The sequence below is a fragment of the Anaerobiospirillum sp. NML120511 genome, from assembly GCF_023050955.1.
Taxonomy (GTDB): Bacteria; Pseudomonadota; Gammaproteobacteria; order Enterobacterales; family Succinivibrionaceae; genus Anaerobiospirillum.
Genome location: NZ_JALKIK010000003.1, coordinates 115,344 through 171,193, shown reverse-complemented (window position 1 = coordinate 171,193; position 55,850 = coordinate 115,344). Strand labels below are relative to the sequence as shown.

At 52.1% G+C, this 55,850-nt stretch carries 24 protein-coding genes and 1 pseudogene (1 of these 25 only partly in view); 8 read left to right on the top strand and 17 right to left on the bottom strand.

All coding sequences use genetic code 11. The annotated features are described in order from the left end of the window. Positions 1-431 (top strand): annotated as a pseudogene (locus MXE39_RS01740) (hypothetical protein); the annotation flags it as partial. A gap of 34 nt (positions 432-465) precedes the next feature. On the opposite strand, the gene MXE39_RS01735 reads toward MXE39_RS01740, so the two are convergent. The 3 genes from MXE39_RS01735 to MXE39_RS01725 form a co-directional block, all read right to left on the bottom strand. Continuing rightward, complete coding sequence (locus MXE39_RS01735; RefSeq protein WP_246976585.1) at positions 466-2,037, bottom strand: hypothetical protein; 1,572 nt, start codon at positions 2,035-2,037, stop codon at positions 466-468. 496 nt (positions 2,038-2,533) lie between these two features. Next, complete coding sequence (locus tag MXE39_RS01730) at positions 2,534-8,731, bottom strand: AAA family ATPase (RefSeq protein WP_246976582.1); 6,198 nt, start codon at positions 8,729-8,731, stop codon at positions 2,534-2,536. Between the two features lie 823 nt (positions 8,732-9,554). Next, positions 9,555-11,165 carry a methyl-accepting chemotaxis protein gene (locus MXE39_RS01725; RefSeq protein WP_246976579.1) on the bottom strand — a complete coding sequence of 537 codons (1,611 nt, stop codon included), beginning with the start codon at positions 11,163-11,165 and terminating at the stop codon, positions 9,555-9,557. Between the two features lie 2,427 nt (positions 11,166-13,592). Between MXE39_RS01725 and MXE39_RS01720 the strand changes: the two genes are divergently transcribed. The 5 genes from MXE39_RS01720 to MXE39_RS01700 all read left to right on the top strand — a co-directional run bounded on the left by MXE39_RS01720 (position 13,593) and on the right by MXE39_RS01700 (position 20,472). Beyond that, a complete protein-coding gene (locus tag MXE39_RS01720) occupies positions 13,593-14,555 on the top strand; it encodes a tripartite tricarboxylate transporter substrate-binding protein (RefSeq protein ID WP_246976577.1) in 963 nt (320 codons plus the stop codon). Positions 14,556-14,921: 366 nt separating this feature from the next. Further along, complete coding sequence (locus tag MXE39_RS01715; RefSeq protein WP_246976574.1) at positions 14,922-15,437, top strand: tripartite tricarboxylate transporter TctB family protein; 516 nt, start codon at positions 14,922-14,924, stop codon at positions 15,435-15,437. A 15-nt stretch (positions 15,438-15,452) separates the two neighbouring features. Further along, the gene (locus MXE39_RS01710) at positions 15,453-17,027 is read left to right on the top strand and encodes a tripartite tricarboxylate transporter permease (RefSeq protein WP_246976571.1); all 1,575 of its coding nucleotides are present in this window, start codon (positions 15,453-15,455) and stop codon (positions 17,025-17,027) included. 448 nt (positions 17,028-17,475) lie between these two features. Next, entirely contained in the window at positions 17,476-18,849 is a 1,374-nt protein-coding gene (locus MXE39_RS01705; protein ID WP_246976568.1) for a sulfatase-like hydrolase/transferase, read from the top strand. A gap of 384 nt (positions 18,850-19,233) precedes the next feature. Further along, a complete protein-coding gene (locus MXE39_RS01700; RefSeq protein ID WP_246976566.1) occupies positions 19,234-20,472 on the top strand; it encodes an SPASM domain-containing protein in 1,239 nt (412 codons plus the stop codon). 167 nt (positions 20,473-20,639) lie between these two features. Here the strand turns inward: MXE39_RS01700 and MXE39_RS01695 are convergent, their stop codons facing one another. The 3 genes from MXE39_RS01695 to MXE39_RS01685 all read right to left on the bottom strand — a co-directional run bounded on the left by MXE39_RS01695 (position 20,640) and on the right by MXE39_RS01685 (position 26,627). Further along, on the bottom strand, positions 20,640-21,215 hold the full coding sequence (locus tag MXE39_RS01695) for a Crp/Fnr family transcriptional regulator (protein WP_246976563.1): 576 nt from the start codon (positions 21,213-21,215) through the stop codon (positions 20,640-20,642). A gap of 870 nt (positions 21,216-22,085) precedes the next feature. After that, complete coding sequence (locus tag MXE39_RS01690; protein WP_246976561.1) at positions 22,086-22,889, bottom strand: sulfite exporter TauE/SafE family protein; 804 nt, start codon at positions 22,887-22,889, stop codon at positions 22,086-22,088. Between the two features lie 393 nt (positions 22,890-23,282). Next, the gene (locus MXE39_RS01685) at positions 23,283-26,627 is read right to left on the bottom strand and encodes a SpoIIE family protein phosphatase (protein ID WP_246976558.1); all 3,345 of its coding nucleotides are present in this window, start codon (positions 26,625-26,627) and stop codon (positions 23,283-23,285) included. A 576-nt stretch (positions 26,628-27,203) separates the two neighbouring features. Between MXE39_RS01685 and MXE39_RS01680 the strand changes: the two genes are divergently transcribed. Beyond that, positions 27,204-29,012 (top strand): hypothetical protein, encoded by a 1,809-nt coding sequence (locus MXE39_RS01680; protein ID WP_247073730.1) that lies wholly within the window; start codon positions 27,204-27,206, stop codon positions 29,010-29,012. Between the two features lie 299 nt (positions 29,013-29,311). Here the strand turns inward: MXE39_RS01680 and MXE39_RS01675 are convergent, their stop codons facing one another. From MXE39_RS01675 to argC, 8 genes are all read right to left on the bottom strand, one after another. Next, positions 29,312-29,653 (bottom strand): hypothetical protein, encoded by a 342-nt coding sequence (locus MXE39_RS01675; RefSeq protein WP_246976552.1) that lies wholly within the window; start codon positions 29,651-29,653, stop codon positions 29,312-29,314. 92 nt (positions 29,654-29,745) lie between these two features. Further along, a complete protein-coding gene (gene tadA / locus MXE39_RS13065) occupies positions 29,746-31,761 on the bottom strand; it encodes a tRNA adenosine(34) deaminase TadA (protein WP_348647456.1) in 2,016 nt (671 codons plus the stop codon). A gap of 787 nt (positions 31,762-32,548) precedes the next feature. Then, positions 32,549-32,911 (bottom strand): diacylglycerol kinase, encoded by a 363-nt coding sequence (locus MXE39_RS01665; RefSeq protein ID WP_246976549.1) that lies wholly within the window; start codon positions 32,909-32,911, stop codon positions 32,549-32,551. 348 nt (positions 32,912-33,259) lie between these two features. Further along, positions 33,260-34,723, bottom strand: a complete 1,464-nt coding sequence (locus MXE39_RS01660; RefSeq protein WP_246976546.1) for an acetylornithine/succinyldiaminopimelate transaminase — start codon at positions 34,721-34,723, stop codon at positions 33,260-33,262. A 298-nt stretch (positions 34,724-35,021) separates the two neighbouring features. After that, a complete protein-coding gene (locus tag MXE39_RS01655) occupies positions 35,022-35,171 on the bottom strand; it encodes a hypothetical protein (RefSeq protein ID WP_246976543.1) in 150 nt (49 codons plus the stop codon). Positions 35,172-35,227: 56 nt separating this feature from the next. Next, positions 35,228-35,899 carry an N-acetyltransferase gene (locus MXE39_RS01650; RefSeq protein ID WP_246976540.1) on the bottom strand — a complete coding sequence of 224 codons (672 nt, stop codon included), beginning with the start codon at positions 35,897-35,899 and terminating at the stop codon, positions 35,228-35,230. Between the two features lie 1,281 nt (positions 35,900-37,180). Beyond that, positions 37,181-37,936 carry an acetylglutamate kinase gene (argB, locus tag MXE39_RS01645; RefSeq protein WP_246976536.1) on the bottom strand — a complete coding sequence of 252 codons (756 nt, stop codon included), beginning with the start codon at positions 37,934-37,936 and terminating at the stop codon, positions 37,181-37,183. Between the two features lie 492 nt (positions 37,937-38,428). Further along, the gene (argC, locus tag MXE39_RS01640; RefSeq protein WP_246976533.1) at positions 38,429-39,523 is read right to left on the bottom strand and encodes an N-acetyl-gamma-glutamyl-phosphate reductase; all 1,095 of its coding nucleotides are present in this window, start codon (positions 39,521-39,523) and stop codon (positions 38,429-38,431) included. 903 nt (positions 39,524-40,426) lie between these two features. On the opposite strand from argC, the gene MXE39_RS01635 reads away from it, so the two are divergent. Further along, positions 40,427-41,803, top strand: coding sequence for a M20/M25/M40 family metallo-hydrolase (locus MXE39_RS01635; RefSeq protein ID WP_246976530.1), 1,377 nt, complete (start codon positions 40,427-40,429; stop codon positions 41,801-41,803). Between the two features lie 281 nt (positions 41,804-42,084). On the opposite strand, the gene MXE39_RS01630 is transcribed toward MXE39_RS01635, so the two are convergent. The 3 genes from MXE39_RS01630 to MXE39_RS01620 all read right to left on the bottom strand — a co-directional run. Then, positions 42,085-44,817 (bottom strand): hypothetical protein, encoded by a 2,733-nt coding sequence (locus MXE39_RS01630; protein ID WP_247073728.1) that lies wholly within the window; start codon positions 44,815-44,817, stop codon positions 42,085-42,087. A 1,635-nt stretch (positions 44,818-46,452) separates the two neighbouring features. Further along, positions 46,453-49,752, bottom strand: a complete 3,300-nt coding sequence (locus tag MXE39_RS01625) for a PIN domain-containing protein (RefSeq protein ID WP_246976524.1) — start codon at positions 49,750-49,752, stop codon at positions 46,453-46,455. Between the two features lie 4 nt (positions 49,753-49,756). Next, on the bottom strand, positions 49,757-55,850 hold the 3' portion of the coding sequence (locus MXE39_RS01620) for an AAA domain-containing protein (RefSeq protein ID WP_246976521.1). It continues 362 nt past the right edge of the window; the window shows 6,094 of its 6,456 coding nt (coding positions 363-6,456); the start codon falls outside the window, past its right edge — the gene reads right to left on this strand; the stop codon is at positions 49,757-49,759.

Here is a 55,850-nt window from a genome sequence, read left to right as displayed (position 1 = left end):
GGCACAACGCACACCCTGAGTTTGAGTTTATTTTCACTCCTACTACCTCATCATGGTGCAACCCGGTTGAAGCACACTTCAGCATTTACTCCAATGCAGTGCTCAAAGGAGCATCATGGAATAGCGTGGATGAGCTTGAATCTGCCTCTTTGAAGTGGTACCAGGAATATGAAAAAAATCCTATTCCTTTCAATATCCAGTTCAACCTTGAAAATCACCTGATTTCAAGGAGAAGAATTCTGGAGCAAATGAAGAAGCGTTTTGAGCATATTGTTGAACGATGCAAAAATGGTCTGCGTCTGAACAATTCAGGCTACTGCTACTTCTATACAATTGGACTGTACCTGTTCAGGCTTACATCTGAAAAGGCTCCCAGCTCTAAAGCTGTCAAGGAATACAAGGATAAGCTTACCCGTATGCTTGGATTTTGATATCCCCCTGTATCCGGCTATGTCAGGGGGTGGGTCAAAACTTTTGAAATTTAGTACTAGTCACCGCACGGGTGAGTTCAATAAGCTCGTGATTCAGTTTCTTCACCGCATGGTGTTGAACTTCGCTGTCAAAGAACACGTGGTATCTGAGCTCCTCACTGGCATGGCCGGATGCCTCCTTACCCTCTGCCTCAGCAGGTGCAGTGGCTGGTGCCACTGCTGATACCTCAGCTGATGCCGGTGCTGGTGCAGGTGATGGTGCTGGTACAGGCGCCGCATCACAGCTGTATGCCCTGGTATAAGCTGCGTAGTGCATGGATTGAGAATCAAGCTCGATAAAAGTGCTGTTACCGCAGATATTATCTTTAATAGCCTTGCTGATAACCTCCTGTACTGCTGCTCCTTCTCCTTTGTTGCAGTTGACTACAAAAGTATGACCACTACGCAAAAGCTCACCGACAGCCTCATCAGAAGGACGACCTCGGTCCACAACAATGCAGGTTTTGCCTGAGGATACATTGCAGGACTCAAGCTTCTTCATAATGCTTTGTAAAGCACAACATTCACTGTCCTGACCGTCATAAAGCACGTAGAAAAAAGGAAATCCGAGCTTATCAGCATCACATACGAACTGTACATAAGGCTGATCCTTGAAAGCACCATCCTTGCTACTGTCCATTTCGCCAAACATGCCTTCATTGTTCTTGCGCTTAAATGAACATCCATCAACTGCTGCAATTATTCCTGAGTTCAAAACTCTCCCTGATTTCCCCTTGAAATATTCCTCGAGGAAGTTCTGGTGGAAGCAGTCAATGAATGCCTTATCAACATGATTGATGTATTTGAGAAAGCTGCTGCGTCTTCCTGAAACACAATCGGCTACAGCGTGCTCGGAGCAGAAATTTGGCAGGCCCTCACAAGTGCTTTCACCTGAAACAATCATGTTGTAGACCACAGTCTCAATGTGGTTAGCACCATGCAATGCATCTTTTGTCCTGACTTTACATATCTGCTCAAAGGTCTTTACCAGAGCTGCTCTTACACCTGTTTTAAATGACAGGTGATCAAGATAGAGCACTGATCCGGCCATCTTTGTACATATTTGACTGCCATCAGTATCAGTAAGGGTCTTGTTGTTCAGAACTTTGCGCTTTGCTTCAAACGAAGATTCAAAACCGTCTGATGGATAAGTACCGACTGGTGCACCGTCTGCGCTCCTGGTCACCCTGCCGCTGTCATCAAGCTCATAGCCGTGATGCCCTATAAGTGCGGATATCTGCTCTCGATCTGACTTATTGTCTGCAGTCTGACCGGAAATCCTGGTACAGGTCAATGTTCCATCCGGGTTGCGGACAACAATGTAGTCTCTGAGCTCAGGATTACTGTCGAGGAACTCCTCATAGAAGCAGATAACTCCGCTATCCCCGCCTCCAATAATCTTGCCTACAGTTTTGCGGTTAATCGTGCGTGAGCGTCCTTTCCTGATGACGTTTCCGTCAGCATCCTTGACGGCTGGCTCCCATATTCCAGTGTAGGTAAAAACATAGGTGTAGTCCTTGTTCTTATGGAGCTTAAGTGGGGGCATGGCTACAGGAGAGACTGTCATATAAAATCCTTGACTGATAATTAACTTATCGTTATTTCAACGAATTATCGTTCAATGAATAAGTACTATTTCAGACTAATTTTACTGTAAAGCAGTGCAATTTGGCCAAAGAAACTGCGAATAGTCAAGCTGACAGTGACAGGACTCGTAAATCCCTGCCTGCAGACCACTCCCCCAGAACAATCGACACATTCCAGCCCCCACTGCCTCATCGGCTAAGCCTCATAATCAAGCCTGCAACCAGTGACTTCAGCTGTCCTTAAGCTGTTATTAAAGCACAACGCGCTCTGGTTACCTGATTACAGGTACGCCCTGTCTGCACAGCCATCAAGGCAGCGGCCCGAGCTTTCCTGTACCCTTACCGCCTCAACAGAACTTCGTTCCACCGTCTGCGATCAAAACAACAGCCCCATTAAGTCAAAAGGCACCATCCGATAAGGGATGATGCCTTTTAATCCATATGACCTGCGAAGCTGATGCCCTGCAGGTGAAACTGTTAGTCCTTCTTGCTGCGACGGGCAGTGGTCTTTACCCTGGCGGTACCAGATTCAGCCCTGGCCTTTGCTGCTGCCTTAGGAGCAGCCTTACGGGCTGGCTTTGCCTTGGCCTTAGCCTCTGGCTTGTCCTCGGCTGCGGCATCTGCTGCGGTAGTTGCAGCCCTGGCCTTTGACACTGCAGTCTTGCGGGCTGGCTTTGCCTTGGCCTTAGCCTCTGGCTTGTCCTCGGCTGCGGCATCTGCTGCGGTAGTTGCAGCCCTGGCCTTTGACACTGCAGTCTTGCGGGCTGGCTTTGCCTTAGCCTCTGGCTTGTCCTCGGCTGCGGCATCTGCAGCTGTTGCAGCCCTGGCCTTTGATGTTGCCTTAGGATTTGCCTTGCGGGCTGGCTTTGCCTTGGCCTTAGCCTCTGGCTTGTCCTCGGCTGCTGCATCTGCTGCTGTTGCAGCCCTGGCCTTTGACACTGCAGTCTTGCGGGCTGGTCTGGCCTTGGCCTTAGCCTCTGGCTTATCCTCAGCTGCGGCTTCTGCTGCGGCTGCAGCCCTGGCCTTGGATGCCGCAGTCTTGCGGGCTGGCTTTGCTTTGGCCTTAGCCTCTGGCTTTGCCCTGGCCTCAGGCTCATCACCGGCTGCGGAAGCTGTTGCCTCTGCTGCCTTGGCTCTGGTGATGGCCTTGCGACGGGCGCGTGGCTTTGCCGGGACGGCTGCATCATTGCCTGGGAGGGCGGCTGCATCGTCGCCGGAGAGGGCAGCGTTGGCTGCGGCGTTGGCGACGGCCTCGGCAGCGGCGGCGTCAGCAGCATCAGCTACAGGGTCAGCCTCAAGGGAGACATCATGGCCAGGCTGCTCCAGAGCGGCCTGACTGCCCCTGTTCTCGCCAGCCATCATCTCCTCATAATTGAGGTACTGACCCTTTGGATCGCCATCGTCTATGTTGCATAACTCAACCAGCGAGCAGTCGCCAAAGTCGTTTTTAACCACCATGGACACTCTTGAAGTGATGTAGGAGGCGGCAAAGGTGCGAGGCTGGCGCAGTACGGCTGCCAGCGGGTTGCGAACGCGGGCAAGCTTCTTACGGGTCTCGGTGACTACCTGAGGCAGCTGTCCTGATGAAGAGGCAACTCCGATTTCAAGCACAATAGCTGAATGATTGTCATAAATAGTCAGATTGTTGTGCTCATTGACATTAATGCCACTGTTATACGGATCAGCCATCAGCGCAAAGAGATTGAGGCTGGAGAGCATGCGCTCATGCTCGCCAAACTGACGTTCAATTGGGCGTATGCTCATAAAGAATGGTGCCGGAGCACTCTCATCAAGCTTCTTCTTCATCAGGCCTGGATGACTGCTTTCCATGCGCTTGATAAGGTCGGTAACAGCCTCCAGAATCTCAAGCTCCAGCTCGCTGTCACCATTCTCATGAGCCAGAAGCATTATGCGACGCATGGTGATTGCCTTGCCCACTGAGTCAGGTACAGAAAGTGCGGACTTAAAGAGCTTACGCAGCGCTGTACTTTCCCTGGTGGCTGTGCCATCCGGGCTGACAGACTGGCTGCCAGCATGGCTGCCCGACGCGTTGTCAGATGCTGCGCCGTACTGCAGGCCGGCTGCATCTTCCTGGGCTGAGGAGGAAACACCTCTGACTGGTCGTCCTCTTGCGCTGGTAATACCTTTGCCGGCCGCTTTTCTGGCCCGCTCTCCAGCCCTTGAGGTCACGCCTTCCTGCACTTTGCCAAGGGCCGCGTTCAGACGTGCACTCATGTCGCTGTTCTGGCCTTTCATGAGCTGCTGCATGGTATAGACGCCAAAAGCAGTCACGTTTATCAGACGCTGCTCAGAAGACATGGCCATAATTGATGAAATGATGCTGCGGGCCTCATGAGTACTTCTGGTGCGGGAAATGTACTGAATCTGATCAATCAGTACCGAGGTCAGATCGTTATAATCTGCCCAGCCCGGACCGCCTTTGACCTCATTGCCCTTAGCGTCAATACGGGCAATGGCCTCATCGGCCACCTTTACCGCATTAGTAAGACCTTTTTCATAGGCCAGCTGACTGAGTCGGGCCAGCTCATCGCGCTTTTCACGACAGTCAGGTGCCACAATGACCAGCTTTAACTGATTGAGTATGTTCACATAGCTGCGGTAATCAATGATCACAGACGGATCTTTAACATCGCGACTCCTGTTGATCATTGATACTATGCTTTCCACGCGCACAGCATGACCTTCATTGTCAGCAGCCGGTATTGTAAGTCCTGCAGGACGGGCTGCCGGGCCCTCAGCAAGCAGATTCTGACTTTCAGTGAGCTTGCGGGTAAGGCTGTGCTTCCACAATGAACGGGCATCGCTCTCTGAAAGCTTCTGCAGGTTCATAATGGTTCGAGCTGACGGCTTTTTGATGAATTTGACTGCAAGATTGCCAAAGTCATCAATTTTGCAGCAGTCCTGGTCGTTCTGCTCGTTTTCCTCAGTATCATCGGAGGACACCAGATTCTGAGCAGAGCCGATTTTGAGGCTGCTGTCAGCCGGAGTAATGTTTACCTCATTGCCTTTGCTGCCACCGGCGCGCTGAGCGCTCTGTGATGAGTCAAGTTCAGCACTTTCAGCACTGCTGAGCACCTTGTCAGAGTTTTCATCATCTACCATGGCGCTGCCAGTCTCGGCAGGATCACGAGGAATACGTATTACCTGAGCGCCACCTGATTCAGCCCCCATTTGTGCATCGACAGCATTCATGAAGGCATCAGCTGACTTCATACCCTCCTCAAGCAGCTGCTCCAGGGTCTTTTCCTCATTGGCGCTCTTTTCCAGCTCGGAGCGCTCATGCTCACTGCGACCACGCAGCTTCTGACGAATACGCTCACGCAACTTGCTGATACGGCGGCTGCGCTCGCTCTGATCCTCAGGATCACTGCCCTGAGCATCTGCACCGTCTGGATCGCTGATATCGCTGACACCGTTATCACCAGTACGGTCAATAACATCCATGCCGCTGGAGAGGGCGGCATCGCGTACCATCTCATCTATTTCGAAGTCAATATCGTCCGTCAGCTCATCCGGAGATTTATCATCCCCGTAATCACCGTATCCGGAACCTGCGGCTCTGGTGGAGGTCGCACCGGTCCTGCTCCTGCCTGAAGATCCTGATGAAGCTGATCTGCCAGGTCTGTTTCTGGAAGAGCCAGCTTTCTCACCACTGTGCTCGCCGTCATATCCATATTCACCGCCGATGTCATCGGCAGCTGACTCTTCGATAACAGCTACAACAGCATCCTGTTCCTCACTGCCTGCCCCGGCACAACGCTTTGCTGCACGGGCAGCAAGCAGGCGTCGAATATCCTTAATATCAGGACGGGATCGTGGGGCGGCAGCATTGCCCTGAGCCGCATCTGATGGGGATACGTCGGAAGATGCAGACACGCCAGCGGATGCGGATGCATCAGCTGATGCGGATGAGTCTGCTGTTGTGTCATCGTCCTGCTCACTGGCATTGCCTGGCAGGTGCTGAGCCTTTTGGGCACGTACGGCTACACCTGAAGAATCAGATGGCGCAGCATGATGAACCGGGGTGGATGCAGCATCATCATGGTCGGCTGGCTCGTGCTTCTGCGACTGCTGAGCTGAACCCTGTTCATCAAGATCGTAATCTGCCAGAGGATCAATAAAGAGATCGTTGTTTGTGAGCGCTGCATTACGTGCAGATAGGATTTTGGCTGTCTCTTTGGTGGCAAGGGCAGTGAATTTATCGAGATCGATATCACTGTCAAGATCCTCAAGGCCATTTAATCTGGCACGTCTGAGCATCTCGTCGCGCATCAGCGGGTAGCCGGTACCTGTTGCCATGGTGCCGGACTTTTCATGATGCATCTGCATCCACAGCATCAATGCCGCAGCCAGAGTGCCTGGGGTTAGTTCCTCCCTGAGGACACTGGCATCAAAGGAGCTGACCACCTCATGGAAGAGCTGCAGCATGCCTTTATGGTCGTATGGGAAGAAGGTGTCGTCAGCCAGAGGATCAACACGGGTGATATTGCCATTTCCATTGAAGAAATGGTTCACAATCAGGGTCTTAAAGCCATGGTAGACCTCAAAGGACGGCATACAGGTGTATGTGTCTTTGATATGGTAGCGTGCTGAGGTCAGGTAGCCCATGAAAAAGAGCATGGCAGGCAGAGGAATACCCCTGCCGCCCTGAGCCAGAGCTTCATTGTCATTAGCGCGGCGCAGCTGAGCTGTGCTTTCGTAGTCGTTGGCCAGTCCTGACTCCTGATCACGGTTGTCATCGAGCATCATGGACGGCTCATCAGAGACAGTAGCAGTGCTGGCTGCGGAGACCGGCTGATCCTTAACAAAGGCTCCGTCATCGGCAAAGGTAACATTGGCCAGAGACTCGCCAATACTTAAGGCCATGTCTCTGGTGCTCTCTTCCATGCTTTCGGCATCATCATCAGATGCAAAGTTTTTGTAGCGCTCAGGGAAGAACTCTTTGACAAAACGACGGAAGGTGGCAGGCTTGAGCACACGCTGCATAATGGCCAGCAGACGATCCATGTCCACATCAGGATGAGCGCTGAGCAGGGCCTGAATCTTCCTGTGCATGTCATCGGCCACCTCATCATCATTATCATCCGCAGGAACAGTGTTCAGTCCCTCATCATTGATGAGTACGGGCATGATGCAGCCTTCGATTAACAGACGAATGCCACCCTTGAAGATGCGCTCAAGCTGCACGAAGAGCTGCTCATCAGTAAGACGGCAGGCCTTGCACAGGGCTGAGAAATTGATAGTTGAGTGCTCAAACCAGTACAGACGGAAGCCGTTTTCAGGCTTTCTCAGGAAGTTGATTACCGAAACAGGGTTGAGAACTGTACAGATGTGATCAAAGGAGTAATTGCCGTAGTAGTACTTGAGGCGACGGATCATGCTCTCATAATCAAATGGAGGTGGTGATCCGGCGGCAATGAACTCATTGTTCATGGCCGTTACGGCGCGATCAATGAAAGGACGGAACTGCTCTGAGCGCAGATCCTCCTCGGTGACACCCAGAAGTCCAGAGCTTTCCTTGCCATAGCAGAAAGAGCGTGACAGAGGCAGGTACTTCATCAGTGGCGGATATTCCTCAGTGGCCTCACGATAGTCCATGGCAGCTGTTCCGGTCACGAGAATGTGGCGGAAGATCTTGCGGTTGCGGCCCAGCAGGTTGAGGAATGCGCCAATGAAGCGGGTACGGTAGTTGTACAGACGTGGCTCATCAAGTGCCGCCATCAGAGGGGCATCGAAGTTTTCAATGATGAGCACGCGGGAGTTCTGACGGCAGCGGGTCAGCAGCTGATTGATATTTACAAAAGAGGCTCTTTCGGTGCAGCGGCTGAGCATGGCACCGAAGTTTTCCATATCGCCCTGACTGGTGCTGCCAGCAGAGCCGCCTGGCAGGTGGTCAGCCATAATCGCACCGGATGGACCACGGTCTTCGCGGGTAATCTGCTCATAGAGCAGGCTGTAAAGTGATGAGCCGAAAATATAGAGATCATCGCCATCCTCACCGGCCTCAGAGCCGTCAGGGTTGTTCTCTGCATCAGCAGAGCCGCCCCCCGGAACAGACGAGTTGAGAATGCGGCGCTCTGCAGACATCTGGCTGGAGCTGTCGGCGTCACTGCCTGTGTCAGCTGAAGAGTCCATAAGGCCCTCGGCCTGAGCATCCTCACCTGAATACATGAAAGGAGGCTGCAGATTGTCAGGGTCGTCACTTACAGGACGGAAATCGTCATTGGCATGAGCTGACAGCTGAGAGGCGGCATAGCCCTCATTAACAGCCTTGTCATGCAGAGACTGGCTGAAACTTTCATGGACCAGTACGGAGCGCTCAGGTACAGCACGGGCAATACGGGCAAAATCAAGGCGCACTACCCTGCAGTACGGTTCAGTCCAGCTGTCACAGGCAGCTGCGCCCTTCAGGCGCTCAAAGTCGTGGGTAAACAGAGCCTCAAGAGTGTCGCAGAAAATGCGCTTGCCAAAGCCACGAGGACGCATCAGGTAATCGCAGCGGCTTACTCCTGAGCAGTACAGATTCTTAATCTGCATGGTTCTGTCGATATACAGACCCTCAGCAATAAGCTGCTCCAGAGTCTGCAGCTGCTCCTTACCGGGACGCTCTGCTCCACGTGAGGCATCATCTTTGAGTAAATCTGTATATTGCATAAGAACCTGAACCTTAATCCATGGTTAATTTAACTGCTTCACCATTAAGTGAACCTGTCAGCGCCCATCCATAAGCTCGCTGAGCCCCGGTTTTCACAGCCTGGCATGGCCTGGCCAGCCATCCCGTTCCGTCCTGTCTGCCACGTCCTGCATGGTCATGCCGTCAGGCCTGTTCCGGTCTTTCCGTCCGGACGTCCCGTTCGGACGTATCGTCTGGGCTGTCCCGCCTGGACTGTCCCGTCAGGGCCGGCATTGCCGGTCCTTGCGACATGGCTTTCACCGCCAGGCCTGACCGCCAGCTTTTCTGTCCTGATGCAGCAGGAAATCTGCGCTCAGCATGTCCTTATGGCAATGCTGCTGACGAGTATCTTCGGGGGCCAGAGGCCTCATTGAGACGTGTTCTGGGCCGTGATTGCGCGCCCGGCTGGTATAGATGGTAAACACGGGAATCAACATAGCAACTGTTTCCCACTGTGTCAATGAGCTGTAATCAAGGTGATAAACACAGCTCAAAGGCGCAGCCGCAGGCCGCTTGCGGCCTGGTACGCACCTGAGCATTTAACGCGGTGCACGCAGCCTGGCCGGGGTACTTGCCATGCTTGCGCAAAAAGCAAGGGCGCATCCCGGAATTTCCGGCATGCGCCCTGATTATTATGCTGTCTGGGGTAACTGTCCCCATTCCTTAACAATGAGGTTTCTGCAGAAATGGCAAAAACGCTGTCAGCATGGCTGCTTCCTTACTGCAGGCACTGGTCCCAGGTAACTGTCTGGCCGACATCTGCAGACAGGGCTGCAGATGCCAGGCTTTAACATGACCGCAGAATTATAGCTTGAAGCGGCTCATCTTACTGTTAAGAGTATCGATATCGTCGGCAGTCTGCTTCATTACAGCCATGGTGGACTCGGCTGCTTCAGCAAAGTTTTGAGCATCAGTGGTCAGGTTCTGAATGTGAGATGAGATCTCGGATGAGGCTGTGGTCTGCTCCTCAACGGATGCTGCGATCTGATTGATCTGGGCATTTACGTTGTCGACGTGCTTGAGAATGTCATTGAAGACATTTTCAAGGCCTGAGGTCTCTTCAGCAATATTGCCCATGTCATTAACTGAGCGCTCCATGGAGGCTGATGCATTGTTGGCATCACGCTCAATCAGGCTGACCATGTCATTAATCTCACTGATGGATGATGAGGTGCGACTGGCCAGAGCACGTACTTCGTCAGCTACCACGGCAAAGCCACGACCTGCCTCACCGGCACGGGCAGCCTCAATGGCAGCGTTCAGAGCCAGCAGGTTGGTCTGGGCCGCAATCTCGTCAATAGTGCCCACAATTGAGTTAATGGAGCGGGTCTGCTTAATCATGGCCTCAATCTGCTCACTGTCAGAGCGGGTCTGTTCAGACTGGCGGTAGATGCTGGCAATGGATTCCTTGGCGTGACCAATACCTGTCTGGGTGATATTGCTTGAAGCCCTGGACAGACCTGCGGCCGCCTCACAGTTTTGAGCAATTTCCTGGCTGGTAGATACCATCTGATTGGCAGCAGCAGCTACGGTAACGGTACGGTTTTCAGCTTCGCGGGCATTGTTGTAGACACTGGTCATGCGGTCGATCATTTCATGCATGCTCTTCTTTGCGAAGGTACTGGCACTGATCATGTCCTGAATAATTTCAAACAGGATACCGCGCATGGTCTCAAGAGACTGCCCCAGGCGGCCGAACTCATCGTGATACTTAAGATCAATCTTTTTGCCCAGTTCACCTTTTTCAATGCGGGTAATAACTTCATCAAGAGCGGTCAGGGCACCTCGGGCATAGGCTGCTGTCAGGCTGGCTACAATCATGGAGGCAATGATAACGCCTACAGACAGGATACCTACCCAGATAACAGGCTCAACGCTGGCAGCCTCTTTTGACTTGCCCAGTACGTCGGTAATCTGATAGGAACGAACTACGTTAAGGTCGCCTACCAGAGCCATGAACAGAGGAGTTACCTCTTCGGCAAATATGTGACCGGCGCTTGGAATGTCGTTTTTGACAACAAGAGGGTGAATCTTGTTTTCAAAAACATCACGAAGACGGCCGGCATTGTCTCTGATGCGGTTGATTTCATTAGGGAAGCGACCGGTTTCCAGATTGGATGCGAGGTCAAGGAATTTGTTCAGGGCCTTTCTGGCATCATCGTGTAAGGAAGTTCCGGTCTTACCTGAATCGATGAACTTGTTAACGTTGTTCATCATATCCACAGCGGCGGTGAGGGTTCCGTCAACGCGGGCATAACGCTCGGCCAGAGACCACTGCATGTAGTCGGCAAGCTCACGGCTCTTGTTCATCTGAGACAGGGACGTACCGGCAATGATGATGCTCATGACGATAACAACACCGAAGCTCAGGAAGAGCTTGGCGCGCAGTCCCAGCTGATAATACCATGTGACCATTTTCAACTCCTGATGAGTTCACCACGGCAAAGCGACTGCACCTGCATAGCGCGCAGCCTCAGTCATTACTGTCTTGTCCCCATGTCACAGGTCAGCAGTTCACAAATCCGCAGGACCTTAATCAAGGGCTCCCCTGAACAGCTTAATTGCTGCCTGAGAGCATTTAACAGACAGGCATGCACCTCAGATGCTTAACAACAGACAACGGCATCGGGACAGAGCCGTGCAGGAGCATGGCCGTAACCGGGCATAGCATGATGCGCGCGAGGATGCTGCAGAGCAGATCACACGCTTACGTGCCCTGGCCATATGATTCCTGTAATCTGTCAATCAGCACTGAAATGACCTGGTGAGTTTATGTTTTTGTTTTGTCGTCTGCTGGCCGAACGCTCATGGCGCCGGACAAAAAGCAAAAGATCTGTACGATCCTCACTAACCAGCTACGTCACTACAATCGGTTTGCCGCAAGTCTGATCAGTACATCTGATGAACGCTGAGGCCAGATGGCCTTTGACCCTGTACAGCAGATAGAGACAAACAAGAATTCACAGCTGCAGCGCGGCTCCTGAGAAAGCACAGCAAAGAGCCCACGCCTGCAAATTTCTTTTCCTGCTCTGGCGCAGCACAGCCTGCAAGCATGCCCGACAGGGCGTATGCAGGCTCTACAAGATGCATGTCATGTACTGCAGGCCGTATGCATGCTCTACAAGGTGCATGTCATGTCCTGCAGGCCGTATGCATGCTCTGCGAGGTGCATGTCATGCCCTGCAGGCTGCATGTCATGGCCAGCAAGATGAGCCTGTGCCGCTCATCTGACAGGGCACAGAAATTTACCCTCACACAGCATGATGCTGTTTTGACTGCCATGCTGCTTACGTGCAGTTTTAAACGTTTACATGACCAGGGATTGTCCTGTAACCCATGTTTACTTCTATTGTAGAGACAAGGGTCATTCCTGAGTGCTGTCTGAAGCTCAGAACATGAGGATCTGTGCCATGCAGTAACAGCTGTAAAGCTGATATATACCTGAGGCAGGAAAGAAATTTCATTCGGTCACAACTGCCTGAGCTGAATGTAACCGGGGTCATATTCTAATGTTAAAAAAGCCATAATTGAACACAGGGCTTGCAGTTTTTTTCCATAAAATCTACCGTGCCTGGCATATTTTTCCAGCCATGCCCTAATGCCCGGGGCACACGGTGCCTGATGCTGTATCTTGTTCAAGGCCGCCAGGCCCGGTCATTACAGGACTTTAATGCTCCAGAACCTGGCTTAAAACATCATTTTATGTACAAGCAGCAAATTACGCATCAATCTGACACATAGAAGAATAATTACACATTAATGTCACTTTTCAAGCCTGCATGAATGCGCTGTAATTGTGCATATTCTACCCCTTATTAAAAGCCCGTCCTCCGCCCCTCAATGCGCGCGCCTGCCTGTCCATCCCGTTCTCCAGCCTGTCCTTCAGCATACCAATAACAGCAGTCCTCACTGCGCTTTACGCCCTCCCTGAAGCTGCACCATAGCGGAGCTCATCCAGTGCTGTCTGTACAGTCTCATCAAGCAGGCCCCTGCCAGCCTGGTCCCTGCCTGGTCTCTGCCAGCCTGGTCTCTGCCTCCGTGGTCCCTGCCTGCCTGGTCTCTGCCTCCGTGGTCCCTGCCTGCCTGGTCTCTGCCTCCGTGGTCCCTGCCTGCGAGGTCTCTGCCCTTGTGGACTGTGCAAGCCTGGTTTCAGCGTGCGGGCTGGCTGATGGCTGAAGGCCGGTTGCAGGTTTTTGTTGCCTGTTGCCGGTCAGCCGCCTGAATCTGGTAAAGCCTGCGTATGGGGCTATGGCGACGGGTGGCCCGGAATCTGGCTCAGGCGATGGCTGTCGTCGTTGCGGGACGTGTGAATGGGAGGTGCGGCCGGGCGGGGCGTTGCGGGGCGTTGCGAGGCGGCTGTGTTGTGAGGCTTATGTGCTGAGGAGCTGATGTATTGAATTTCTGGCCAGGGAGCGGCGAAAAATATGGCCTTGTTCACACTTTTGAAAATTGGGCAGGGTTAAAGCGGGGATCAGGGGACTTTTTATGATTTTAGTCATATTGAATCCAGGTATTAGGGGTGACAATAGCCTCGTAGATTGCAGTGACCGCAAGACGGTCCTTATTCAGTGACTGATGCCTGCCAGACTCCGCCCGGCAACGGGGCGGAGGGCCAGCTCCGACTGAGGTTTTATTGTCTGACCTTGTCTACGGGGTTTAGTCAGATCTAACCACTGTAACTTGTACTTTTTCGGTGCTCTCAGGGTTAACTGGTATATCACCGGGCCTTGTGCACCATGCCGGACATCCGGCTGCCACGGACTTTCAGTGCATAAGTGCTGGAGCTGTGGCGATGCTTTATATCCGGCAGGCATGCAGGACACTTTCAGGAGTTTAGTTAATATGAGATTAAAGACCCTTCTTAAGACTGCCGCAGTAATTTGCGCTTCAGCCTTCATCGCCACCGGCTGTGGCTCTGACAAGAAGACCTGGACTGTAACCTGTCCGTGGGCACCATCTGGTGTAGCCGCCATGGCCAGCCAGAAGGCCGCTTCCCTGTCCACCACCTACTCCAAGGACACCATTCTGGTTGCCGAGGCTGTCAAGGGTGACACAGCAACCATCAACACATGGGTAATGGACAAGAAGGGCGGTGATCCTGCTCTGACCTTTATCAACGAAGGTCTGCTTGCCATCAGCCCTATCATCGATGCCAAGAAGGTACGTTTCTCAGAGGACGACTTCGTAGTAATTCAGAACCTCTACTCTGCTGTTTTCGTACTGTCCGCCCAGAGCAATCTGAACATCAAGACCATTGATGACCTCAAGAAGTACGTAGAGGAAGGCGGCAAGGTTAACATCGCTGTTAACGGCGCTACTTCCACCGAGGCTTTCCTTGCTACCGCTCTGTTCTCCGATATGGGCAGCAAGGACTTCAAAGTAACTCCATACACCTCTGCTGCTGAAGCTGCTCAGGCTGTTGCCAAGGGCGAGACCAACTTTGCCATCTCTCACCAGACTCAGATTCTCGAAACCGCTCAGCAGGGCAAGGTTGACGTTATCGCCGCTTTCTCCGACAAGACTCTTGAGCACGGTCCATTTGCCGGTGTTCAGGGTGTAGGCGAGCACGGCTATCCATTCATCACCAATGCCTGCGTAGTAGCTGCCCGTGCCGGCACCTCCGAGGCTGATGTCAAGAAGCTGCGTGACCTGTACGACGCCATCTTAAAGGATGAGTCTTTTGTAAAGTGGGTTCAGGAGACCATGTTAATCGAAATCCGTCCTATGACCGATGCTGATTTCAAGGCCCACCTTGAGCAGACCCGCGAGCTGGTTAACACCTACAAGGACAAGGTTCTGGGCTAACAGGTCCGCTCTGGCCTGAATGTCCAGCCCCCAGGACATCCAGTCAACATGGACAAAGGGTCCAACTGGACAACGGGTCCACATGGACCTCCGGCCCGACTGGACAGTGGTGCCGCCTGAACAATGGGGGCCGCCTGAGGGAGACAGTCCCCGGCGAGATGACCTGACCTCAGCTGGTGTCAGACCAGAGCCAGACCTTTCTTCAGCTGAATATTTTCGCAGGCACAGTCTTAAGTTGAAAAACTTCGTGCTGTGCCTTTTTTGTGCCCAAAATTTGAGTTTTTTCCCCGAAAAATGCCCTTAAAGAGCACTTTTCCCCCTGAAAGACTCAGGGCCGGGAACTGCAAAAGCAGTCCAGGAGCTGTCATGAACTTTATACTTGCCCCGCTTGATGCCCTGCGTGCCGCAACCAGGGCCCGCTTCGAGGATAAGACTTTTTCCTATCCCTCCAACATTACGGCAGGCGTGATCTGTGCTGTTCTGGCCATCATCATGCTCATTGCCATTCCGGGTCAGATTGAGGTTTCCGAAAAGGATACCGTAAATGGCCGCGTCTTCCCTGAGCTGCTCATGTATCTGATGCTGATCTGCTCAGCTATGCTGATTATCAAGGATGTTACCCGCATCATTACCCATCAGCCACTGGAGATGAAGACCATCAACATCTACGTTGAGATCAAGGCCGCAGTCATTATCTGCATTCTTATTGCTACCTATCTCATCAGCAAATACACCGAACTGTTTGTCGCTGGCAGCATTTTCTGCGTACTGGCTTTCCTGCTGTTCTTCAACTGCCGCAAGCCTCTTTACTATGCCATTACTCTGAGCATTGCAGTTCTTATCTGGGTGGCCTTCAAATTCGGCCTTGGCGTTAACTTCTAGCATCAGGGTGACAGTATGTTGGAATATATTATCCCCGCCAGTTCGCTGCTCTTTACCCTGCAGAACATAATCTGGATAAACCTGGGTGTTTTCATCGGAGCAGTATTTGCCTGTATTCCAGGCCTGAGCGTTATTCTCTGCGTTATTCTCTTTTTACCCCTTACCTATCAGCTTACCGCCATTCCCGGCATGATGTTCCTGCTGGGTATATACTGCGCCGGTTCATACGGCGGTTCGGTCAGCGCCATTCTGATCAACACTCCGGGTACTCCTCATGCTGCAGCAACCATGCTTGACGGTCACCCTCTGTCACAGAAAGGCCGCTCACGTGTAGCTCTCAAGATTGCTCTTTACGCCTCCACCATTGGAGGTACCATATCAGCTTTTATGCTGCTCTTCCTGGGCCCTCAGGTAGCAAAAGTAGCCGCGCAGCTGGGCACAGCCGAATACTTCATGGTCTGCGTTTTCGGTCTGACCATCATCGCAGGTGTGTCCGGCAAGAGCATTATCAAGGGTATTATTTCAGCCTGTATCGGTCTTACCATTTCCTGTATTGGCTCTGACCCAATGACAGGCTATGACCGTCTGACCTTCAACGTTGACCGCCTCTATCTGGGCCTTGACCTTGCTATCTGTCTTATCGGTCTGTTCGCTCTGATTGAAATCATTGCCAAGGCTGACGGTGCCGTACAGCAGCTCAGGATTGAAGACAGAAAGAAGCTCGATGACGGTGTCATTACAAAAGATGAAAAGAAGCGTATTGTCCGTCCTATTCTTATGTCTTCCTTCATTGGCTGTATGGTTGGTATCATACCAGGCACCGGCGCTGCAGAGGCCTCATGGTTCTCCTACAACCAGGCCAAAAACATGTCCAGGCGTAAGGAAGAGTTCGGTAAGGGCAGCGTAGAAGGCATAGCCGCTGCTGAGTCAGCCAACAACGCCGTAACCGGCGCTACTCTGATTCCTCTGCTAACCCTTGGTATTCCAGGTGACGGAACCGTGGCCATCATGCTTTCAGCTCTGATGATCAACGGCTTAAATCCTGGCCTGTCGCTGTTCACAACTGATGGCGACATCATGTACGCTATCATGCTGGGTCTGATTCTGGTTAACATCTTCATGTTAATTCAGGGTCGCTATCTGACCCGCGTATTTGCCAGGGTAGTAGCTGTTCCTCAGGAGATTCTGACCCCAGTCATTGTCATCTTCTGTTATGCTGGCGCCTACTCCATCAACAAGAATTACTTTGACGTATCCATCGCTCTGTACTTCGGTATAGCTGCATGGATCCTGCGCAAGATTGACCTGCCAGCCATCCCTATTCTGCTTGGTCTGGTACTGGGCGATATGACTGAAACCAACTTCCGTCGTGCCCTGATGCTCTCTGAGGGCGATCCGTCAATCTTCTTCAGCAGCGTTTACTGCTGGATCTTCATTGTCCTGATTGTTCTGGCCCTGGGTGCCATCATCAAGGGCAAGCTCAAGGAAGAAAAGATGCTGCGCGAACAGCGCCGCCAGCAGGAGGCTGAAGCCGCTGCCGCCATGACCTCAGATCAGGCCCGTGCAGCTGACAGCGACTCTGCAAAGTAACAGACTTACCAGTCCCGATCTGCATGCAGCAGCAAGACTGCGCAAGGCGCCACCTGGCGCCGCAAAGCGCCGACAGGCGCATGGCAGGCGCAACGGCCTGCGCAAAGGCGCATAGCCTGCGCAACTGCCTCCATGACAGGGACGGGTCCCACCGATTAAACACACACAGTGCGCTCAGCAAGCATTTTGGCCCTGAGCGCCCTCTTTAGTGTCTTACTGATTTTACTGAGCCCCGGCCAGCCCGGCCTGCAAAACACAAAGCCCCTGACCTCAGGCTCAGATACCGTATGGCATCAACTCCGGTGCTTTTGCCCATGCCCGTGCTCTCATAACCATGCATTGCATGGCAGGGCAGCCCCTGCAGGACAGTCCCTGCAGGGCCGTGGCATTGCAAGGCCTGGCCTGTTGCCCTGCGGTCCTGACTCATCTTGTGATGGAAGGAAGTTCTATGTCCGAGTTAAACAAGTCCCGCCGCCCTAATATCATTTTCTACTTCACCGACCAGCAGCGCGCTGACACCTGCGGATGTTTCGGTCAGCCCCTGAACATCACCCCTGTTCTGGACGAACTGTCTCAGGAAGGCGTCAAGTTCAACAAGGCTTTCTCTCCTCAGCCTGTATGCGGTCCATGCCGTGCTCTGTTCCAGACTGGCAAGTACGCTACCGAAACCAACTGCTTCCGTAACAACAAGATGCTGCCAAAGGATGTAAAGACCCTTGCCAACTACATAGAAGAGGCCGGCTATGAGACTGCCTATATTGGCAAGTGGCACCTTGCCTCTGAAGGTGAGCTTGAGGCAAAGCCTGTTATTGACCACACCGTAACAGCTATCCCTCAGGAATACCGTGGCGGTTATACCGGTTTCTGGCGTGCCGCTGACGTGCTGGAGTTTACCTCTCACGGTTATGACGGCTTCGTTTTTGACGAGAACAACAACCGTATCGACTTCAAGGGCTACCGTCCTGACTGCATCACTGACATGGCCCTGGACTTCTTCAAGGTTCGTGACAAGTCAAAGCCTTTCTTCATGACCATTTCCCATATTGAGCCTCACCACCAGAATGACCATGCTCACTATGAGGGTCCTGAGGGTTCAAAGGAGAAGTACAGCAACTTCACCCTGCCTCATGACCTTGCAGTTCTGGGCGGTAATGCTGCTGAGGAATATCCTGACTACCTGGGTCAGGTAGCCAGCCTTGATGAAAACCTGGGACGTCTGGTCAAAAAGCTTAAGGAAGAGGGCATTTATGATGACACCGTCATCATCTTCGGCTCTGACCATGGCTCCCACTTCAAGACCCGCAATACTGACAGCCACTTAAACGGTATTGACGATTACAAGCGTACCTGCCATGACGCAGCCCTGCGCGTACCTCTGGTAATTGCCGGCGGCCCATTCAAGGGCGGCATCAGCTTTGACGAGGTTGTTTCCACCGACTCCCTGCCAAAGACCATTCTGGCTCTGGCCGGTGTTGATGTAGGCGACAGGATGATTGGTGAGAATCTCATCGATGTTGTTGCCCATAAGGATCCTGAGCGCAGGCAGGAAGCTTTTGCCCAGATTTCCGAGAGCCGTATCGGCCGCTGCCTGCGTACCGACAAGTACACCTACTCCGTATACGCTCCAGGCGTGAACGGCGGCGAAAAGGGTTCAGCCGATCTGTACAGAGATGACTTCCTGTACGACCTCGACAAGGATCCATTCCAGCTGACCAATGTGGTAGCTGACCCGGCCTATAAGGAAATTAAGCTGCAGCTGCGCGAGAGGCTGCTCAGCTGGATTGAAAAGGCCGAGCACTGCCGTCCGGTTATCGAAGACTGATTAACTCCTCCACTGAAGTGACCGGCGCCGTTTTACAAAGCTCGCGGCCCGGTCACTAATAGCAATCTACTCAAACAGCCCGTGCTCCTTCTGGTGCATGGGCTGTTTTTTCTCATACTGCCCCGCCCCCCGTCCGGCCATTAACCAGGGAGCGACCCAGGCCAGTGCCGGCTCCAGGCCCAGGTTAAGTCCCAGGCAGGCCGGGCACACAGTGCTGGCCAGGGCGGCGCGGCTATGGCCAATGCCGGTGGCCTGCCTTACAATTTAAGTACATGGCTGCAGCTTTGCCGCATCATCAGGCGCAGTTGCAGCCCTGGCGCTGTCTGCAGCATGGCCCGGGGTCAGGCCGCAGGCAGACCGTTATTTTGTGCATGAGAACCTTTTATGCAATATCTTCAGCTGCTGGTAAAGCCAGCTTCATCCCTGTGTGACCTTAAGTGCACTTACTGTTTCTACCATGATCTGGCCGGTCATCAGACTACCAGGCCTCAGATTATGAGCACTGAGACCTTTGAGCTCATTATGAAGAGGGCCGCAGAGTATTTTGCTGATGCCAGCCAGGCTGAGCCTGCTTATCTGGACATACTCTTTCAGGGCGGCGAGCCCACCATGGCCGGCCTTGAGTTCTTTGAAAATGCCGTAAAGCTGCAAAAGCGGTATTTTGCTCAACTGCCTCAGGTGCAGATTACGCGCTTCATCCAGACCAATGCCTCACGTATACCTGAAAAGCTCATGGACTTTCTGGTGGCCAATGACTTTAACTTCGGTGTATCGCTCGATGGCCCCCAGGCTCTGCACGATGCCATGCGCGTCTACAGCAATGGCCGAGGCTCCTTTGACCGCGTCATGGACGGCATCAAGGGCCTGAAAGCCCGTAATGCCCGCATGAACGTGCTGTGCGTGCTCACCGATCTCAATGCCCTGAACATCAAAGAGGTCTATGCCTTCTTCCGCTCCCTTGGCTTTGAGCACCATCAGTACATTGCCTGCCTTGACCCTTTCGACAACAGCTGCATGCCCGCCCCTGCCAGGGCAGCTGCAGCTGCCGCCGTCGGCCCGGCTGGCGCTGCCGCTGCGGGCAGCTGCTGCGACAGCGGCCGCTCATCCGGCCATGATGGCGGCGGTGAGCAGCGTCAGTTTTTAAGTGAGGAGGCCTATGGGCGCTTCCTTATCGACATATTCGATGTCTGGTATGACGAGCTGGTAAATAAGCAGACCTATGTGTCCGTACGCCATATTGAGAACTACATCTGCCTGATTCTGGGCATGGACATCAATGCCTGCAATATGAACGGTGTCTGCCACGTGCAGAATGTGGTGGAGAGCTCAGGTGAGGTCTATCCTTGTGACTTCTTTGCCCATGATGACTGGTCTCTGGGCAACCTCAAGGACAAAGGCTTTGCTCAGATGATGCACAGCGATACCGGCCGTAACTTTGTCAAAAGCTCCCTGCCGCTGCCTGAAGACTGCCGTACCTGCCCATATCTGAGACTGTGCCGCAATGGCTGTCTGCGCGAGCGCGTCAAGGGCAAGAACCGCCACTGCAAGGCATTCAAGACCTTCTTTGATGCCCGCCTGCCTGAGCTGACCCGAGCCGCCGGCATTATGCAGAACATGCGCTGACAGCCCATGTAAGCACATAAACCAAAGCCCCGCAGTCACACGACGGCGGGGCTTTGTTTATGTGGGCGGCAAGACGGATGAGCGGCAAGGCTGGCCGCCGGGCACTGCCGCAGAGCGCAGGCTGCTTGCTGGCTGCCAGCAGCTGCCGGCTCAAGGGCCAGGTGCGGCTACTGGCGGCCGGCCGGGAGCTTGCCTTCTTTTTTGAGCTCACGGGCGATACGAATGGCTGTTTCGGTTTCGCAGCCGGCAAATTCGGCGACCTCACGGTAGGACCACGGGTATTCAGGATAGGTCTCGTACAGATAGGTCATGGCATCATGAACGCGCTTGATGCTCTTTTCATAGGAGATATGAGCAAGGCGGCTTTCAGCATTGGCAAGCTCAGCAGAGATATCTGACAGCAGACGCTTCATGAGCTCTGGATTGTCGCCCATAAACTTCCGGGAGTCGGGACTTATCTTGATAAGGGTAGCAGGAATGAGCACGCGGGCACTGCAGTGATAGGTCTGACCTGGGGAAAACCAGGTGCGGTAGCCAAAGAACTGATGGCTGTCGTAAAGACGAATCAGGCTCTCCTTGCCATTGTCCACCATGTGATACAGTCCGATCAGCCCCGATTCAATATAGTAAAAGGAGCTGGAGGTATCGCCCTGGCAGTACAGATAGCTGCCCTTGGGCAGAGATTCAACCACGGCTGTTTCACAGCTTTTGAGAGTTGAAACTGGGTACGGCTCTTGACGCATCTTCTTTCCTTCAAAACAACACACTATACGTACATCATACAGACAGCTCCGGTCTCAGTCCGGCGCCGACATCAGCCAAGGACCTGCAAGGCAGCCTCAGCTTCGCTGCAGCGGCACTGGCTGTGGCACTGGCTGTGCCAGCGGCACTGGTACTGCCACTGTATGTCTGGCCCCTGTACGGTCTGAAAAGTCCTGAATTAACAATTACCACCACATTCAGGTCTGGCCGCGACACAGGAGCTCACGGTCATTACAACAGATCCGGGGTTCATACGGCCGGCCGTCACGTTCTGTCAGCAAGGCTGACCTGAACGGTGAGGGCGGCATGTACCTAATGTAATTTAACTGTGGCCTGCGGGCACACAAACTAATGCAGATTTGTAGACCTGCATCGCAAAATCAGATTTTTACCGTATCTGGTACGACAGGCATGGCCGTCCTGCAGCTGAGCAGCGCCAGACGCATGACTCGTGCGGAGTGCACGGTACTGCCAGCAGCGACCTGAGATCGTGCGTGATGCGGGCTTGTCTTTTCTGTTCTTGAGGTGCCGGTGCTACAGCATACGCTAAAAGTCCTGACAGGAAAACACTCCCTGTCAAAGCATGCGATATTGCCGGTATAAGCATGAGAAGTACTGGCCTGAAATCAGGGGTTATTACCCGGGCCAGCCATGATCAACGGACATGGACTTATGGGGGTAGAGGCAACGCCCGGCACGGGGCGCCATTGCGGCCGTCACAGGCAAAGCCAGTGCTGGGCGGGCGCCGTTGCGGCCGGCGCGGGTGTGCGCCATTGGGGCCGGCGCGGGGATGAGCGCGTGCGGCCAGGATAAATCATGGGGATTATGGGGAGAGGTGCAGCATGAGGTCATCAGATAAGTTCGATGATAAAGGTGTAGACAGCAATGGCCAGCAGGATCATTCCAAGGAGGATGTTGGCCACCCTGGGTGAGAGCAGGCGGGAAATTCTGATGGAGAAGAAAGAGGTGACAAAGGAAGCAGCTACTACGGTCATGACTACTGTAAGGTTGATGTAACCGAGCTGCCACATGCCTTCGGCATTGAAATCAATTGGCTTGGTGATGTAGCCGTACATGCTGCCCAGGCCGCCAATGACCATCATGTAATTGGTATAAACAGGAACCTGCTTTTTGCTCACGAAATTGAGCTGGTTGATAAGCGGAGCCATGATGGAGCCGCCGCCAATGCCGGTAAATCCGGCAATGGAACCGCCTACGGTACAGAAAGCAACGCCACGGGCATTTTCCTTTACTGAAGGCTGAGCACAGTCTGGCTCAGGACCGCCACGCTTTAAAAATGTCTTTAAGGACAGAGCCAGCATGGTGAGCACGAAAAAGCCCACTATGTAATGACGTGGTACGTAAAAGGAAAGCTCAAAGCCCAGCTGCACGCCCACAATCATGCCCAGGGACCATAAAATCAGGCTGCGGTAACTGAGAGGAATATGCAGACGGACGAAATTGACGAGATTGATGCAGGCCGTACCTATGACAATGGACAGCGAGGTAGCTGCCACCATCTGGATAGGAAACTGAGGAAAGAGAGTTAAAAAGATAGGCACCATGAGCACGCCGCCGCCAATGCCGAAGATAGCGGACATCATATTGGTGATAACGCCGCAGGCCACAAGGGTCAGGATAAGTGAAACGTCCATATTTTGAGCCTCTGCTTTCCAGTTCTTAAGTGCCTATTGTGGCACTGTAGACTGTGCAGGGCTTATGACTTTCATCATAGCAAGGTCGCCCGGCGGCACGGCGCGCTCGCCGCAGGGAGCTTTTTTGTAAGCCAGGTCACATTCTCAGCCGCGCTGTCGCCTGGCTTGCAGGCCTGGCGTATCGGCCGGCCTTGCGGCTGCGTGGCCAGGCGCAAAAAGCACTCAGGGCAGTTGTCAGGCACCTTTTTGAGTCCTGATAACTGCCCTGAATGACGCGCCCTGCATGGCCGTGCATGGCCGTGCCTGGCGCTCTGACCTGGCTGACAGGCTGCCTGACATGGCTGCCTGGCGGTCTGACCCGCCTGCGGCGCTGCATGGCAGCGGCCCGGTGGGTCAGAGGTATTCGCCAGGTGCCGCTGGTTGCGGCTCGGTGCGGGAAATACTTCCTGTCGGGGTATTGCGCCCTGAGGCCGGAGCCTCCCGGTCGGCAACTGAGCTTCTGGAGGCATCAGGCGGCTCGATGTCGTGAACCTCGCATAAGTTGTCCACCTGACCGCTCTGCATACCGGTTTCATGGATGATATTGTCCTGCACATGCTTTCTGATGTACTCAGGTACATCAGATTGCGGGGAAATAATGACATTACCCTGGCCTGAGGCATCGCCATGGCCATGACCGATACGTGAGACGGCCAGCATGGTTATATCGTCACTCTGGAAGTACTCGCCACGGTAAAGCACAATCTCATCATCAAGAGCTGTGACCAGCCCCTCAGGGCTGCCATTACCGGCGATGCGGGCCACATCCAGAATGTGGTCAACACCAAAGAAGCCGCCCTCGGCATTCTGCGCTTCACTGACACCATCGGTATAGAGCAGCAGCAGGTCATATTTGCCCAGGACAAAGCTGTACTGGGTGTACTCAATATCAGGCATAGGGCCTACAGCCGGACCGCTGATCTCTGCCATCTCCTCAACACTGGTGACCTTAAGACGGCCAAAGTATGAAGAACTTGCTGATACACCGGCAGAGGAGAGCACAGGAGAGGCGCTCAGAGATCCCTGAGGGGCAAGGCCGCTGGTGGCTGACGGAACGCTGGTGCCGCCAGCTGGCGCAGCATTGGCTGATGAAGCCGGCATGCGCATGATGCGATCTTGCATGCTTTGGTGGGCGCCATCGCTTATGTAACCGTCAACGAGCTCACGTCTGATAACCACTGGAGGACAGTGACCGGCATTACAGGCTACTACCTCACCTGTCTTTTCATTGAGTACGCAGATAAACATGGTGACAAACATCATGTTAGGGTTGCGCTCACCAAGGCGGCCGTTAAGTACGGTCATGGCATCATTTGGCGACATGCCCAGACACATGCAGGTACGAGCCAGGGTCACGGTAGTACTCATGAACAGAGCAGCCGGCACCCCCTTGTCGGACACATCACCAATGGCGTACATGATGTGATCCTGATCCAGACGGTAAATATCGTAAAGATCACCACCTACTTCCTTGGCTGGATAAAGCAGCGCGGCATTGGACAGACGCTCAGACTGAGGCAGCTCAAAGTTGCCCGGGAGCATGCCCATCTGAATGTCCTTGGCGGCATTGAGCTCACCTTCCATTCTGTTCTTCTGGCTGTTGGCAGCCATCAGCAGATTGATGTTGCGGTTAAGCGACAGCCCCATGCGGTTAAAGGCCTGACCAAGGTCAGCAATTTCGTCCTTGCCGTCTACCTCAATATTGGCCGTAATCTCCTGAATGGCATTAAAGTCGGAGATATTGGTCGATGACATGATACGGGCCTGACGGGCCAGACCGATAATACGGCTGGCAATGGAATTACTCAGTACGGCCGACACAATAAGACTGATAATCAGAATAATGGTACCGATGAGCACCAGAGCCATGGCATTGGACAGAGCCGGATCAACAATCATGTCCAGGGACACAACATTGAGTATGTACCATCCCAGTGGACGGAAATACAGGGTATTGACCAGATAGGTCTCACCGTTCACATCCAGCATGAAGCTGCTGTTTTCCTCAAAGCGCTCATCGTAGGCAGCACCGTGCTGTGCCTTGTACTCAAGCTGCTTGAGACGCTGCTCATTGCAGTACTCCATCAGCACTTCAGGAGCCATATTAAACAGAGGTGAAGCACTTGAGGAGCTGAGCACCTTGCCATCGGCATTGAGAATCATGGCCTCACCATGCATATAATTGGTAAGACCGTCCATATGATCCTGGATACGGTTGAGAATTATGCCTTCAACATCATGATACTGATCAAGCATGCCGTCTACGCTCTGAACAATAGCATAGGTGAACGGGCTGTTTGATTCAGTCTTAAAGAGGTAAGAAAGGTAGTTGCGCCCCACACCGTCGCCGTACATGCTTCTTTCGAGTACAGGCAGTGATCGTGGGGTGCCCTGATGCTTTTTGGAATAGAAAGTACTCAGAACATCAGACTTACCAGCATCGGCAAATACGCCCTCAGCCTCAAGGTCCTCACGCACTCTGTTGATTTCCTCAACGGTGCTCTTACCTGTATAGGTAGCCTTGCTGTAGCCATCTGAGACATTCATGGCACTGACAGGCTCAAGGCTTCTCAGCCTCTCCTTTTCACGCTGATTATCTTTCAGACGACGGTTGGCTGCCTCCAGAATACGCAGACCGGCCCTGTACTCATCATCAGTTACACCACCATCATCAACAGCAGCTCCGGCACTGGCTCCTGCAGGCCTTGTATCTACAGTGTCATGGTCCCGGTTTGCAACGGTCAGACCAGAACCGCCTCCAGAAGCAGCAACGCCGTTTGCGACGCCGCTTGCGGCGCCAGCGCTGTCTCTGCCGGCACTGTCGCCTCCGGCGCCCACAAGGCTGCCAGAGGCTGAACCGTCTGCTGATGCACTGGCATCACTGGATGCGTCGCTGTAATGCTTGTCCTTGATCGGGCTGGAGCAGCACTGGTAGGACTCATGATCGTCACCAGGGGACTGCTGCCTGAGAAGGCTGGAAATCTGGCTGCTGCTTGTCTGAACCGGACGGTGAGGATTGTAGATGCCGTCGTTGAGGAAAGCTCTGTCCTCAGGCGGGGCAATGTCGTAGCCTGACTTATGGCGACGCACCCATGCAGTGCTCAGGGCAATGTTATCTGCCAGATTGGCTACGGTAGAGAACTCGCGGTTAAAGATGGAAATATAGACACCGGCACTGTACTGATTGGTCCTGGTCAGCATGGTTGGCAGGAGAGCACGGTTACTGACCGATACACCACTGGCTATGTATTCATTGGCCGGAGGGAGCAGTACATCCAGGTCGTAAGTAACAATGATGTCAGAGCCTACCTGGTTGTAGCTGTCCTTTTCAAAGGTGAGAAAGCGCATGAACATGCGTTCAGCTTCGCGCTGATTTTTGCTCCAGCTGGAGCGGGGATCATTACTGCCCGGGAACTGATTGAATTTGACACCGTAGCTCTCCTCAATGGAGTACTGCATTTCCTGAATACGGTGACTGAGGGTCTGGCCATTTTCCCTGAGCAGATTGCGAATGGACAGTATGCCCTGCAGCTGCTCATTGGTAAAGGCATACAGCTGCACGGATACATTATTGCGAATCAGGGAGAGTACCTGCTTTTGAGTCAGAACTTCGTTTTCAATATAGGTCTGTCTCTGATAGAAAGATGAATATGCCGTCATGGCACTTACTGCAGTGGCAGTAAGCATGGCAAACATCATGATCAATTTGCTTCTTAACGACATCTCATAATCGCCCGTCAGGCGCCCTTAAACATACAAAAACAAAGGAGGTCAGCAACCGGCCCCAAAAAAAAGCCCGGTACCGCGACCACTCATCACAGAAGGTTGCGCCTTAACATATGCTTTTTTGTCTTTTACAGCTCTGTCTGACCAGTCGATGGTTCAGATGCAAAATTCAGAACAGACATGCATTTATTGCGTGCAACTTTATCATAGCAGCAGATTTAGACAGGTTTTGAACATCTCATTTTTGCGCATCCTGCACACGATTGCAGGCCCATAAATTCAATTCAAGCGTACTTATCCAGGCAAATACAGTATAATGCGCATAACTGTGCAGACACTGTTGTGCTCAGTATATCTGCCTCAGACACAGTTAAAATAACTAACTAACTAAGGATTTTAAACAGAGCTCAGCCTTGACACTATGTGGCCTGAGAGAGCCACTTGAGACTCTGTTACCTGCCCGGTCAGCAGCGTCATTTCAGAGAGGTCGGCAAAGAGCTGAATATACGCGTGACTGCGTCTGCTCATTACTACTTCACCGGTTTAGTCATGCCCCTGTTTTCCCTATTTGCCAAAGCAACTCCAGGACTGGCAGCTTTAAGCCTGCTCCTTGCAGTTCCTGCCCAAGCTAAAGGAACTGATGATTCATCGATGACCCTGATTACAGGAGCATCCTATGGATCACGCCTGCCTGACACCTACGTATTACAAAACATCAATCTGTTATCCTCCCTGCTTTTGGCTCCAGAAAAGCATGTCGACTCTATCCATGGCAAAGTTGCAGGCTCTGACAGCAACAGCTTAAGTGGCATTACCGCACTTTTTGCCTCAGGTCACAGCCCATCAGGCAGTGATGCTACCAGCGCCCGTAACGCCGCGCAGAGCGCCATCTCCTCAAGCAGAACAGATAAGACAAATACCAGCGCATCACTTGCTGAAAAGAGCCATAAAGACAGCAGCAAGGCTGACAGTAAAAATGCAGCTGATACAGGAGCAGCCTGTGGTTCCGCTGCACAAGCCGCCGCCCATAACTACGGCGCCGATGACAGTGAGAGCCATACCAGTCTGGCAACTCAGTCTTCACGAAAGTTCAACTCAGACAATAATGACCCTGCATATGTTACAGATCCATCCAAATGCCCACAGGGCAAACGCTGGCGTATTGCAGTAAATCAGTCAGGTCCTTTTATTGATTTCCGTAAGGTATTCCGTGGCATGGTGCTGGCTCTGACCGAAGACGGTCTGGTCCGCAAGTATGCCCCACTGCGTAATATCAATTTCAAACTGGACGACCCGGGCCGCTTTGATGCCCTGGCTACAGCCACCAAAGGCGGCTGCATTGAATTTGTCCCTGGCACATTCTCCAACTACAACTGGGACCGCAAAGGCGTTCTGTCAGACAAGCTGCGCATCAAGCGCATGATCGACAATGGCGAAATAGACATGATCTGGACCTTTGGTACCATTTCAGGCCTTTACTTTGCTGACAGCGGCCTTGGGGTGCCGGTACTGGTTATTGACTCAACCTCTCCTGAGGGAGCTGGCATTATTGGTCCAGGTGATTATTCCAACAAGCCAAATGTTCATGTGCAGAAGGACTTAACCCGCTACTCAGCTGAGGTTGTGCTCTTCCACAATCTGCTTAAATTCAAGCGCATGGGCATTCTGGTTGACAGCAACGAGGATAATCAGTCAGGTCAGGATATTTTTGAGATCAGAGCACTGGCCAAGACCATGGGATTTGAGCTGGTTCCATGTTATGGCGACATCATGGGCCGTGTTCCTGCTCAGGCTGATGTGGACTTCAAGCGCTGTCTTGCCATGCTGTCAGAAGAGAATATCGACGCTCTCTTCCTGACTCTTGTGTACCGTCCAGAAGAGCCACTTTTCCCTTACATCAAGCCTTTTATTGACCGTGGCATTCCTGTTTACTCCCAGTATGGCGAGCAGGATGTACGTGGTGGGGCCCTGCTGTCACTGTCTGAGAGCGATCTGACCCATGCTGCCATATTCCAGGCAAATGTAGTGCGTCAGATCATTATCGAAGGTAAAAAACCTGAAGAAATCAGCCAGCATTTCCACGCCCCTCTGAGCATCAGCTTTAACATGCAGACAGCACGTCTTATTGAATGGCAGCCAAGCTTTGAGGCTTTACTGGCCATCGACAACGTCTACTCCCATATCGAGGGAGCCGACACAAGCACAGGCTATAACGCCCGCATGCCTGAGGACGAAGAGGCTCGCAACAGTCAGCATAATATGTTTGATACCAGCCTGAGCACCAATGCTGCTGTTCTGATGCAAAGCAAGGATTCCAGCAGCCACGGAGTAAAATCTGCAAGCAGCCAGCATCCTTAAAAACCATCAACCGACAACGCCGGCTGACCGTGATCAGGCACCAGGCTCTGAAACAAAACAAGATAACAATATCAAAAAGTAATTTACAAAACCCAAAAGGGGCTGTCTTAACATCAAGACAGCCCCTTTTGTTTTGCCCTCACAACCACAGCCAGAACGACAACGACACCGACACCGTCTACGACGCCCCTGACTACCTCGATCTATTTCATGGGCCTGAGCATGAGCATGGGCGTAAGCATGGGCGTGAGCATGGGCATGGGCATGAGCGTGAGCACGAGCAAACTGCGACCATAGAATTACTGCCCAGACTGCAGGATCAGGTCAAATGAAATGGCCAGCTGGCCCACTGTAGCAATGGCATCTTTATCTTTATCTGTATAACGGACACGAGCACAAGCAATATAATAATTTACAAAGCAAAATACATAGTGTTTTACTTTTAGTAAGTTTACTTTGCTGTTATCTAAGCATGGCATAAAAACTGGCATCATAAACACAAAGGGCAGGTACAGAAAACCAATACCTGCCCTCTTAAGGCCACACAATAAAGTGCTTGCCGTTGCGCTTAAGTGTTCAGGAGCAGCCAACGCCGACTGTACAAAACCATGCTGCCCCGTGACGTAATCACGCTCAGTCATATCAGTTCAGAGATGTGGGCTCAGACATTTCAGCGAAGCCTGACCACAGTCATGTCAGAATCCGCACTTTAGTCTGTTGCTGGCCATTTAGTCTATTGCTGGCCCTTTAGTGCCTTTGCTGCGGCCTTCTTTCTCTTGCGCAGCTCGGCAAAAAAGTTAGACAGCATTGCTGAGCTTTTCTGCTCGAGGACTCCGGCAATTACGTTAACTTTGTGGTTGTGCTTATTGCTGTTCAGAATGTTAAATACTGATCCGCAGGCACCAGTCTTTGGATCGGCAGCAGCGTAAACCACATTCTTAAGACGTGCATGCACACAGGCCATGGCGCACATGCAGCATGGCTCCAGAGTTACATACAGAGTGCAGTCTACCAGACGGTAGTTCTTAATGCTTTTGCCCGCCTCACGAATGGCCATAATCTCGGCATGGGCAGTAGGATCATGCCCGATGATAGTACGGTTGTAGCCAATGCCTGCAATTTGGCCATCTGGACTTACAACCACGGCACCTACAGGAACCTCAGCAAGCTCTTCTGCTTTTAAGGCCAGTTCCATGGCCATGGCCATGAAGCTTTCATGCTCAGCCAGCTCCTGAGGCTCAAGCTCGCTTGCCAGTATCACTGGAGCATTACATGAGCTCTCACCAGCACCAGGGATTGAACCGGACTCCTGGACATTCATTCCTACAGTGCTGTCGCTGCTGCCGCTATCATTAGAGGAGCTTTCAGAAGACTCTGCCGAATCAATGCTGTTGAGGCTCTGCAGCCAGCGCTCCTTGTCACTTTCGTAATCAGTTACGCTGTTTTCGTTGAAGCTCAGAGAGACATCATCAAAGCTGTCCAGGTTGCCTGTTGCTGCATCTTTCACTGCAGCAATAACTCCAAAACGACCCGGTGCTCCTTCAAGCTCAGAATATCTGTAGATATCATTATTGACCACACGTTCGACATCATATTCAGTAGAACGGGCATTACTTTCCCTGACAAGGTCACCTAACTTCACAGCAGAAATATCAGTTTCCGTTGTGCCTGCAGAAGAATGTTCAACATCAGAATCAGAAGGAGCACTTTTGACATCGACAGCTGAGGAGGACATGCGTGTATGAGCACGGGCTTCTGCATTAGATGCGTAATGAGCCCCAGCCCCGGCAAATGTCGGGTCAGTTGCTGCCATGGCAGTAACAGGCCGCTCACTTCCATGCTCTGAATTTGCCGCACCGCTTCTTTGGTCAAATAACGGTAAATCATACTCCTGTGCATCTAATTCTCTGGCGTCCTGAGCATGAGCCGCAGTTAAAGCGGCCCTGTGAGTGGACATCTCAGGAGAAAAATGGAGCTCTTCATTACGCAGGGCGCTGATAATGCTGGACAGTGCTACACCATGTTCCTGATTTACACTTTCTACAGGCTGTTTACATGAGGCAGTACACACGTCATCAGGACGAATGCTCTTTAGCACAGCCCGCATAGCAGCTTCAGCCTGTGAATCAGTCTCCTGTTGGACAGCTCCATCTGATCTGCTCTCCCACTCACCAGCCAAATCATCTGGTCTGATGGAGCTGAGCACATCGTGGAGGCTTGGACCATCATAGGAAACCTCACCATCTGCTCTATAAGCCATGGCAGGGCTTGCAACAGGGTCCATATAGGACCAGCGCAAGCCTGGTGAGGAGCGCAGCCTTCCATTTTTATCAGCCTCAAAGCCACGCTGCCGCGAGCTTCTGCGAGCACTTGCACGCTCAGAGCCGCCAGCATCATCAGCTGAAGCATCACTTGATAATCCCTCAGCCCCGGTACCTGAAGCTGCAGTCTGCGCTGCCTGGTTCTTGCGAGGCCTGCCGCGAGGTCTTTTGACCGGTACCGCAGCCTCTGCTGGAGCGGCTTCCTTAGATGGAGGGGCAGCCTCGAATGGATCGGCAGCCTCAGCATGAGCAGCGCCCTCAGACCGCACAGGGTCAAAGGCAACTGAAGAATGGCTCATTCCTTTATGGTCTTGACCAGCTTCAAGAGTGTCATCTCCTGATGCAGCTGCAGTTACATCAACCACATTAACATCATTGTTGTTGAGTGCTCCTGTCTTAAACATTGCTTCATCAGTCTTATTTGACATAAAAGGCCTCAATACAGCTTTCCTGCAGTCATACAGGAATCGATCCCTTTGCATTAATAAATCAGGCCTGCGTAACGACAGGCAAGAATCACCAGGCTCAGGGAAATTACGAAACTAGCAAGGCCTCTGTAGTCAGTGGCCAGATAATCAGGTGAGATACGAAGGAAAATGCAAGAGAATCCATGCCCCTGAAGCGCCTTACAGCAGTCACAAAGGCTGAATGCTTACCCCACATATGGATCGGGAAAGTCTTGCAGTAATCATATTCGCGTGCACACATTATAAATTATACAGAGATCTTTTTGACCAATATAGTTTTTATACAGAGATCTTGACACGTGCAGACCATGGATAATCACGAAGCTGATTTACATGCGATCTATCAGCCCTATACTAAGCCTGTATAAGGCAATTTAAGACCAGATCATCTTCAGGCAAAATTAATCCCAAGTTACAGAATGTGCAAACATACAGCTTTTGTCCACAATACGGGATATACGTAACTGCAAAGGAGTAACAACTGGGAGACAATGGGATAAGAAAGGGAGGCAGAACGAATGCTGAGTCTTAAAGAAGACTAAAGCATCTGGCGGGAATATCCCTTCCCTCCCTTAAACACATGCTGTCATGGCAGAAAAGATACAGGGAGGGAAAGATACGGGTAAGGAAAGATACGTGGAGCATTATCCTGCACCATTAACAGTAATGAGCTTTGATGGTGACGCAGGATAAACTTCAATTAACAGCCCGGGAATCACCTGGGACTAAAGGGTTGCATGTACTGCGATTAGCTGAAAATTACCAGGATCCAGGTAAGAGCAGTAAGACAGAGCATGACAAAAACGGCGGCAGAGCCCAGGTCTTTGGCACGTCCAGAAAGCTCATGGTACTCATCGCCCACACGATCTACTACGGCCTCAACAGCAGAGTTTAGCAGTTCTACAGTAAAGGTAAGCCAGGGCATGATGGTAAGCAGCAAAAACTCAACAATGCTGTCAGAAATAATAATGGCAATCAGAGTCAGGATAATGCCAATTCCAAGCTCCTGACGTAAAGCGGCCTCATGCTTAAGACCTGCCTTGAATCCATTCATGGAATATTTGCCGGCATTAATGATACGGGTTAAACCAGTGGCTCCTGTCTTGGCCATAAAATTGATTCTCCATCAAAAAGGGTCGCAGATGCGAAACGACAGTCACAAATGTTCCCGGCGAACATCCCGCCGGGTACTAAGCTGCATATTTTAACTTCAAATACCTGGAATTGCCCTTAGTCGGAACCGTGCGTGCAATGCACGTGCATTGCACGCACGTTATTAACGCATGAAGGCCCCATTTAAAGTCCGCATTTTATGCGACTCCTGATAAAAAATTCAACTAATTTTAGAAAGCAAAAATAAAGGGACAGTTCCTGATGATCAGGAATTGTCCCTTTGGGTTTTATAGAGCGATAATTTAGTAATATGAATTAAGATGTTATGCTAAGACTGCCACGGCAATTATGCATTTCTGCTCTTGCTGCTCTTGCGGGCCGCTGTTTTTGCGGCTGTTTTTGCGGCTGGTTTTGCAGCTGCCTTTGATTTTGACCTGGCAGAGCTTGATGCAGTAGCTTTTGTTGCGGCAGCTTCTGCTGACGACTTCTCTTTCTTTGCTGCTGATGCAGAGGACTTGTCTGCAGCTTTGTCGGCTGCTTTATCTGCCTTTGCACCTGCCTTTTCCCTGGTGGTGCTGGTTGATGCAGTTACGGCGGCCAGTTCCTGGGTGCGCAGGAACTCGACTATTACCTGCTCAAGGATCTTCATGGCCTTGCGGATAAGGCTGCGGGTAATGATTAGCGGTGGGGTAAATCTGATGACATCGTGGCCGGCAAGCAGCACAAGCAGCTTGTGGCGGGTACAGATCTTCTGGAACTGTGAAGCCAGTTCTGAGTACTGAGGAGCCAGCTGTGCGCCGACCATCAGACCCCAGCCTCTGACGTCAGAGAAAACATTGTAGTGATCGTTGAGACGACGCAGCTCAGCACGCAGGAAGGAGCCGGCATCGGCTACGTGATCAAGGAAAGTCTGATCGGCAACGGTATCAAGCACATAGCAGCCTACGGCACAGGCCAGCGGGTTACCACCAAAGGTAGAACCATGAGTACCCGGGACAAAGTGACGGGCGAACTTCTCCATGGTTAGAATACCGCCAATAGGCACGCCTGCAGCAAGTCCCTTGGCTGTGGTTACCACATCAGGCTTAACCCCTGACTGCTCGTAGGCGTAGAAGGTACCGGTACGGCCAACGCCGGTCTGAACCTCATCAAAAATCAGCATGGCATTGTGCCTTGTGCACAGCTCGCGTACTCCATGCATAAATTCGGTATTGCCCTCAAGGATGCCGCCTTCACCCTGTACTACCTCAACAATAACAGCACAGGTCTTGTCGCTGATGGTTTTGCAGAAGGTTTCGAGGTCATTGTATGGCAGGTGGGTAATACCGCCAGGCACTGGACCAAAGCCCTTATAGTACTTTTCCTGACCACCTACGCTTACTGAGAAGAAAGTACGACCGTGGAAGCTGTGCTTGAAAGAGATAATCTCACTCTTCTCTTCACCGTAATTGTCAAAAGCAACACGACGGGCCAGTTTGAGAGCTGTTTCATTGGCTTCAGCACCTGAGTTTACAAAGAAGACGCGCTCAAAGCCGGTTAGCTTTACCAGTTTCTTGGCCAAGGTAAGAGTCTTGTCGTTTACAAAGACATTGCTGACGTGCAGCATCTTCCTGGCCTGCTTGTTAATGGCCTTAACAACACCAGGGTGATTGTGACCAAGACAGTTGACTGCAATACCGGCAGTCATGTCCAGGTATTTATTACCCTCGGTATCGTAAAGCCAGCATCCCTTGCCCTTTTCAAGAACCATGTCCTGAGGAACATAGCAGGGAACCATTACTTCATCATAGGTTTTTCTGGTGATCTTCATTTGTTTTCCTTGAAACTTTTGTCCCGCCGGGCTCCTGCTGAGAAACTAATGCCTGTCTCCTGAGGAGAAGGACTGTCTTTAATGCTGATGTCCGGTGTTTATCCTGGTAATACAGTCTGCCTGAACTCAGGCATAGGACCTGGCCATACACTCTTCTGCTGCTTTGCTTTTGTTTGCTGCAAGTGCTCTGGCCTGATGAGCTGTGCGTCCGTTGCCGGGCAAGCTCTGGTAACTTTACCGTGATTTACATGTTTAATCTGGTCTTAGCTTCAGACGACAGCATGTGCTGCCTGACTGGTCATCTTGTTGCTGTTTTCCAGCTGCTATTCGCGGCTGCGGTAGCTTCTGAGGCTGTTGCGGTTTTAGCTGTAGCGGCTGCGGTAGCGGCTGAGGCTGTTGCGGTTTTAGCTGTAGCGGCTGTTGCTGCTGTGGACTTCAGTGGTTGCATGGTGACTGCAGAGGCACAGGCAGGTGCCGAGGCAGCTGGCAGCGCTATTATGTGCACTAAAGGTTAAATTCGTAAGCAACTTCATCGCAGCGGTCCTGCTTGCTGCAGTTGTCGCAGTCTTTTCTGATCTTCTCAGGCAGGGCCTCGATGGTGGTCAGCTTAAAGCCTACGCGGGCAAAGAAGTCAGGATTTCTGGTCAGAACGAATACCTTCTTGATTTCATAGTCAGCAGCCTTGTGCAGCAGGAACTCAACAATGGCGCGGCCCTGACCCTGACGCTGAATCATTGGGTTAACACCCAGTGAGCGAATCTCTGCAAGTCCGGTATCGTAAACGTACAGACATGCACAGCCCAGCACCTGGCTGTTCTTTACGCATACGGCAAAGGACTGAATGTTTCTGATAATGTCCTCACGGCTGCGTGGCAGGTTCTCACCCTGCTGAGCCCAGTAGTTGACCATATTCTGCAGAGCGTCAATATCAGACAGACGGGCCTTACGTACCACGAAAGCATCGGTAGTGTGCTCAGAGAGCAGCTCCTGAACATCGTTCAGGGCCTGAGTAATGCGGCTCAGGGCTCCTTCACTGATCTGATCCTTCTTTCTTAAGGTAGCGGCCTGATGGTAAATCTCATCGAGGCTCACCCCATGAAACTTGTCCAGGCTGACAAAAGGTATTGATGGTAAGCCATGGTTATTGGCGCTGTCAGAAGGGGTATTGAAGGTCATTTGTGTGTTCCTGTTTACTTGTCCACAGATGGTGTGGAAACCTGTTATTTACCTGAATATCAGCTGCCGCATGACAGCATCATGGTGCAGGTGCAGGTACTGGCTCTGGTAAGACTGAGAGGATTGCAGGAAGCTGGCGCTTATGACTGGTGCTTCATGCTTTTGCATACACCCAGTGCCTCAGATTGCCTTGCATTGTCCTGTCTTGTACTGCCTTCCTGCATTCACTGCTGTTCAGGCCTGATATCTGTTGTTAAGACATGAGTACTCATGCCTGCACCTGTTTGCTCTCCCTGTCAGCGCTGCAGGCTTTATTGCCTGCGGAGCTTTCATTCCCATCAAATTCATCAACTGCAGTCCTTTTGTACAGTAACCTGTCACTTTCAGCCTGGCTGTAACTTCGAACCTCGAAGTCACTGCGGCGCTGCACTGTCTGCCAAATCAGGTTGTTGTGGTGCCCGGCCGGCTCAAGACTGTGGCTTTTGCAACTGCACTGGCCTTGGCGGCATTCTTTGTGACAGTTTGTTTTCAGCGGCGAATCATGCAAACCAGGTGCTTGTGCTGACCTGTGTCCTGCTTAAGTCATTTTCATATTGAGGGTATTTAATGACTTTTGAGACACTTCGGTCATAGAGGCATTCAGGATTGACCATTGGGATGCCTGCTGTTGCCTGCCTGCTGTTGCCTGCAGACTGCTGCCTTTCATGCTGGCCTGTGCTTTTGGCCCGAGGTGCTGCTTCAGCCGCAATTGCTTTATCAGTACCGTCTGACTGAATACCTGAGGTCATCCAGCTGGAGGCTGGGGCTTGCTTACTGTCATTTCATGCCTGAGCTTGAGTGTGCATGGAGCAGGTTTTGCTAACCGTCTGGCCCCGGGCTTTATTGAGATTCATGACATCGTTGGACTGAGCCATGTCTCTTTGTCAGGCTCCGGGGTCAGATGACTGCATTGCTTTGCCCAGAGGTCATTGCTGTCTGGGGACTGCTGGACCTTCATGATGGCGGCGGTCAGGGATGGCAACTGGTAACTGGCAACTGGCACCATCAGCCGTGGCTGCCAGGGTGCGGTCAAGTACCTTTTGGCCTGGTGACCAGGTTACATCTGGCCTTGCGGCTTGCCGGTTCTGCCAATTGCCCTTGCTGTCAGCGCCAGGGCTGCAAGTGATGTTCTTTATGGGAATAAGGAGACTGGTCAGCGACGACACCAGGAGGGTGTGGACGCTGCCTGCAGCTCAGATCTGCTGCCGGTAGGCGGCAGCCTTTGGCTGAGCCGGATGCGCATTAAGCGCTCAGAGTGGTTCCGATTCGTCGGAGCTTGGAGAGGTTGCTTCTTGCCTGTTCATCGAAGATGGAGGCAATGAACACTGGGGCGTTACTCTTATGAGCAACGTCAAGGGCATTTCTGACCTTTACGGCCATGCCATCTTTGATGGTACCGTCAGCAACCAGCTGCTCAACGGTAGCGGTATCGATGTTTTCGATGAGCTGGCCATTTTTATCCAGAACACCGGCCACATCAGAGAAGAAAACCAGCGGGGCTGCAAAAGCAACTGCCAGGCAGGCGGCCACTTCATCAGCGTTGATGTTAAAGAGCTGACCCTGCTTATCAAGGCCAATAGAGCACACTACAGGAGTAAAGCCTCTGTCGAGCAGCATACTTACAGTAGCAGTGTCCTCACCGGTGACACCGGCAACGCAGCCATACTCCTCAGGGTAAGGCTTTACTGCACACATGTTGAAATCAGTACAGAGCATACCGAGGGCATTAAGACCGCTCTTTATGGCGCATCCCTGAAGAATCTTGTTGCACTGACCTGCAAGGGTACCGGCAATGTAAGGCATCTGCTCAGCAGGGCTTACTCTGATGCCGTCTTTTTTCACTGTGGTGAAGTTAAGAGCACCCAGGATATGGTCAACCTCAACACCGCCGCCGTGAACAACAATACACTGCTGTCCCTGGGACTTAATCTGCTCAAATAAGGCACTCAGTGCCTGTTCATAGTTGAGGGCCTTACCCGAAAGCTTTACTACTAACATGCTTATTTACCTGCTTGTGCTGCTCTGGCAGCTCTAAAACCGTATTAACACGGTTTGATTACCCTTTCCGCCGTATGCTGTCTGACCTTTGCTCATGCTGCTGCCTGATTATTCTGCGCTGCATGGTGCCGCCGGCAGTAGTCTGTGGGGCCACCATGCCTGGGAGAGGGCATCCTTGCTGCCCTGTTCCCCGGCTGCAGTGCAGCCATGGCTGTGCATGAGAGCTGAAATCGCCGGCTGTGAGCTGTTGATATGTCTGACTGTTACTTGCTCATTGCGGAAATAACCTTTCCCTCCAGTGCTGCCATGTCAGGCTGCCCTGGTGCTCAATACCATGACCAGCTTTTCCATGCATTGCCCTGACACTGGTGCAGGTGCTGCAGGTAGAGGCTTACGGTATTGTGCCGGGAACTGCCCTTAAGGCCGGGCCAGCCATGGTGAAGCTCAGGCTTCACTGGCACTGCAAGTGCCGTCACTGAAGGGGGCTCTATACTAGAGCAGGCATCGGGTACGAGGCAGACCAAAGTGCAGGTTCATAGCTTCAATTGCCTGAGTGGCAGCTCCTTTAAGCAGGTTATCAATAGCGCTGTTGATGACTATATAACCGCCGCTGGTGACAAAAGAAATGTCACAGAACGGGGTATGCTGTACATCATGCAGCTTTACAGTATCCTTGCGGACACGTACCAGAGTAGAAAGACTTTCGTAATACTCAGCATCACCGGCATTACCACGGGCACGGGCATCCAGTGCTGACTGACGGTAACTGCACTTTGGATATGCGCGGGCATAAGCTGCCTCTATATCCTCAGCGCTCACTCCATCCTTAAGACGGGCTGTAATAGTGGCCAGAATGCCACGCTTAAAATCGCCCAGGTGTGGATTGAAGATTACGTCACAGCCGGCATATTCGACAATTTCAGGCTGGTGGCGGTGGGTAAACAGACCATAGGAGTTAAGGCTGACTTCGCAGAAGCTGTTGCTTAATCTGGCCTTGCGACCGGCACCGGAAACGCCGGACACGGCGTTAATGACAGCAGGCATGGAACTGTCTAACAGACCTGCATGAGTAAGCGGCTTTAAGGCCAGCTCAGATGCAGTTGGGTAGCAGCCAGGCATGCTGATAAGTGAGCTTACCTGAAGCTCCTCAGGCTTGACCCAGTCAACGAGGCCATAGACACGCTCTTTCATGAGATCTTTCTGGCGTCTGCCAAATTCAAAGCCATAGCAGCGCTGAGCAGTCTCAAGGTCGGAAATACGGAAAGCTCCGGACAGGTCAATAACCACAATGCCGTTGTCGATAAATATCGGAGCCAGATCATGGCTGACCTTGTGGTCGGTTGCCAGGAAGATAACATCGCAGTCTTCTGAGGTCAGGGCTGAGGCACGCTCCAGATCCAGCGGCTCAAGCTGCAGCTCGCACTGTCCTCGCAGGGAACCATGAACCTCACAGATCCATGAGCCCTTGTCCTCACTGCCCTCAGAGACAAAGAGGTGAGTAACGGTGACGTTCTTATGCTTGGCCAGGTGGCGGATCAGCTCGGCGCCGGTGTAGCCGCTTGCACCTGCAATAGCAACCTTAATCATCCAAAAATTCCTTAAGCTGCTGAAAATTGTCAGACATCAGGTCGGACACTGAGTTCCCTGCAGGTAAATCCTGCACTCCACGGGATAATCTTGAGTTTCTTAGCATATAGAAAAACCGCAGCCCTGACACATACAGCACTAAAACAGAGCATTATCAGGCATGCCAGACCTAACATGCACCAAAGTAAAACAAAATTTCGAAAAATCTATGATAAAAGAGCTTGTTTAAGCCATTGTCATAATCATGTTAACACTATATACAATTGAGTTTTTCTTTCCTCAGACCATCTCGACAGCCCATGTCTGAACAGACTGATTCCACAGCAAAGGCATAAGTGCCATCACTTGCTAACCAATACTGATTTAGACATGTGCCGCACCATTGCCCCTCCAAAACCCCCTTAAAAAACACACTCTGACAGCCAAATACTATGGAGCGCGCTCTCTACTGTCAGCACCCGAGCTGAGAGCTGCCATAGCCATGATGAGCCCAGGCAGGATCCCTGTCAGAGAGAAAATTATAATTTCTGTCCCTTGCCCATTTTGGAACACAATCAGAACCCGCCGCTGCTGTGGCTATAATCTAATTTCATGCCTCAATGACCTCAGCGTGCCCTGTGCGCTCCGCGCTGCACCTGCAGCCGCAGAGTAAGCTGCAGAGCAGCATCACCACAGAGTCAGCCGCCGCCGCAGGGAAAGCTGCAGCGCAGCTTCACTACAGCGTCAGTCGCCGCCGCAGCCTAAGCAGCAGCGCAGCTTCACCAAATGATCAGCTGCCGCCGCAGCCTAAGCTGGCTGTACAGTGCCTCATGGTACAGGACAGCCTGAGCTTGTGAGCGCCCACCCAGGTTATTCAGGCCTGAAATGAAATTTCATCATTACGAGCAACATACAGGAAGCGCCATGGCTACTTTAGACTACCTGACCCGCCTTATCAGCTTTAATACCACCAGCAGTGATAAGGCCCATTTTGATCGCCCGAACAGTGAGCTCATCGAGTACATGGCCGGGCACTTCAGACAGTGCGCATTTACTACCCTGGTCTACGAGGTAGCACCGGGCAAGCTCAATCTCCTGGCTCTGAGCCCTTCCATCTGCTCGCCATCGGCATCTCAGTGCGGAGGCGCCGGCCGTCCTGGTGGCAGCGCCGCTGAAGCAGGTCAGGATCTGGGCCTGCTGCTGAGCGGTCACAGTGACTGCGTGCCTTTTGATGATGAAAAATGGACCGACAGCGCTTTAAAACTCACCGTACGTGACGGCCGTGCCTATGGCCGTGGAGCCTGTGACATGAAGGGCTTCCTTGCCTGCTCCATGGAGGCAGCTGCTGCCGCCCATGCGCGTTATGGCGACGACTTTATGAGCTACCCACGCCTGTCATGCCTCATTACCTGTGATGAGGAAAGCTCCATGAATGGTGCTATTGATGCCATGCGCCTGATACGTGATGACCTCAATGGGCAAAACTTCACAAATCTCAAGTTCTCCAGCGCCAGCATGAGCTCACTGCCAGCTGACCTGCTCAGGGGACGTCACTTTGATCTCATCATCATTGGTGAGGCTACTTCCATGCAGGCCGTTATCGGCCATAAGGGATACATGGCCCGTGACCTTATGATTAAGGGTGTATCAGCCCACTCCTCCAATCCGGCTCTGGGTATTAATGCCATCAATATCGCAAGCCATGCCATTACCGCTCTCAACGGTCTTGCTCAGGAGCTGCAGGTCATTGGTGCTGACAGCAACTTCAAGGTAGGCTACCCATCAATGAACATGGGCTACATGAATGGCGGTCACAGCATTAACTCTATCTGCGATGAGGCTCATATTGGCTTTGATATCCGCCCTACCCCAAAGCTCAGTGAGGCAGTCATTATTCAAAAGCTCGATGAGGTTCTTGCCGGAGTCAACGCCAAAGCTAACGAACTGTATGCCCATCAGCTGACCACCGAGCGTGTCCGTAAGCGCCTCGGTCTTGATGCAGCACGCACAGAGTCTGAGACCGTACAGCTGCTGACTCTCACTCTGCCATTTGCTGATATTCCATCCTTTGCCAACACCAATGAAAACAGCCTGGGCTATATCAAAAAGCACGTACCTGCCGATACCGTCTTTGAGTACGTAAACTACTGTACCGAGGCTTCATTCCTCCAGCACCTCGGTCCAACAGTAGTCATGGGACCTGGCTCCATCGATCAGGCTCACGGCATTGACGAGTACATTGAGCTCAGCCAGCTGCATCTGTGCGACGACTTCCTGGCAGCTATCGCCGCCGAGTTCTAAACTGACCATAAACAAAAACAGCCAGCCACAGGCCCGCCCGCGCCTTACCAGTCACGGGCCGGTCCTGCAACCAGCTGCTCCTTAATCCCGCCCTTCCTCCTACATCTCATATGCAACACGCTCAGGCATGACCAGCACAGTATGTGACTTGGTGGGATGGGACAGGATGGGTTGTTATGAGATGTGATGTTATGGCTGGCACAGCCTGAGCCCTGTCATAGCCCATGCCCGTATCCGGGCATGGACAGCAGAGACTCTAACTGACTCCAGCCATTACAGGCCTACATCATATTACCTGCCGCACCATTTTTCCCTCCGGTGCTATTTCCACCTGCAGACACATCATTGCCCGGCCTGTGACAATTACTGTTTCCAGGCAGTTTCCTGGCAGTGCCTCCCTGACCTGCATTTCCCCCTGAACTTTTAGACTGCTTTACTTTGACTCCCTTGCCTGCATTGATCTTCCCCTGGCTTACGCCACTGTTTGACTGAGCCTGCTGTGCGACGCTATCTTTGCCGGGCTTGTTCTTGTCAGTGGTGACGCCTTTGTTTGACTGAGCCTGCCTTGACTTGCTTGACTTGCTGGAATTGCCTGCCTTGCTCTGACCAGAGCTGCTCCCCCTGTTTGACTGAGTCTTACTGACCTTGCTGGACTTGCTGGACTTGTCTGCTTTGCTCTGACCAGAGCTGCTCCCCCTGTTTGGCTGAGTCTTCCTGACCTTGCTTTTTTTAACTTGCCTTGCATGACGCACCTTGCACTTTGTCTTATAACAATCGGCTATGTTTTCACTTCTAACAAGTTTTACAAAGCGTTTTCTGGCGCATCTTACTGCAGCAACCTGCTTTATAAACAGCTGCATGGCAGGAGAAATGTCGTCCTGATCAACATGCCTTAAACCAGCGAACAAGATTCTTTCTATAAATCTCCTTGCATAATAGGAAGGAGAAGCCCCTTCATCGCCATACCTGACTGTTAAGCCACCAATGGTATGCATTCTCCACACAATATGCTCTGTTCGTTCTTCAATTATGAACTCTATAGGATCTCCAAAAACCCCGTACTCAGGAAAGAACCATATGTTATCTAAACAGTCAGGACACATAATCCTTTCGTAAAAAGGATCAAGTATCTCGTAGTCACTAAATCCTGCTTTATCCAGAATCTCCAGAACAGCCTTATCTCCGTACCGGCTTACCTTTTGACAATCTGTAGCCGATGAAGGGGCGTTATCATTGCTGCCTTTGCAAGCATCAGAATCGAAAGCATCGTATAACTCCAGTTTAAAAGGGAGTTCATCCAAGGGCTCATCTACAGCTTCTTTTCTTTCGCACATGCTCATAATTCCATTAAATGGATATGAGAACGCATCGAAAATAGTGCTGAAATCCATGTCAAAGCACTCATACCATAAAAGCTCATTTAAACAGCGCCATGAAATATCATCTGGCCCAGCACAAAACTGTGGCGGCAATGCAGGATCTTCACTGATACGGTCGAAAAGCTGCTCAGCCCTGCCAGAGAAAACAGTCTTTACTCCAGCCTGGTTAGCAGCACTGACAGTCAATCTGTTTCCTGAATAAAGAACCACGTCTCTGCCTTTATCTGCATAAGTGCTGGAAAACTGCAAAAGCAATGCAGTACTGATACAGGAAACTCCAGGTAGTGACTGAACACCAGTCCTCGTATTTCGTGGCTGATAGTCAATGAGAGCAAGTGTAAACATATGATCAGGAAGACAATAGACCACCTCCTCCCCAAGCTCCAGCAGTGCCCTTTGAGCTCTGACTGCCAGTGTGGCTGCAGCACGCACTCTGCTCAACCTGGCCAGAGCAAGCCTCTTGAGTACGGGCAAAGTAATCACCACAGTACGGTTCCCCGTTGCCCGCGCAATATTATGATAGTTACCCATCAAAAACTCAGCATCAGGAACAGCTATATGACTTGCCTCATAAAGGCTGCTTTCCATACCAATAAAATGCTCTGGCCTGTCTGACCGGCCTTCCCTCTTCGCGTAGCCGTTGAGAAGCTTATTCATTGAGCCTGAAGCAATGAGTCTCTCTGGTGCCATGTCTGGCGATCTTAATCGCTCGGCGTGCTTAGCCTGATCATCATAGACAAACAAAGGCTCAAATATTTTATATAAGCAATCTAAAGCATAGCAAAACTCATAGTATATGAGAGAAAATGAAAAATCTTCAGTACAGTTTATGGTGGCTTCATACAGCCAGTCATCAATCTCAGCCATGGCAGTCTTGCCAGTAGCTGGATTGCGCTTAAGAACAATGTGATTAAGCAGATCTGCCGTAATTCCTGTTCTTGCCATGGCTTTAACAAAGTCAATTCCCTGGTCCAGCCACTCAAACTCTGTAATCTTAATGCTGACGTATAATCCTGAGTCGTTGAAGTACTTCTGATTAAGCAGATAAAGACGCAGCTGTGATGCCACCTGATTGAAACTTATCCTGGCATTGCAGGTAATCCGGGCAAAAAAGTCATTAAGCATCCCCAGATCAACTATGTCATTTACTGGCTCAAGCCGGTCAAGCACAGGCTGTAGCCACAGCATGTCATCAGGCCAGTTAAATCCTGCCAGATCCCTGCAGCTGACAGCCTCCACAGGCAAACTGACTGGCCTTACATGTACAGCATCAGGTACCGGTCCTGGAAGCTCAGGGAACAATGACAGTACCCCCGGGGCTCTTACCCAGGCTAATGCCACATAGTCAGACAGGGTATGGATGGCAAAAGATGACAGACTGGTCAGATCATAAAAATCAAGCTCACTGGTAAACAGCAGTGGCACAGCAATATCATGACCGCTGAAACTGCAGTTCAACAGCTCAGGACTTAAGATCATGGCCCTCATCCCCTCGCTTTCGTCGTAACTGACAGCAAGAATGTTTCTGTCACTGTGCTTTACAAAACGCCAGTAATCGTATTCAAAGTATGAGTTTAGTGGCTTGCCGTCAGTCTTGTTGAGCATCCATAATCTCTTCTTGAGATCAGAGGCCATTTGCGGAGCATTGCCAAAAATGAACCTGATGAAATGCTGGCAGTCATTATTGCTGTCATTATCACTGCTACAGACACTCTTAACCCGGCGTGGCAGCTGCTCATAATCATCGGCCCCTGAGCAGATAAGGCTGTACTCCTCCTCAGACCAGAGCACCATGCATACTGCATCCCTGCCCCTTGAGCAAATGCCCTCCAAAGCACTGTACAGGGTTTTAAGCTGAGATCCGGCCTTACTGTCTCCAGCCATAATGCCGGACTGCTTATCCCCACCGCCCTGATCGCTGCTGTTGCAGTACGCCACCAGGTCACAGTAAAAATCGCTGCCTATGACAAAAAGCACGCGCTTGCTGGAACGAAGGAACTCGCCAGCGTCCGCATACAGCCCTGCCGCCTTATCCCCAGCTTCAGCCACAGCACCAGAACCTGCCCCAGATCCGTCATCAGCCACAGCAACAGCCAATGTTGTGCTACAGCCAGCTCTCTGCAGCGGCTGCAGGCTTATGCCATCAGGAAGCAGCAGACTGCAGTTACTCGAGCGTACAGTGGTAGCGCTGGTGTCATTGACTGAAGTGTTCCCAGAGGCGCTCTGAGAGCTGCTGTCCGGGCTGATGTCTGCACTGGTACTGCGTGCGCTGCGGGCAATGCGCAGCGGGCCCCTGTGAGACTTAAAGTCACTCTCACTTTCCTGAACCATGCACTCAACAACAGGCTGCACTATACTTTTGTAAAGCACCTCACTGTCAACCTTGTCAAGCCAGTCAGCAAAAGCTGCATCAGGGCTGCTCAGAGTCATATTATGCTCATCACTGTCATCAATGCTGATGATTACAGGAATATTGCAGTAATACCTGTCTCCCTCATGCTTTGCATTGCTGTGAGACTCACCTTGAGTCCGGTCTGAGGTGCAATCACCAGAATGACACTGCTGCTGCCATTTGGTATGGCTTATTACTCTTACCCTGTTACTGACAAGCCTGTACGACTCACCTGGCTCATGAGCCCCAGTTGCCTTACTGACATGATGAGAGCTATCTGTATCGTTACCTCCGGTTATCATGCTCTCATAGCAGCACACCCAGGCGTAGCTGCCAACATGGCAATCAGGACCTATTGCTGCAGATAATGCAGCATCATGTTCTGATGCCGGCGAAACAGCCGGCCCGGCTGCCGCAGCACCTTCCGACTCCGTTGAAGCGTCACAGGCTGACCATGCTTGAGATGCACTGGCTGGCCCTGCTGCAACAGCAGCACTGACTGCCTCCTGTGCGGCGGCATCAGCCCCGGCCGGTGCCTGTGCAGGTGCTGAGTGGTGGGAGGTGATGATGAACTTATCAAGGTCAGTCAGGGGTGCATATTCGATGGCAGTGCTGTTTTCTGCACAGAACGTGACCTGACCTGAGAAAAGAATGGAAAACTCGAATTTATCAGTCATTGTTTAATCCTGTTATGTGCCTTGCATACAGCTGTCATGGCTCATCTGAGGCTGACACCGGCAGCGGCAAACACGGCTGAGAGCCTTACTGTCCATATCTGTTGACTGATATGCAGTCCTGCCTGCCGTGTTTTGACTGTGCTGTGGTGCCAGCATCTTAAGGTCATGCCATGCTGTGCTGATGCTCAGCTGGCATGGCAATTAATAATCTGATGTTTTCAGGCCCAGCTTCTGAGCCTTTAAACCACAGATTCTGTCTTTTGTGTAGAAAACAACATCGTTGAACATATATCTCAGAGCTGCTGCAATAATGAGGTCATCATTGTTTCTGGCAGAGGGATCCGATACCCCGGCCAGCAGCCGCTCCAGAGTCTTATTGCAGTTAACAATATGCATTGCCTCTTTAAGGGAGTTAAGAACAGCAACACTGTGCGCTACCCTGTCCTTGAGCTCCTGAGATTTGTTATTTGAATGCCTGATGGCATCGAGCTCATTGAGAACAGTATCAGGAATGGCAATGATGCGGCTTTGAGCCATATCCGCAAGCCTGTCAGCATTGTTAATCACATAGTTGGTATCCATCACCGCCCATGCCTTATCTGTGTCTACACTCTCAAATACAGAGAAAATCTGCCCGTGCACCCTGTAAATGACCTCAAACAGACTGTCGAGCTCAGGTTCGGCCTTTTCAGGAAGGAGAGCAGACAGCTCCCTGTGGAGATTTTCAGGGCTGATAAGATAAGGCCACAGTTCTTTGCAACTGAGAAGATGCTCAGGACGGTCAAGACTGAACCTGACTGCAAAGTCCATAAGCTCTTTGAGCCCTGTAAACTCCCTGATATCAAAGTCAGGCCTGAAGAGCTCATGCTCAGAAAAAGATGAAAAGCCTGCTGCCTCAAGCTCAGCTCTGAATATGCCTCTGAACACGAGCAGCTGCATCTGAGGCTCAAAAGAGCGGATGCTCAGTGTCATGCGACGATAAGTATTACGGGCCAGGATGTTGACCAGATTCAGATCATCTAATGAACCTGCCGAATGCATCCCGTCAAAGAGACTGTCAGGAGCAGTACTGATATCAATAACTCCTGAACTTACCAGATCCTTAAGACTGTATGGAGTACAGCTTCCTACATGATCATGGATATTGATCTGACCTGTCATACGCTTCATAAAAGTGAGCTCTTCAATGCTGCACTGCTTAAATGCGGGCAGCTTCATGAACTCCACATAAGGCATGCCCCAGACCTCACCACGCTCCATTGCCAGATCATGACTGGCATAATGGCAGTCAATATGACCGGCTCTGATAACCATGGCCTGTCTGCTGGCTGTGTTGAGCACAATTACCTGGCTGTCAGTTGCACTAATCAGTTCTGCCCACTGCTTACAGGCAATCCTGTCCTCACTTTCCATGCATTCATCACGGCTCCATTCCATAAGCTGTGAGTAAAGCTCCTGAGCAGTACGGGTAACAGTACCGTGGTACTGCAGATCTCCAGGAAAGCATCCTCCCGTGTTTGTAAAATCTCTGTGATTTGGCTCCAGCTCATCATCACTGTCATGGTGAGACTCACCTGATCCGCCCCCATAACTGCCTGAGGCATATGCACAGCCAGCTGCGCTGTCCACTGCAGCACCAGATGCTGCAGTGCTCGGCTCCTGTGCAGCAGCTGGCGCGGCTGCGTCAGACAGCACCGTTGCACCAGACTGTGCAGCATCGTCAGCCTCCGGCGCAGTATCCGGTGCCATGGCCTCAGAGCATGAGGTACCATTAGCATTTGCTGACGGGTGAAGGGCTACCACTGTCATGGTCCATGCCTTTAGCCTGTTTCTTCTTGAAAGAAGCTCAATTAAGAACAGGCCGCTCAGATCAATCTTGCCGGGTACCGGCTTCTGATCACTGCCATACTTTACAAAGCGTTCGAGCATGACACTGCTGCAGATAACAATCAGCGGGCTGCTGTTTTTAATAAAGCGCCAGCAGGCCAGATCAGGGACTTCAACGGGACAGCATATTTTCGACATGTCCGGATCAAAGAGATCCAGGGCATGGAAATACTCTTTAACCGTGGCAAGGGAAGGCATCTGACCAGACACAGCGGCACGCCCACCAGATGACGGTACTTCGGTGCCTTCCAGAGGCTCATTTAACAGGCGGACCTCAGGAGCATCAGGGGCAGTGCCGGACACGCCTGAGTCTGGCGCTGCGCTGAGCACAGCTGACTCAGGCACAGCGCTTTCCATCTCTGCACCATCACTGGTGCTGCTTACCTCTGCTCTGTGACCAGTGAGGCTCATACCTGTCTCGTCACTGGAGCTGCCTGCCTTGGCATCAGAGATATCTGAGGCGGCCGGTGAGTCAGGTGCTTGAGGGCAATCATGGGCATCATGGGCATCACGTGCATCACGGGCATCACGGGCATCACGGACATTATGATTGTCATTGGCTGCCTCATCAGTGCTCTTGAGTGCCTCAATGAAGCGCTCACCGCCTGTGCTCATGTAGACATCTTTGCTATACGAAAAAATGTCTTTCTGAGTGGCAATGGACCAGAAAGCACGGCAGACGGCATGCCTGTACATGTAGTCAAGGCGGGAAAAGAGCGGTGCTATCACATACTTCAAAAGCATGGCACTGTCTGCTTTTTCCAGGAAAGAATTGATCATGCTGTCTGATGAGAACAGTGACAGATTACCGTCTGAATCAATCATGATGCTGACCCTGGAGGACAGTATGATTTGCTCATCATCATTTCTGGTACAGGTAATGCCTTTTTCAGTAAGAGAGCAGTCCTCTTTAAACCACCCGGCATTGCCAAGCCAGGCATAAGCCTGTGCCCAGAGCACCTCATCGGTGGCCATAACAGCAGGTGGTACCAGATCGTGGTCAGACCAGAGGGCTTTACTGAGGTTGACTCCTCCATCGGGCAGTACCTCCTGATAATCACTGTTATGCGAGTACTCATAACAGTTAATACTCTCCTTTGAGTTTTGTAACCATGAAATCCTCAGACCATGGGCTCTCGGACTGCCATCGGTATTACCACTGGCAAGGGGCTTGAACTCATTGGCACGTGAGGCACTGATCATGCCGTCCATAACAGGGCATGATAAAAGCGTTTCCTCAGTGACAAGGTTCTTACCGGCCATACGGCCATTGCGATAAAAACGCCTGGCCTCAGATGAAAGATTTACTGAACTTATTTTCAGTGCTCTCAGATCATCAGGCATTCTGCCGTCGACAGTTACCAGTTGACCGTTTTCCAGAAGCTGCTTTAAAACAGCAGTGACAAAGCCCTCATCAAGCTGCAGCTTTCCAGTAAGCTCAAGGAATGTGTACTGACCACAGTCAAGCTCACAGACCATGGAAAGCAGCAATTGCTCAGGGACGGTCATAACTCTTATCTTTGAGTACTCAAATCTGACAGCATAAGAAGCTGCTGCCACAACCAGTTCAAAGCTCAGAAGATTTCTTGCTGATTTCATTTTCTTCTTGCTCATGCTCTTACTCCCTGAAATCCCCGCCATCGCTGCTCTTATCTACAGCCACTCTGGCATTGCCCTGCATGCCGCTTAGTGCCTGCATGCCTTCAGCTCTCTGCACACTGTCTATGGCAGCGTCAGTGCCCCTGTCAGCCGTGTCAGTACGAGCTGCACTGTCTCTGCCTCCGGTGCCCGCTCCTGTGCGGCTTACTGTGCCGTCATGGGCTGGGGAGCTGGTGGCTTCACCTCTCATCAAAGCCCTGTTCTTGCCCTTGTGAATGACCACAGGCTTTTTTGACTTGCCCGGGGATGCACTGCCGTCAACACTGGCAGCCGCGCCTGCGCCGGCTGCTGCGGCAGCGGCAGCAGCAGATGCAGCATGAGCGGCTGCGGCAGCAGTGCGCCTGTGACTCCTCACTGTATTTACATCAGGAAGGGTTTTGACAAATTCGGCTGTTGTGGTAATGCTGCCGTCTTCAGCCGAAAACTCCATGTAATTGAACATGTTCTGGTACACCATGGTGGTGTCATAGCCCTTGCTGTCCATGCGCGGCAGTTTAACCGCACGGTTTTGCAGCATGTTGCGGGCACCAAATACCATGAGCAGATTCTGAGCACGGCTCATGGCCACGTTGATAAACTCAAAGCGGGCAATATTGGCTCTGCCAGGACTGAATCTCTGCTCCATCGGTCCGCCATTGTTCTTGACCAGACTGAGCAGAATCACAGGCTTTTCCTTGCCCTGATAGCGGATTACGGTATTAATATCGACATCAATGGCACTGAACAAGTTGCGCCTGCGTCCGAGCAGGGAGGCAATGGCCTCACGAATGACACGACACTGAGGCTGGTAAAATGACACCACGCCCACCTCAAGACGCCTGTTAGTACCGTAGCCGGCAAGCGCGCACTGACGATCAATATCCACCAGGGTACGGGCAATCAGACGGGCCTCAACCTCATTGACGTTGATATCGCCAGAAATGCGGTATGACTCGCCCTGCTCGTTTAAGGTGGTATCCACCCACAGCACATGATGGTCTTTGCTCATCACAACAGTGCCTGACGGGGTGGCAAAGGAGATACCGTGCTCACGTGGCAGCTGCGGATTACCGCAAACCAGCTGTCCGTCATAAAAACAGTTAATCAGCCGCATAATTCCAGGGTGCATGCGGAACTGAACATTAAGACGCTGCCTTAAGCTGTCTGGACACTGCTCAAAAAGCTCCTTGAACAGACTGGCTGTAACCATCTTTTCGTATTTTATGAGGTTGTCCTGAGTAAGAGCATCATGACCAGGATATTCATCCCCCTCGTCTGAGCTGTCCTTATCAGCCCCATTACGGGCAGCATCAGCCCTGTCAACAAGATCCGAAAAAGTCACACCGTCAGCCTCATTGAACACAGGTGGCAGCTGACGGTGGTCTCCCACCAGCACCGCACGAGGAGCACGCATCAGAGGCAGCAGCAGCTCAAGCGGAGTTGCTTTGGAAACCTCATCGATGATGACCACGTCAAAGCTGTCCATATTGTTGTCATAAAGGGTCCTTTCATTTTCATTACAGGACATGGCCACTACGTTGCAGCTGTCGATATAGCTCCGGCCCACGTATGCCCAGTCATCAGCTGCGCGCCTGTCAGCATTGCGGAAAATCTCGGCGGCCTTTTGGTAAAAAGGCAGCAGCTGCTTATGACTGCTCTCATAATCATCAAGACAGCTCCTGAGCGCAGCAAGCACAGTGTTCTGCTCATCAAGCAGTCTGACCAGATCATCAACATCAGGACGCCACTGCCTGCCCTGACGCATCAGCACCACATGCTGGTCCCCGGCGCGTGCAGCGCCTGCTGCGTCAGCTGTAGCTGGCGCATGTGCAGGCGCAGGCGCAGCGCGCTCTGCCGGCACTGCACTCAGGCAGCGCAGCAGACTGGCAGTAAACTCGGGCACGGTAAGGCTGTCAGCGGCCTCAGTGACAAGCTCCTGTCGCTGATCCTGGCTCTGGTCATGGCCCTGCTGCCCTCCCTGGGAAGCCCAAGCCGTCTGGCTCCTTCCTGGCTTATGGGCATTGCCTGACTCAGATAGGCCCAGTTCAGGCCGTTTCTGGCTGTCGCTTCTGTCCCTGGCAGTGCTCAGGCCTGCAGAAAGCTCAGGCACCTTCAGATAAATGTCCCTGAGTGACTGTTCGTGGGCATACTGAGAGTCAAGCCAGATGTTGATGCTGTCCTGCAGCCTGGCAATCTCAGCTGCAGCAGCGCTGTGCTCCTGCCTTGCCTCATCGGCTTTTTGTCTGACTTGACGGGCTGACTTTTCTACAGATTCCTTAAGCGAGGCCTCATGTCTGCTGACTTGCTCAAGTGATGTGCTTACTGCTGCGCTCAGGACTTCATTCAGGGAGACAAGCTCACGGCACCTGCCGGTAAGCCACTGCCTTATCAGGGCAGCATCACCACTGGCACGCACTTCATTGCAGTCAGGGAACAGTTCAGAGTAATTGCCACATCTGCAGCTGCCCTCACTGCTGTTCTCGCTTCTGATCCTGAGCTCATTGCGACGTGCAGTGAGGCTGCGCAGCTGCTCAAATAGCATGTCAGAAGGATCATCCTCAGCAGCAATCTGCTTTTTGAGCTCAGCAATACGGCTGCTGACTGCAGCCAGCTGCTCCTGCGCATCCCCCTGAAGCCCTGCAGTACTCTGCCCCTCTGAAGCCCTGAGATCCATCATCATGGAAAGCAGCACACAGTTTATCTGGTGCCATGCGCTGAACTGAGATGCAACGCGCCAGACACCGCCCTCCTTTCCATCGGCCAGAGCAGAATCAGCGGCCAAATCTGACCCGGCAGACGCTGCGTCCCCAGCGTACGTAACCGCCATCCCGGCCACAGCTGACTTAACCATACTGTTATCAAAGCCACGCAGGAATTCGGCAAAGCCCTGGTTGATGCAGGCAAAGCCATCCTGTCCTGACCACTTGATATTGCTCAGTATCAGATCAGCTGCGCGGTGTTGCTCCAGAGCTGCAGCCAGTACCGACAGATCACGGCTGCTCCATGCAGCACCGCCCGCTGCGCTGCTGACAGCACTGCTGACAGCGTTGCTGTCGCAGCCGCTGTCTGCAGTACCGGCAGGGCTGACGGCGCTTGCGCTGGCAACGCCGCCTGCTGAGCAGGCTGCATCCGGGCTTACTGCATCCGGGCTCTCTGAGCCATTGGCCATGCTAAGAGCGCCACTTATCGGGCGTGCTGCATCAGGGCTGACAGATCCACTTGCCGGGCGTGCTGCATCCGGGCTCTCTGAGTCACTGGCCTTGCTGAGGGCGACACCTACCGGGCGTGCTGCATCAGGGATGACGGAGCCACTTACCTGGCTTACGGCTGAGCAGATTTGCTGCACTGCCTGTAAAAACTCCCTTTGTGCCTGCAGCTCACTGATTTTGAGTCTGTCAAGCTCATTGCTGCGCAGCCTGAGCTCGCTGAGGCTGAGCTCACGCTGACATTCGATCTTACGGCTCTCAAGCGTGGCCAGTTGCGCTGTGCTGCTTTCAAGCTGTGCAGTAAGTAAGGCAAAATCCCTGGTCCAGCTGTCCAGCTTCTCTACTGCCGATGTCAAAATGTCATAGCGGTCAAGATAAACATTTTGTAAAGCATTAGCAACGCTGTGATAGTGACGACCAAGAGCTGCTGCAGCGGTAAATGACATGCCCTCTGTGGTAATACGATCGGAAAAACGGGCCAGGCGTATGCCTCTGAGCTTTGGGTTGGACTGCAGGCGCGACAGGGCATTATCAAGGGCATCATGAGACTGACTGGCCAGTAAAATACGATTGCCGCGTGCCGCCAGCTGCATACAGGCCTCGGCAATAACAGTAGTCTTGCCCGTGCCTGGCGGTCCCTGTATAAGGCAGATATCAGGGGCACTGATCATCTTGCGTACTGCCTGCTTCTGAGCTTCATTGAGACTGGAGTTATACCATAGGGTAATGTCCTCCATAGTCTCAGGGGTACGGGCTGATGTGATGTCAAAGAGATAGCCTGCCAGATATGGGGCATAGCAGGACTCATTGGAATAAAGATTTCTCAGGGCGGCACGATGACGGTTGATCAGGGTAATATCACCCACCAGCGAAATGGAGATAAAGCCCTGATCAGGCAGTTTGCCAAAGACCTTTTTGAGCCGGCTGTCAGGCTCACCACTGCCGGTACTGCCATCAGCCTCATTACCACTGGCAGCGCCATCGTAAGATCCACCTGACATGCCATTGACCACGGTGGCCCCGCCTGCGGAGCTGGTGCCAGCGGATCTGCTGCCTGCGGTATTCTTGCCACCTGAGTTATCAAAGGCGCCATGCCATTGCACGTCGGCATCTGATCTGCTCATATCCTGATCACTGTCAGGGTCAAAGGCGATGCCAGAGAGCTTATTGGCAAGCTCTTCAGACAGCTCAACTCTAACCAGAGCCAGTACTGCCTCTGACGCATCTTTAGCACTTCTGCTCTTGCCGACAAGTGTGTTAATCAGTGCACGGGCCTGTTCACACTGTCTGTTTGACAGAGAGACAGCGCTGGACTGACTGCCATTCCCGCCCTTACTGCCGGATTTGCTCATGTTACTGCCATCTTTGCCCATGGCACTTCCAGCTTTGTTGATGTTACTGCCCGAAAGTGGCGGGCTGTTTTTCAGGTTGATAACCTCAGGCATTGCTGTGCTTATCTGGCCTATGTTCTCAAAGGCAGGTCTTAACATGGTGTCGCGGCCATAGAGGATGCCATTGCTGAAAAGATTGAGCTCAAAGGACAGATCATCAGAAGATACGTCGTATTTATAGGCAACCATGCTCTGACGTCTCATGGCACTGCACGCTTTATAAAGCGTATCGCGATCCGGTGCTACCACAGCAAAGACCAGACTGCCGCTTTGCTGCTCATAATTCCAGGAAATATAGCGCAGCCCCTGGGCTCTGTATCTTACCAGGTTGTACTTGAAATTAAGGAAGCTGCCCCACTGACTGAAACGCTCTGCATTATTCATCGCAAAAGGGCTGAGACCGGCAACATCTTTGCTGCGAAAGAGGTTCCTTTTGTAACCACTGCCTGTTGACGGTGGATAATCGTGAGATGAAAGCGGGATGAACGTGCTTTGCATCCTGAGCTCATAAGGGGCAGCAGTGGCCTGACCAAAAGTAATGGAGGCGCGTACCGGCTGGAAGTACGGGGTATCGGTTTTACGGGCACGCCTGCCGATAACACACAGTGATACATTTTCCGGAAGCTCAGGAAAATATGGGTGACAAGGGATACGCACACAGTAAAAGTCAGCATGGTTCAGATCATCTCTGATGTTGATATTACTGACATAACAGTTAAGCGTACAGTCAGAAGGAAAGAATCTCGTGAGAAACCTGTAAGTTATCTCAATACTGGCCGACTCGGAGCTCTCGTCCTGATCAAACACCCATGGAAAGCTGCCGGAGTACCTTCTCAAAGCAGAGCGTACTGTTCCTGCAAATTTCACGTTGAAATCAGTCATGCCCATGGATCCAGGCATGCGCCAGTAAATACGTAAACAATCTGCCCTGTTCTGACCGCAATCGGTGCTTACAGCCACAGAGCCACCTGCAACAGCCACAATGGTGCCGCCACTCCTGTACGGCACAAGAGCATTGGGTGACATGCCACCCAAGCCACTGTCCCCGGCATTGCTGCCAGCTGCCTTACCCGACTGTACAGAGCAACCTGCAACAGCCACAATGGTGCCGCCACCCCTGAACGGCACAAGAGCATTGGGCGACATGCCACCTAAGCCACTGTCCCCGGAATTGCTGCCAGCTGCCTTACCAGACTGTGCAGAGCCACCTGCAATAGCCACAATGGTGCCGCCACCCCTGAACGGCACAAGAGCATTGGGCGACATGCCACCCAAGCCACTGTCCCCGGCATTGCTGCCAGCTGCCTTACCCGACTGTGAAGACGACCCAGGCACTGAAGCCGTCCCCGTCACTGCACCAGCGCCCTTGCCAGGTGACTTACCTTTGTCACAATCCCTGAACAGCTTCGCAAGACTTAACCAGCTCAGCTTGCTTACGAGAGTTTCAAAGCCCGGCACAGAATAAAACTGCGCAAGC

Excerpts from the sequence above, each read along its gene's own strand:
- MXE39_RS01735 (WP_246976585.1), bottom strand. The coding sequence starts at position 2,037 with ATGACAGTCTCTCCTGTAGCCATGCCCCCACTTAAGCTCCATAAGAAC.
- MXE39_RS01730 (WP_246976582.1), bottom strand. The coding sequence starts at position 8,731 with ATGCAATATACAGATTTACTCAAAGATGATGCCTCACGTGGAGCAGAG.
- MXE39_RS01725 (WP_246976579.1), bottom strand. The coding sequence starts at position 11,165 with ATGGTCACATGGTATTATCAGCTGGGACTGCGCGCCAAGCTCTTCCTG.
- MXE39_RS01720 (WP_246976577.1), top strand. The coding sequence starts at position 13,593 with ATGAGATTAAAGACCCTTCTTAAGACTGCCGCAGTAATTTGCGCTTCA.
- MXE39_RS01715 (WP_246976574.1), top strand. The coding sequence starts at position 14,922 with ATGAACTTTATACTTGCCCCGCTTGATGCCCTGCGTGCCGCAACCAGG.
- MXE39_RS01710 (WP_246976571.1), top strand. The coding sequence starts at position 15,453 with ATGTTGGAATATATTATCCCCGCCAGTTCGCTGCTCTTTACCCTGCAG.
- MXE39_RS01705 (WP_246976568.1), top strand. The coding sequence starts at position 17,476 with ATGTCCGAGTTAAACAAGTCCCGCCGCCCTAATATCATTTTCTACTTC.
- MXE39_RS01700 (WP_246976566.1), top strand. The coding sequence starts at position 19,234 with ATGCAATATCTTCAGCTGCTGGTAAAGCCAGCTTCATCCCTGTGTGAC.
- MXE39_RS01695 (WP_246976563.1), bottom strand. The coding sequence starts at position 21,215 with ATGCGTCAAGAGCCGTACCCAGTTTCAACTCTCAAAAGCTGTGAAACA.
- MXE39_RS01690 (WP_246976561.1), bottom strand. The coding sequence starts at position 22,889 with ATGGACGTTTCACTTATCCTGACCCTTGTGGCCTGCGGCGTTATCACC.
- MXE39_RS01685 (WP_246976558.1), bottom strand. The coding sequence starts at position 26,627 with ATGATGTTTGCCATGCTTACTGCCACTGCAGTAAGTGCCATGACGGCA.
- MXE39_RS01680 (WP_247073730.1), top strand. The coding sequence starts at position 27,204 with ATGCCCCTGTTTTCCCTATTTGCCAAAGCAACTCCAGGACTGGCAGCT.
- MXE39_RS01675 (WP_246976552.1), bottom strand. The coding sequence starts at position 29,653 with ATGACTGAGCGTGATTACGTCACGGGGCAGCATGGTTTTGTACAGTCG.
- tadA (WP_348647456.1), bottom strand. The coding sequence starts at position 31,761 with ATGTCAAATAAGACTGATGAAGCAATGTTTAAGACAGGAGCACTCAAC.
- MXE39_RS01665 (WP_246976549.1), bottom strand. The coding sequence starts at position 32,911 with ATGGCCAAGACAGGAGCCACTGGTTTAACCCGTATCATTAATGCCGGC.
- MXE39_RS01660 (WP_246976546.1), bottom strand. The coding sequence starts at position 34,723 with ATGAAGATCACCAGAAAAACCTATGATGAAGTAATGGTTCCCTGCTAT.
- MXE39_RS01655 (WP_246976543.1), bottom strand. The coding sequence starts at position 35,171 with ATGCAACCACTGAAGTCCACAGCAGCAACAGCCGCTACAGCTAAAACC.
- MXE39_RS01650 (WP_246976540.1), bottom strand. The coding sequence starts at position 35,899 with ATGACCTTCAATACCCCTTCTGACAGCGCCAATAACCATGGCTTACCA.
- argB (WP_246976536.1), bottom strand. The coding sequence starts at position 37,936 with ATGTTAGTAGTAAAGCTTTCGGGTAAGGCCCTCAACTATGAACAGGCA.
- argC (WP_246976533.1), bottom strand. The coding sequence starts at position 39,523 with ATGATTAAGGTTGCTATTGCAGGTGCAAGCGGCTACACCGGCGCCGAG.
- MXE39_RS01635 (WP_246976530.1), top strand. The coding sequence starts at position 40,427 with ATGGCTACTTTAGACTACCTGACCCGCCTTATCAGCTTTAATACCACC.
- MXE39_RS01630 (WP_247073728.1), bottom strand. The coding sequence starts at position 44,817 with ATGGCCTCTGATCTCAAGAAGAGATTATGGATGCTCAACAAGACTGAC.
- MXE39_RS01625 (WP_246976524.1), bottom strand. The coding sequence starts at position 49,752 with ATGAGCAAGAAGAAAATGAAATCAGCAAGAAATCTTCTGAGCTTTGAA.